Annotated in this window: 46 protein-coding genes and 2 pseudogenes; 24 read left to right on the top strand and 24 right to left on the bottom strand. The window is 55.9% G+C overall.

Annotation, left to right across the window (positions count from 1 at the left end; all coding sequences use genetic code 11):
• Positions 1-19: 19 nt before the first annotated feature.
• The 6 genes from ACZAHD_RS01570 (at position 20) to folA (ending at position 6711) form a co-directional block, all read left to right on the top strand.
• Positions 20-1012, top strand: a complete 993-nt coding sequence (locus tag ACZAHD_RS01570) for a LacI family DNA-binding transcriptional regulator (protein WP_462455222.1) — start codon at positions 20-22, stop codon at positions 1010-1012.
• A 210-nt stretch (positions 1013-1222) separates the two neighbouring features.
• Positions 1223-2173: a 2-hydroxyacid dehydrogenase gene (locus tag ACZAHD_RS01565; protein WP_462455221.1), complete on the top strand. Its 951-nt coding sequence runs from the start codon at positions 1223-1225 to the stop codon at positions 2171-2173.
• 72 nt (positions 2174-2245) lie between these two features.
• Positions 2246-3550, top strand: coding sequence for an MFS transporter (locus tag ACZAHD_RS01560; RefSeq protein ID WP_462455220.1), 1305 nt, complete (start codon positions 2246-2248; stop codon positions 3548-3550).
• A gap of 95 nt (positions 3551-3645) precedes the next feature.
• Positions 3646-4176, top strand: coding sequence for a glutathione-regulated potassium-efflux system oxidoreductase KefF (kefF, locus tag ACZAHD_RS01555; protein WP_462455219.1), 531 nt, complete (start codon positions 3646-3648; stop codon positions 4174-4176).
• Positions 4169-6034: a glutathione-regulated potassium-efflux system protein KefC gene (gene kefC / locus ACZAHD_RS01550; protein WP_462455218.1), complete on the top strand. Its 1866-nt coding sequence runs from the start codon at positions 4169-4171 to the stop codon at positions 6032-6034. Before kefF ends, kefC begins: the two co-directional genes overlap by 8 nt.
• A gap of 197 nt (positions 6035-6231) precedes the next feature.
• Positions 6232-6711 carry a type 3 dihydrofolate reductase gene (gene folA, locus ACZAHD_RS01545; protein WP_462455217.1) on the top strand — a complete coding sequence of 160 codons (480 nt, stop codon included), beginning with the start codon at positions 6232-6234 and terminating at the stop codon, positions 6709-6711.
• 81 nt (positions 6712-6792) lie between these two features.
• Here the strand turns inward: folA and apaH are convergent, their stop codons facing one another.
• From apaH to lptD, 6 genes are all read right to left on the bottom strand, one after another.
• A complete protein-coding gene (gene apaH, locus ACZAHD_RS01540; protein WP_462455216.1) occupies positions 6793-7641 on the bottom strand; it encodes a bis(5'-nucleosyl)-tetraphosphatase (symmetrical) ApaH in 849 nt (282 codons plus the stop codon).
• A 4-nt stretch (positions 7642-7645) separates the two neighbouring features.
• Entirely contained in the window at positions 7646-8023 is a 378-nt protein-coding gene (gene apaG, locus ACZAHD_RS01535) for a Co2+/Mg2+ efflux protein ApaG (RefSeq protein WP_462455215.1), read from the bottom strand.
• A 2-nt stretch (positions 8024-8025) separates the two neighbouring features.
• The gene (gene rsmA / locus ACZAHD_RS01530; protein ID WP_004857784.1) at positions 8026-8847 is read right to left on the bottom strand and encodes a 16S rRNA (adenine(1518)-N(6)/adenine(1519)-N(6))-dimethyltransferase RsmA; all 822 of its coding nucleotides are present in this window, start codon (positions 8845-8847) and stop codon (positions 8026-8028) included.
• Positions 8844-9833, bottom strand: coding sequence for a 4-hydroxythreonine-4-phosphate dehydrogenase PdxA (gene pdxA, locus ACZAHD_RS01525; RefSeq protein ID WP_462455214.1), 990 nt, complete (start codon positions 9831-9833; stop codon positions 8844-8846). The genes rsmA and pdxA overlap by 4 nt, the downstream gene beginning before the upstream one ends.
• Before the next feature lie 119 nt (positions 9834-9952).
• Positions 9953-11239, bottom strand: a complete 1287-nt coding sequence (gene surA, locus ACZAHD_RS01520) for a peptidylprolyl isomerase SurA (protein ID WP_462455213.1) — start codon at positions 11237-11239, stop codon at positions 9953-9955.
• A gap of 54 nt (positions 11240-11293) precedes the next feature.
• On the bottom strand, positions 11294-13639 hold the full coding sequence (lptD, locus tag ACZAHD_RS01515) for an LPS assembly protein LptD (protein WP_462455212.1): 2346 nt from the start codon (positions 13637-13639) through the stop codon (positions 11294-11296).
• 244 nt (positions 13640-13883) lie between these two features.
• Here lptD and djlA point away from each other — a divergent pair, with 244 nt between their 5' ends.
• Complete coding sequence (djlA, locus tag ACZAHD_RS01510) at positions 13884-14711, top strand: co-chaperone DjlA (RefSeq protein WP_462455211.1); 828 nt, start codon at positions 13884-13886, stop codon at positions 14709-14711.
• Positions 14712-14741: 30 nt separating this feature from the next.
• Here djlA and ACZAHD_RS01505 read toward each other — a convergent pair whose 3' ends face one another.
• Together ACZAHD_RS01505 and ACZAHD_RS01500 are read right to left on the bottom strand one after the other, a co-directional pair.
• A complete protein-coding gene (locus tag ACZAHD_RS01505; RefSeq protein WP_462455210.1) occupies positions 14742-15440 on the bottom strand; it encodes a response regulator in 699 nt (232 codons plus the stop codon).
• Positions 15430-17055, bottom strand: coding sequence for an ATP-binding protein (locus ACZAHD_RS01500; RefSeq protein ID WP_462455209.1), 1626 nt, complete (start codon positions 17053-17055; stop codon positions 15430-15432). Before ACZAHD_RS01500 ends, ACZAHD_RS01505 begins: the two co-directional genes overlap by 11 nt.
• A gap of 450 nt (positions 17056-17505) precedes the next feature.
• Between ACZAHD_RS01500 and ACZAHD_RS01495 the strand changes: the two genes are divergently transcribed.
• Both ACZAHD_RS01495 and citX read left to right on the top strand, forming a co-directional pair.
• A complete protein-coding gene (locus ACZAHD_RS01495; RefSeq protein ID WP_462455208.1) occupies positions 17506-18870 on the top strand; it encodes a 2-hydroxycarboxylate transporter family protein in 1365 nt (454 codons plus the stop codon).
• 170 nt (positions 18871-19040) lie between these two features.
• Entirely contained in the window at positions 19041-19571 is a 531-nt protein-coding gene (gene citX, locus ACZAHD_RS01490; protein WP_462455207.1) for a citrate lyase holo-[acyl-carrier protein] synthase, read from the top strand.
• A 65-nt stretch (positions 19572-19636) separates the two neighbouring features.
• Here citX and rluA read toward each other — a convergent pair whose 3' ends face one another.
• The 6 genes from rluA to araB all read right to left on the bottom strand — a co-directional run bounded on the left by rluA (position 19637) and on the right by araB (position 29973).
• Entirely contained in the window at positions 19637-20296 is a 660-nt protein-coding gene (gene rluA, locus ACZAHD_RS01485; protein ID WP_462455206.1) for a bifunctional tRNA pseudouridine(32) synthase/23S rRNA pseudouridine(746) synthase RluA, read from the bottom strand.
• 12 nt (positions 20297-20308) lie between these two features.
• On the bottom strand, positions 20309-23215 hold the full coding sequence (gene rapA / locus ACZAHD_RS01480; RefSeq protein WP_462455205.1) for an RNA polymerase-associated protein RapA: 2907 nt from the start codon (positions 23213-23215) through the stop codon (positions 20309-20311).
• A gap of 188 nt (positions 23216-23403) precedes the next feature.
• Positions 23404-25761, bottom strand: coding sequence for a DNA polymerase II (polB, locus tag ACZAHD_RS01475; RefSeq protein WP_462455204.1), 2358 nt, complete (start codon positions 25759-25761; stop codon positions 23404-23406).
• Between the two features lie 193 nt (positions 25762-25954).
• The gene (gene araD / locus ACZAHD_RS01470) at positions 25955-26650 is read right to left on the bottom strand and encodes an L-ribulose-5-phosphate 4-epimerase (RefSeq protein ID WP_462455203.1); all 696 of its coding nucleotides are present in this window, start codon (positions 26648-26650) and stop codon (positions 25955-25957) included.
• Positions 26651-26750: 100 nt separating this feature from the next.
• Entirely contained in the window at positions 26751-28253 is a 1503-nt protein-coding gene (gene araA, locus ACZAHD_RS01465; protein ID WP_462455202.1) for an L-arabinose isomerase, read from the bottom strand.
• A gap of 10 nt (positions 28254-28263) precedes the next feature.
• Positions 28264-29973 (bottom strand): ribulokinase, encoded by a 1710-nt coding sequence (gene araB, locus ACZAHD_RS01460; RefSeq protein ID WP_462455201.1) that lies wholly within the window; start codon positions 29971-29973, stop codon positions 28264-28266.
• A gap of 337 nt (positions 29974-30310) precedes the next feature.
• Between araB and araC the strand changes: the two genes are divergently transcribed.
• Together araC and ACZAHD_RS01450 are read left to right on the top strand one after the other, a co-directional pair.
• Positions 30311-31156, top strand: coding sequence for an arabinose operon transcriptional regulator AraC (araC, locus tag ACZAHD_RS01455; protein ID WP_462455200.1), 846 nt, complete (start codon positions 30311-30313; stop codon positions 31154-31156).
• Between the two features lie 320 nt (positions 31157-31476).
• Positions 31477-32241, top strand: a complete 765-nt coding sequence (locus ACZAHD_RS01450; RefSeq protein WP_462455237.1) for a DedA family protein — start codon at positions 31477-31479, stop codon at positions 32239-32241.
• Here the strand turns inward: ACZAHD_RS01450 and thiQ are convergent.
• From thiQ to sgrR, 4 genes are all read right to left on the bottom strand, one after another.
• Entirely contained in the window at positions 32228-32929 is a 702-nt protein-coding gene (gene thiQ / locus ACZAHD_RS01445; protein ID WP_462455199.1) for a thiamine ABC transporter ATP-binding protein ThiQ, read from the bottom strand. The genes ACZAHD_RS01450 and thiQ overlap by 14 nt on opposite strands.
• A complete protein-coding gene (thiP, locus tag ACZAHD_RS01440) occupies positions 32913-34523 on the bottom strand; it encodes a thiamine/thiamine pyrophosphate ABC transporter permease ThiP (RefSeq protein WP_462455198.1) in 1611 nt (536 codons plus the stop codon). Before thiP ends, thiQ begins: the two co-directional genes overlap by 17 nt.
• Entirely contained in the window at positions 34499-35482 is a 984-nt protein-coding gene (thiB, locus tag ACZAHD_RS01435) for a thiamine ABC transporter substrate binding subunit (protein WP_462455197.1), read from the bottom strand. The genes thiP and thiB overlap by 25 nt, the downstream gene beginning before the upstream one ends.
• A 437-nt stretch (positions 35483-35919) precedes the next feature.
• Positions 35920-37575 carry an HTH-type transcriptional regulator SgrR gene (sgrR, locus tag ACZAHD_RS01430; protein ID WP_462455196.1) on the bottom strand — a complete coding sequence of 552 codons (1656 nt, stop codon included), beginning with the start codon at positions 37573-37575 and terminating at the stop codon, positions 35920-35922.
• Between the two features lie 90 nt (positions 37576-37665).
• On the opposite strand from sgrR, the pseudogene ACZAHD_RS01425 reads away from it, so the two are divergent.
• Both ACZAHD_RS01425 and ACZAHD_RS01420 read left to right on the top strand, forming a co-directional pair.
• Positions 37666-37816 (top strand): annotated as a pseudogene (locus ACZAHD_RS01425) (glucose uptake inhibitor SgrT).
• A gap of 189 nt (positions 37817-38005) precedes the next feature.
• Positions 38006-39187: a sugar efflux transporter gene (locus ACZAHD_RS01420; protein ID WP_462455195.1), complete on the top strand. Its 1182-nt coding sequence runs from the start codon at positions 38006-38008 to the stop codon at positions 39185-39187.
• 41 nt (positions 39188-39228) lie between these two features.
• Here ACZAHD_RS01420 and aroD read toward each other — a convergent pair whose 3' ends face one another.
• The 6 genes from aroD to leuL all read right to left on the bottom strand — a co-directional run bounded on the left by aroD (position 39229) and on the right by leuL (position 44960).
• Positions 39229-39984, bottom strand: coding sequence for a type I 3-dehydroquinate dehydratase (aroD, locus tag ACZAHD_RS01415; RefSeq protein WP_462455194.1), 756 nt, complete (start codon positions 39982-39984; stop codon positions 39229-39231).
• 111 nt (positions 39985-40095) lie between these two features.
• A complete protein-coding gene (gene leuD / locus ACZAHD_RS01410; RefSeq protein ID WP_462455193.1) occupies positions 40096-40701 on the bottom strand; it encodes a 3-isopropylmalate dehydratase small subunit in 606 nt (201 codons plus the stop codon).
• Between the two features lie 10 nt (positions 40702-40711).
• Positions 40712-42112: a 3-isopropylmalate dehydratase large subunit gene (gene leuC, locus ACZAHD_RS01405; protein ID WP_462455192.1), complete on the bottom strand. Its 1401-nt coding sequence runs from the start codon at positions 42110-42112 to the stop codon at positions 40712-40714.
• Positions 42113-42114: 2 nt separating this feature from the next.
• Positions 42115-43206 (bottom strand): 3-isopropylmalate dehydrogenase, encoded by a 1092-nt coding sequence (leuB, locus tag ACZAHD_RS01400; RefSeq protein WP_462455191.1) that lies wholly within the window; start codon positions 43204-43206, stop codon positions 42115-42117.
• Entirely contained in the window at positions 43206-44777 is a 1572-nt protein-coding gene (gene leuA, locus ACZAHD_RS01395) for a 2-isopropylmalate synthase (protein WP_462455190.1), read from the bottom strand. Before leuA ends, leuB begins: the two co-directional genes overlap by 1 nt.
• Before the next feature lie 96 nt (positions 44778-44873).
• Positions 44874-44960, bottom strand: coding sequence for a leu operon leader peptide (gene leuL, locus ACZAHD_RS01390; protein WP_049267590.1), 87 nt, complete (start codon positions 44958-44960; stop codon positions 44874-44876).
• Between the two features lie 604 nt (positions 44961-45564).
• Between leuL and leuO the strand changes: the two genes are divergently transcribed.
• From leuO to mraY, 11 genes and pseudogenes are all read left to right on the top strand, one after another.
• A complete protein-coding gene (gene leuO / locus ACZAHD_RS01385) occupies positions 45565-46530 on the top strand; it encodes a transcriptional regulator LeuO (RefSeq protein ID WP_462455236.1) in 966 nt (321 codons plus the stop codon).
• A 392-nt stretch (positions 46531-46922) separates the two neighbouring features.
• The gene (gene ilvI / locus ACZAHD_RS01380; protein WP_462455189.1) at positions 46923-48647 is read left to right on the top strand and encodes an acetolactate synthase 3 large subunit; all 1725 of its coding nucleotides are present in this window, start codon (positions 46923-46925) and stop codon (positions 48645-48647) included.
• Positions 48648-48649: 2 nt separating this feature from the next.
• A complete protein-coding gene (gene ilvN, locus ACZAHD_RS01375; protein ID WP_100682570.1) occupies positions 48650-49141 on the top strand; it encodes an acetolactate synthase small subunit in 492 nt (163 codons plus the stop codon).
• A gap of 180 nt (positions 49142-49321) precedes the next feature.
• Positions 49322-50326 carry a catabolite repressor/activator gene (gene cra, locus ACZAHD_RS01370; protein WP_462455188.1) on the top strand — a complete coding sequence of 335 codons (1005 nt, stop codon included), beginning with the start codon at positions 49322-49324 and terminating at the stop codon, positions 50324-50326.
• Between the two features lie 652 nt (positions 50327-50978).
• A complete protein-coding gene (mraZ, locus tag ACZAHD_RS01365; RefSeq protein WP_004857850.1) occupies positions 50979-51437 on the top strand; it encodes a division/cell wall cluster transcriptional repressor MraZ in 459 nt (152 codons plus the stop codon).
• 1 nt (position 51438) lies between these two features.
• Entirely contained in the window at positions 51439-52380 is a 942-nt protein-coding gene (gene rsmH / locus ACZAHD_RS01360; RefSeq protein WP_462455187.1) for a 16S rRNA (cytosine(1402)-N(4))-methyltransferase RsmH, read from the top strand.
• Positions 52377-52742, top strand: coding sequence for a cell division protein FtsL (gene ftsL, locus ACZAHD_RS01355; RefSeq protein ID WP_004857854.1), 366 nt, complete (start codon positions 52377-52379; stop codon positions 52740-52742). The genes rsmH and ftsL overlap by 4 nt, the downstream gene beginning before the upstream one ends.
• A 15-nt stretch (positions 52743-52757) precedes the next feature.
• On the top strand, positions 52758-54524 hold the full coding sequence (ftsI, locus tag ACZAHD_RS01350) for a peptidoglycan glycosyltransferase FtsI (RefSeq protein WP_462455186.1): 1767 nt from the start codon (positions 52758-52760) through the stop codon (positions 54522-54524).
• Positions 54511-55998 (top strand): UDP-N-acetylmuramoyl-L-alanyl-D-glutamate--2,6-diaminopimelate ligase, encoded by a 1488-nt coding sequence (gene murE, locus ACZAHD_RS01345; RefSeq protein ID WP_462455185.1) that lies wholly within the window; start codon positions 54511-54513, stop codon positions 55996-55998. The genes ftsI and murE overlap by 14 nt, the downstream gene beginning before the upstream one ends.
• A complete protein-coding gene (murF, locus tag ACZAHD_RS01340) occupies positions 55995-57353 on the top strand; it encodes a UDP-N-acetylmuramoyl-tripeptide--D-alanyl-D-alanine ligase (protein WP_462455184.1) in 1359 nt (452 codons plus the stop codon). The genes murE and murF overlap by 4 nt, the downstream gene beginning before the upstream one ends.
• Positions 57347-57671 (top strand): annotated as a pseudogene (gene mraY / locus ACZAHD_RS01335) (phospho-N-acetylmuramoyl-pentapeptide-transferase); the annotation flags it as partial. The gene murF and the pseudogene mraY, both read left to right, overlap by 7 nt.

The raw sequence follows: 57671 nt of genomic DNA, 5'->3' as shown, positions 1-57671 counted from the left end.
GTATTTGACGGGTCGATAGATGAAAGCACAACGCATTACGCTCAATGATATTGCAGCGCTGGCTGGCGTAACCAAAATGACCGTCAGCCGCTATTTACGTACGCCGGATAAAGTGAAACCGGAGACGGCGGAGCGTATCGCCAGCGTGATTGCGGAAATTGGTTACGAGCCCGATCCCGACAATCCGGCGATGACCAGCGTCGCCGTCCCACGCATCGGCGTGCTGATTCCCTCTTTTCACAATCAAATCTTCGCTGACCTGCTGGCTGGTATCGAGTCGGTAACCGCGGCTCATGGCTATCAGACGCTGGTGGTTAATTACGATTACGACCGCCAGCGTGAAGAGGAGCAGATTGCCGCCGTCCTGGCCTTTCATGTCAAAGGCTTGTTGCTGACGGAGTCGCTCCATACGCTGCGGGCGGATAAGTATCTGAATGCGGCGAAGATCCCGGTCGCGGAAGTGATGGGGCTGGCGGAGAATCCCGGGCGGATCAATGTTGGTTTCGACAACTTTAAAGCCGGTTTTGACATGACCACGATGCTGCTGGCGAGCGGTAAACGACGCATTATCTATTTTGGTTCGATGTCCGATGTGCGCGATGAACAGCGCTACGCTGGCTACTGTCAGGTGATGGAGAATGCCGGACTGCCGACGGGGCGCATTGCCCCCAACAAGGTGTCGTCGGTGTCGATTGGCACCGGCATGATGAATCTGGCGCGGCAGATGTACGCAGCGATGGACGGGATTCTCTGTACCAATGATGACCTGGCGGTGGGCGTGTTACAGGAGTGCCTTGCTTCGGGTATCGCTGTGCCGCAGGAGCTGGCGATCGCGGGTTTTCACGGTCTGGAGATTGGTCAGATCGTTACCCCGCGCCTGGCCAGCGTTCTGACCCCGCGCTATGAAATGGGTAAAGTGGCCACTGAGATTTTAATTAAAAAAATCAAAGGATTGCCAACCATAGAGAAAGTGGATCTGCACTATCGCCTGTCGATGGGCGAAACCATTTAATCCTCCCTGAACAGCGGCGCAGGTGTGTTAGCAGGACGTTAACGCATCGTCGCACGTCCCCGCGTAAAACCTGGTTTTTGTCTTAACGATCACGGACCCGGTAACAGCAATTTTTAACACGATTCAGCGTGATGCAGATCGCAAAACGTTCGGCTAAAAAACCGTTTGATAGTGGCTACCGTCGTAATGAACCATCAAACAGGTGATCTGATGAAGAGTACTATTACCCGCGCCGTTCTCTTAGTGGCCCCCGTTATCGATGCTTTGCAGGAACAGCTGGCGGCCGACTTCTCGCTGCTGCGTCTGTACGAGCAGGAGGATCCCATCGTCTTTCTGCGTGAGCAAGGAGAGACTATTGCAGCCGTGGTCACCCGAGGGGATATCGGGGTGCAAAACAGCGTCCTCGAACTGCTGCCACACGTGGGTCTGATCGCCATTTTCGGCGTTGGCACCGATGCGGTGGATTTAGAGTATGTTCGTTCCCGGCAGATTCAGGTCTCAATCACTTCCGGCGTGCTGACCAATGACGTGGCGGACCTGGCGATGGGGCTACTGTTGGCCGGTTCCCGCAACCTGTGCCAGGGCGATCGTTTTGTACGTGAAGGCCGTTGGGAGAAAGGGGGCATGCCGCTGGCGACCCAGGTGAGCGGTAAACGTATCGGTCTGCTGGGGATGGGGAATATTGGTCAGGCGATTGCCCGCCGCGCCCGCAGTTTCGATATGCAGGTGCTTTATAACGACCGTAAGCCGATCCCGGGACTGGATTACCAGTGGTGCGCCGATCTGCATACGCTGGCCCATGAGAGTGATTTTCTGGTGATAGCCGCCTCCGGCGGTGAAGCAAACCGCGGGCTGATCGATTTTTCAGTCTTCAATGTCATGCCGAAACATGCATGGTTGATTAATGTCGCCCGCGGTTCGCTGGTGGATGAAAAGGCGTTGATTCAGGCGTTACAACGCGGTGTTATCGCCGGCGCCGCGCTCGATGTTTTTGACGATGAGCCGCATGTTCCGGCGGAATTGATCGCGCTCGATAATGTGGTGTTGCAACCGCACGTCGCCAGCGCAACCCATGAAACCCGGCAGAAAATGAGCTCAGTGGTATTCGCAAACGTGACGGCTTATTTCTCCGGTAACGTATTGCCGAACGCCATTAATTAATTTTCATCTCTTATTTCTGTGCCCAGCTCTAATTTAATCACAACAATAACCTCTGCATAGAGAGTGCGAAATATGAACGATAAAATTCCCAGCACCCGCTGGCTGCGTATTATTACGCCGGTATTGATCGCCTGTATTATTTCGTTTATGGATCGGGTCAATATTAGTTTTGCTTTGCCCGGTGGCATGGAAGCTGATTTAGGTATTACCAGTCAAATGGCCGGGGTGGCCAGTGGAATATTTTTTATTGGTTATTTATTTCTGCAAATACCCGGTGGGCGTATTGCGGTAAATGGTAGCGGTAAACGCTTTATTGCCTGGTCGCTGTTGGCCTGGGCGGTGGTGTCGATTGCCACCGGCTTTGTGACCCATGAATATCAATTGCTGGTCCTGCGCTTTATTCTCGGCGTATCCGAAGGCGGGATGCTGCCAGTGGTGCTAACGATGGTCAGCAACTGGTTCCCGGAAAAAGAGCTGGGGCGGGCTAACGCCTTTGTCATGATGTTCGCGCCGCTAGGTGGCATGCTCACCGCACCGGTCTCAGGGGCGATTATTGCCGCCCTCGACTGGCGCTGGCTGTTTATTATTGAAGGCCTGCTCTCGGTGGTGGTGCTGGCAGTATGGTGGTTTATGATCAGCGACCGTCCGGAAGAAGCGCGCTGGCTGCCGGAGAAAGAGCGTCACTATCTGGTGACTACCCTGGCCGCAGAGCGGGCGGCAAAGCTGGCGGAAGATGCGGTCAGCAACGCGCCGGTCAAAGATGTTTTCCGCAATAGCGGACTGATGAAACTGGTTATCCTCAACTTTTTCTATCAGACCGGCGATTACGGCTACACTTTGTGGCTGCCGACCATTCTTAAAGGCCTGACCGGCGGCAGTATGGCTAGCGTCGGTTTTCTGGCGGTGCTGCCATTTGTGGCCACGCTGGCGGGCATCTATGTGATTTCGCTATTCAGCGATCGCAGCGGCAAACGTCGCCTGTGGGTGCGCTTCTCGCTCTACAGCTTTGCCGCGGCGCTGGTGGCCTCGGTGATACTGCGCGAGCACGTTGTGGCAGCCTATATTGCGCTGGTGATTTGTGGTTTCTTCCTTAAATCGGCCACCAGCCCGTTCTGGTCGATGCCGGGGCGCATCGCTTCCGCGGAAGTCGCCGGTAGCGCGCGTGGCGTGATTAATGGCCTGGGGAATCTCGGCGGCTTCTGCGGTCCTTATCTGGTGGGAGTGATGATCTATCTGTATGGTCAGAACGTGGCGGTCTGCGCGCTGGCAGGATCGCTCATTATTGCCGGGACCATGACCTTCCTGCTGCCAAAACGCTGCGATCTTGAGATCGGTGAGTCCGCTGTCGCTGTCAGCAAGCAGCCGCGAAATGCCTGAAGTGGGTTGAGATAAAAGCAGGTTGTGATTGTAAGCACTTCGATTAACTGACTACACTCTTGCTGATTACAACGAGAGTTAACGCAGGCTAATCAATGATTCTGATAATTTATGCCCATCCCTATCCGCAGCACTCACATGCGAATAAGCGGATGCTTGAGCAGGCAAGGACGCTGGATGGCGTAGAAATACGCTCCCTCTATCAACTTTACCCCGATTTTAATATCGACGTCGCCGCCGAACAGGCGGCGCTGGCGCGAGCAGACCTGATTATCTGGCAGCATCCGATGCAGTGGTACAGCGTGCCGCCGCTAATGAAACTGTGGCTGGATAAGGTGCTGTCGCATGGCTGGGCCTACGGACATAACGGCATCGCCCTGCGCGGCAAATCGCTGATGTGGGCAGTAACCACCGGCGGTGGCGAGAGCCACTTTGATATCGGCGCATTTCCCGGGTTTGAGGTGCTTTCCCAACCGCTCCAGGCGACCGGTTTGTACTGTGGAATGAAGTGGCTGTCGCCTTTCGCCATGCACTGCACGTTTATCTGCGACGATGAAACCCTTCAGGCGCAGGCGCGCCGCTACCGACAACGCCTTATCGAATGGCAGGAGACGCATCATGGATAGCCATACGCTTATACAGGCGCTGATTTATCTGGGTTCCGCCGCGCTGATTGTTCCGATCGCCGTGCGTCTCGGTTTGGGGTCGGTGCTCGGCTATCTGATTGCCGGTTGTATTATTGGGCCGTGGGGGCTGCGGCTGGTGACCGATGCCGAGGCGATTTTGCACTTTGCCGAAATCGGCGTGGTCCTGATGCTGTTTGTGATTGGTCTGGAGCTCGATCCGCAGCGCCTGTGGAAGCTGCGCGCGTCGGTGTTTGGCGGCGGCGCTTTGCAGATGGTGGTGTGCGGCGTGCTGATTGGCCTGTTCTGCATGCTGCTGGGGATGCGCTGGCAGGTGGCGGAGCTGATCGGCATGACGCTGGCGCTGTCGTCGACGGCGATCGCCATGCAGGCGATGAACGAACGTAATCTGACGGTCTCGCAGATGGGGCGGAGCGCATTTGCCGTCCTGCTGTTTCAGGATATCGCGGCGATCCCGCTGGTGGCGATGATCCCACTGCTGGCCGCCAGCGGTGGATCCACGACACTGGGGGCATTTGCCTTGTCCGCGCTCAAGGTGGCAGGCGCGTTGGCCCTGGTGGTGGCGCTGGGGCGCTATGTGACCCGTCCGGTGCTGCGCTTCGTGGCCCGTTCCGGTCTGCGTGAAGTGTTCAGCGCCGTGGCCCTGTTCCTGGTCTTCGGCTTTGGCCTGCTGCTGGAGGAGGTCGGACTGTCGATGGCGATGGGGGCCTTCCTCGCCGGCGTATTGCTGGCGAGCTCGGAATATCGCCACGCGCTGGAAAGCGACATTGAACCGTTTAAGGGGCTGCTGCTGGGGCTGTTCTTCATCGGTGTCGGGATGTCGATTGATTTCGGCACCCTGATGAGTCATCCGCTGCGCATTCTGGTTCTACTGATCGGTTTCCTGATCATCAAAGGCGCAATGCTGTGGTTGATTGCGAAGCCGCTTGGCGTGCCGCGTGCTCAGCGTCGTTGGTTTGCGGTTCTGCTGGGGCAGGGGAGTGAATTTGCCTTTGTGGTATTCGGCGCGGCGCAGATGGCCGACGTACTGGATAGCGAATGGGCGAAAGCGTTGACACTGGCGGTGGCGCTGTCAATGGCTGCAACGCCGATCCTGCTGGTGCTGCTGACCCGCCTTGAGAAGTCGCCCAGCGGCGATGAACGTGAAGCGGATGAGATTGATGAAGAACAGCCACGGGTGATTATTGCTGGCTTCGGCCGTTACGGACAGATCGCCGGTCGTCTGCTGCTTTCCGGCGGTGTGAAGATGGTGATCCTTGATCACGATCCTGACCACGTGGATACGCTGCGTAAATTTGATATGAAAGTGTTTTATGGCGATGCCACGCGCGCGGATCTGCTGGAGTCGGCGGGGGCAGCAAAAGCCGAGGTGCTGATCAATGCGATTGACGATCCCCAGGTCAGCCTGCAACTGGTCGAGCTGGCGAAAGCGCATTTCCCGCACCTGCAGATTATCTCCCGCGCCCGCGATGTGGATCACTATATCCAGCTGCGTCAGGCCGGTGTGGAGGCCCCGGAACGTGAAACCTTCGAGGCTGCCCTGAAATCCGGAAGAGTGGCGCTGGAGGCGCTGGGGCTGGACGCATATGAGGCGCGTGAGCGCGCCGACCTGTTCCGTCGCTTCAACCAGAAAATGGTGGAAGAGATGGTGGCGATGGCGGAAAACGACGCGGCTTCCCGCGTGGCGGTGTTCAAGCGAACCAGTGACATGTTGACCGGAATTATCAATGAGGATCGTAACCATCTGTCGCTGGTTCAGCGCCACGGCTGGCAGGGAACCGAAGAAGGTAGACATACCGGTAATATCGCCGATGAACCGGAGAATAAGCCTTCGATCTGAGGCAAAAACTCGCTGTTACGTTTTGTTTACAGTTAACATTTTGTTTTCAATTTAGATCCTCAGCAGGCGGCTCACGTAGCTTACGTGGGCCCGCCTGCAAATCCGAAAATTTTCTTATTCTTTACTCTTCGTGCAGTCGACGAACTATTACGCTTTACGTATAGTGGCGGCAATTTTTTGCATTCGGGAAATTTTCAATGATCAGTCTGATTGCGGCGTTAGCGGTAGATCGCGTCATTGGTATGGAAAACGCCATGCCATGGGACCTGCCTGCCGATCTCGCCTGGTTTAAACGTAATACCTTAAACAAACCGGTAGTGATGGGGCGTCTGACCTGGGAGTCCATTGGCCGCCCGTTGCCAGGGCGTAAGAATATCGTTATCAGCAGCCAGCCAGGTACCGACGATCGCGTACTGTGGGTGAAATCGGTTGAGGAAGCGATTGCCGCCTGCGGCGACGTTGAAGAGATGATGGTGATCGGCGGCGGTCGGGTCTATGACCAGTTCCTGCCGAAGGCCCAGAAGCTTTATCTGACGCACATTGATGCCGAAGTGGAAGGGGATACCCATTTCCCTGACTACGATCCGGACCAGTGGGAGTCGGTATTCAGCGAATTTCACGATGCCGATGCGCAGAACTCGCATAGCTACTGCTTCGAGATTCTCGAACGTCGCTAACGGCATTCCGGGCAACGCGTAGCCCTGCCTGGGGCAACATGATGATATCCCGGATAGCGCTACGCGCTGCCCGGGATTTTTTCAGGAGATAACCGCCTCGCCTGCGCCAGGCTCTTGCTGGCGGTTTGACGGCTGAGTAAAGTACTGCTTGTCTTCCCAGCGCAGGCAGGTGAGATCCCCGCCCCAGCAGCAGCCGGTATCGAGGGCGTATATCCCCTCCGGCGTACCGCGACCTTCCAGCGAGGCCCAATGACCAAACGCAATACTGTACTCGTTGCTCACCGGGCCAGGAATGGCAAACCACGGTTTTAACGGCGCAGGGGCATTTTCCGGCGCTTCTTTGGCATACATATCCAGCTGCCCGTTCGGGAAACAGTAGCGCATACGGGTAAAAGCATTGGAGATAAAGCGCAGGCGGGCGAGACCGCTCAGCTCAGGGCTCCAGTTATTCGGCATATCGCCATACATCGCGTCGAGGAAGAACGGATAGGAGTCGCTGGCGAGCACGGCTTCAACATCGCGCGCACACTGTTTTGCCGTTTCCAGATCCCACTGCGGCGTGATGCCCGCATGGGCCATCACCAGCTTTTTCTCTTCATCAATCTGCATCAGCGGCTGACGGCGCAGCCAGTTGAGCAGCTCGTCGGCATCCGGGGCTTCGAGCAGCGATTTCAGGCGATCTTTGGGTTTGTTGCGGCTGATACCGGCGAAGACGGCCAGCAGGTGCAGATCGTGATTGCCGAGGACAAGGCGCACATTATCGCCAAGGGATTTAACGTAGCGCAAAACCTCCAGCGAACCCGGGCCGCGTGCGACTAAATCGCCCGTGAGCCACAGCGTATCGTTCCCTGGGGTAAACTCCACCTGCTTTAATAACGCGAGCAGTTCATCGTAGCAACCGTGAACGTCGCCAATAAGGTATGTAGACATTGTTTTAATGAATGAGCGTTGGTACTGCGAGACGGAAAACAGGGATATCGATCGAGAACGGCACGCCGTTCACGTCGATCATTTCATAATGTCCCTGCATGGTGCCCAGCGGCGTTTCAATGACGGCCCCGCTGGTATACTGGAATTCACCGCCTGCCGGGATATGCGGCTGTTCGCCGACAACCCCTTCACCCTGCACTTCAGTCTCACGACCGTGACCGTTGGTGATAAGCCAGTAGCGGCCAATAAGCTGAACCTGAGTTCGCCCCAGATTGCGAATCGTGACGGTATAAGCGAAAACGTAGCGCTCTTCTTCCGGGGAAGACTGCGATTCGATATAGACGCTTTGCACCTGCACGCAAACTCGAGGCGAATCAATCATGGTTAGCTCTCCTTGGTGGGCGAGTTGTCAGACAGCCAGTTAGCCAACTGACAGTATTGTGCCACGGAAATATTCTCTGCACGTTTGGCCGGATCGATGCCCAGCTCGGTCAGTACCTCAACGCTGAACAGGTTGCCGAGGCTGTTACGAATCGTTTTACGACGCTGATTGAAAGCCTCGGTCGTGATTCGGCTCAGCACTCGAACCTCCTTCACCGGGTGCGGCAGCGTGCGATAAGGCACCAGACGCACAACGGCGGAATCCACTTTAGGCGGCGGCGTAAAGGCGCCTGGCGGCACTTCGAGTACCGGGATAATCTGGCAGTAATACTGCGCCATAACGCTCAGTCGACCATACGCCTTGCTGTTCGGTCCGGCAACCAGGCGATTGACGACCTCTTTTTGCAGCATAAAGTGCATGTCGGCGATGGCATCAGTATAGCTGAACAGATGGAACATCAGCGGCGTAGAAATGTTGTACGGCAGGTTGCCGAACACGCGCAGCGGCTGACCCATGGTCTGCGACAGCTCGCCGAAGTTCATGGTCATGGCATCTTGCTGATAAATGGTCAGCTTTGGCCCCAGAAACGGATGCGTCTGCAGGCGAGCGGCCAGATCGCGGTCCAGCTCGATAACGGTAAGTGCGTCCAGACGTTCACCGACCGGTTCGGTCAGCGCAGCCAGGCCCGGACCGATCTCGACAATTGCCTGCCCTTTCTGGGGGTTAATGGCTGAGACAATGCTGTCGATCACGAACTGATCGTTGAGGAAGTTTTGCCCGAAGCGTTTACGGGCTAAGTGGCCCTGATGGACTCGATTATTCATTGCGTATTAACAATCATTTTGATGGCGAGATTAAGCGCCGTGATAAAACTGCCGACATCCGCTTTTCCCTGGCCCGCCAGTTCAAGCGCGGTACCGTGGTCAACAGAGGTGCGAATAAAGGGTAAACCGAGCGTAATGTTCACGCCACGGCCAAAGCCCTGGTATTTTAGCACGGGAAGACCCTGATCGTGGTACATCGCGAGTACCGCATCGGCATTGTCGAGATATTTGGGCTGGAAAAGGGTATCTGCCGGCAGCGGACCGCTCAGATTCATCCCCCGGGCACGCATCTCTTCCAGCACGGGAATAATCGTATCGATCTCTTCCGTCCCCATATGTCCACCTTCGCCAGCGTGCGGGTTCAGGCCGCAGACCAGTACGTGTGGCCGGGCGATACCGAATTTATGGCGCAGATCGTGGTCCAGAATCGTTATCACTTCACGGAGCAAATCCGGCGTGATCGCGTCGCTGATCGCCTTCAGCGGCAGGTGAGTGGTTGCCAGAGCGACGCGCAGCTCTTCCGTCGCCAGCATCATGACCACTTTGCTGGCCTGGGCGCGCTCTTCAAAGAATTCGGTATGTCCGGTAAAGGCGATCCCCGCGTCGTTGATATTGCCCTTATGGACTGGCCCGGTAATCAAGGCCGCAAATTCGCCGCTCAGACAGCCGTCGCAGGCGCGAGCCAACGTCTCAACCACATAGCTTCCGTTGCATACGTTCAGCACGCCAGGGGTGACAGGGGCATTCAGCGCGACGGGGAGGAGCGTCAGGGTGCCCGCACGTTGCGCAACTGCAGGAAGAGAAGGGTCGTAGGGCAGGAGAGATAAAGCAAGACCGAGCTGTTGAGCTCGGTCAGATAACAGGGCGCCGTCGGCGCAAACCACCAGCTCTACCGGCCAGTCGCGCTGTGCAAGCTGTACAACAAGGTCGGGGCCGATTCCGGCAGGTTCGCCGGGAGTGATTACAACTCGATTCATACACTTCATCCTTCAGGACGTCTTTCTGTTGGCAATGCCGTCGGGTCCGCTCTCATCGTGAGTTATCCGGGCTCGACGGCTTGCCGCCTCAATACACCCCGAGTGCTGTTGTGTATGAGGCCATGATATTAGTTGCTCAGAATTTTGACGTAAGCGCTGGCGCGTTGTTCCTGCATCCAGGTTGCCGCTTCTTCAGAGAACTTACGGTTCATCAGCATCCGGTACGCGCGGTCTTTCTGCGCGGCGTCGGTTCTGTCTACCTGACGGCTGTCCAGCAGTTCAATCAGGTGCCAGCCGAAGGAGGAGTGAACCGGCGCGCTGATCTGGCCTTTGTTCAGACGCATCAGCGCATCGCGGAACGCCGGATCGAAGATATCAGGCGTTGCCCAGCCTAAATCGCCACCCTGGTTTGCGGAGCCCGGATCTTCGGAGAACTCTTTCGCCGCTTTAGCGAAGGTGGTTTTCCCGCTCTTAATATCCGCGGCAATCTGCTCGAGTTTAACCCGCGCCTGTTCGTCATTCATGATCGGCGACGGTTTCAGCAAAATGTGACGAGCGTGAACTTCGGTGACGGAGATGTTCTTGCTGCCGCCGCGCATATCGTTCACTTTCAGGATATGGAAGCCGACACCAGAGCGAATCGGGCCGACAATATCCCCTTTCTTCGCGGTGCTCAGAGCCTGAGCGAAGATCCCCGGCAGTTCCTGAATACGACCCCAACCCATCTGGCCGCCTTTCAGCGCCTGCTGGTCAGCAGAGTAGGTTATAGCCAGTTTACCAAAGTCAGCGCCGCTGCGTGCCTGCTCAGCGATAGCGTTAGCCTGTTCCTGGGCTTTCGCTACGTCGTCGGAGCTCGGGTTTTCAGACAGCGGAATCAGGATGTGGCTAAGGTTCAGCTCGGTACTGGCGTCGTTCTGATCGCCAATCTGTTTCGCCAGGGATTCGACTTCCTGCGGCAGCACGGTGATGCGACGACGAACTTCGTTGTTGCGCACTTCCGCAATCAGCATCTCTTTACGAATCTGATTACGGTAAGTGTTGTAGTTAAGGCCGTCGTAGGCCAGGCGGCTGCGCATCTGATCCAGAGTCATGTTGTTCTGTTTCGCGATGTTAGCAATCGCCTGATCGACCTGATCGTCAGTGATTTTTATGCCCATCTTCTGACCCATCTGCAGAATGATCTGGTCCATGATCAATCTTTCGAGGATCTGATGACGTAAGGTCGCGTCATCCGGCAGCTGTTGACCGGCCTGGCCAGCATTGAGTTTAACCGATTGTAATAAGCCATCGACGTCGCTTTCAAGAACAACGCCATTATTGACGACAGCCGCTACTTTATCGACAACCTGTGGGGCAGCGAAACTGGTATTCGCGATCATGGCGATACCGAGAAGCAGCGTTTTCCAGTTCTTCATACTTTTTCCATTTCAATTAACCGCAAATGCGGATTACGTTTTAAACCAGCCACATCACAGGGAGTTCTGGTACGGTAAAATGTTCGAACGCAGCATCTGCTGAGTGCCGAGACCGTAGTTGGAGCTCAGGCCACGTAGCTCAATGTTGATGCCAAAGGTATTGTCGTATTTGCTCTCGCCGTTGCCGTTACTATTCCAGCCGTTGATCTTACGTTCATAGCCGAGACGAATCGCATAGCAGCAGGAGTTATACTGGACCCCTAACATCTGGTCGGCGCTCTTTCGGGTATTGGTGTCAAAGTAGTATGCACCCACCACGGACCAGCGATCGACAACCGGCCAGCTGGCAGTCATGCCCACCTGAGAAATACCATTTTTGTACTGCTCAGCGGTGGAATACGACGGCAGCGTGGCCTGAATGTATTCCGGGCTGGCATAACGATAGTTAAGCTGTATTAAACGGTTTTCATCGCGACGGTATTCCACGGTGCCGTTAGCGGTAGCGACGTTATCCAGACGTGTATCGTACTGAATTCCCCCGCGTAAACCCCAGTTATCGACGATGCGCCAGTAAGTATCGCCGGCCCATACCAGTGAACCCGTTGTGTCGTTGTTCTCCCAGTTGATGTTGTCATCACCGGTCCTGGACTCGGTGAAATAATAGATTTGACCAACGGAAATATTAAAACGTTCAACGGCGGCGGAATCATATACGCGCGAGGTCACGCCGGTAGAGAGCTGGTTCGCAGAAGCAATGCGGTCCAGGCCGCTGTAGCTGCGGTCGCGGAACAGGCCGCTGTAGTCTGACTGCAGCAGCGTGGAGTCATAGGAACCGATTTGGCTCTGATCGCGATACGGGATATACAGGTACTGCATGCGCGGTTCCAGCGTCTGGGTGAACCCCTCCTGCATATCGCGCTCGAAGACCATTTTCCCGTCGACTTTAAACTGCGGCATCACGCGGTTAACGGACTCTTTATAGTTGGCGTTATTGGCGGCGTTGTAGTCATCAAGGTTGCTCTGCTGATAGTGGGTCGCCAGCAGCTTGGCTTCGGTATTAATACTGCCCCAGCCGTTAGACAGTGGCAGGTTGATCGTCGGCTCGAAGTGAACACGCGTGGCTTCCGGCATGTTGCTGTTGGTGTTGACGAAGTGCACCGCCTGACCATAGAGATGGGTATCGAACGGACCGACATCGTTCTGGTAATAATTCACGTCCAGCTGCGGTTGAGCGGCGTACGAGTTGCTCGACTCACGGTTGAAGACCTGGAACTGTTTGGTTGACACGGTGGCGTCGAAGTTCTGGTTGACATAACCCGCGCTGAATTTCTGCGTGGCGTAGCCGTCGGTACTGGAGCCGTATTTCGAGCTGAAATCGTTAAAGTACTCCGGATCGCTGACTTTGGTGTAGTCGGCGTTGAGACGCCATACTTGGTCAATTACGCCAGAGTGATTCCAGTAGAACAACCAGCGCCGGCTGTTACTGTCGCTGGAGTGATCGTCCTGGTAGATTTTATCGGACGGCAGGTAGTCAAATTCGAACAGGCCCGCCCCCGCTTTGGTCAGATAGCGGAATTCGTTTTCCCACATCACGCCGCCACGCTTGCTCATGTAGTGCGGCGTCAGGGTGGCGTCGAAGTTTGGCGCGATATTCCAGTAGTACGGCAGCGAAAACTCTACGCCATTTTTGGTGCTGTATTTGGCGTTAGGAATCAGGAAGCCTGAACGACGTTTGTCGCCCACCGGCAACTGCAGGTAGGGGCTATAAAAAATAGGGACCGAACCGAGTTTGAAACGGGCGTTCCAGATTTCTGCAACCTGTTCTTCGCGGTCGTGGATGACTTCGCTACCGACGACGCTCCAGGTGTCAGAACCCGGCAAACAGGAGGTAAAGCTGCCGTTTTCCAGAATGGTATAGCGGTTTTCGCCGCGCTGTTTCATCAGATCAGCGGTACCGCGGCCCTGGCGACCGACCATCTGGTAATCGCCCTGCCAGATATTGGTATCTTTGGTGTTCAGGTTTGACCAGCCTTTCGGGCCTTTCAGGATAACCTGATTATCGTCATAGTGAACGTTGCCGAGCGCGTCAACCGTGCGAACGGGCTGAGGCTGGCCAGCAGCCTGCTGTTGATGAAGCTGGACCTCATCCGCCTGGAGACGGCTATTACCCTGGTTAATATCGACATTACCGGTAAATACGGCGTTATCAGGATAATTGCCCTTCGCATGATCGGCATTGATCGTCACCGGCAGCTCGTTAGTTTGACCTTCAACGAGGGGACGATTATAGCTTGGTACGCCAAGCATACACTGCGTGGCGAGATCGGCGGCGAGGCCTTGTTGACTATACAAGGCGCTGGCGATCATGGTGGCCAGGAGGCTGGGAATACGTTTTTTCATACGTTGTATTTGTTGTTCCGTCATCTTGTGGCAGCGGCTTGCAAACGGTCAGAGCCTAACGTACTCATCTTCATCGCGCTAGTGTTAATCCTGCCGGTTTGCATCCCGAGCGTTAGGCACCGTGTAGAATGACGAGTATGATAAAGCAAAATATAGGCTATGTCCCACAATTGACCGAAGCGTCAGTGCTTTGTAACGTGCGGTCATATATAGCTTAACTGGCGGCGGAAAGATTGGGGAGTCTATGCAGTATTTGGGAAAAATAATTGGGGTTGCAGTCGCGCTGATGATGGGCGCCGGCTTTTGGGGACTGGTGCTGGGCCTGCTGGTCGGCCATATATTTGACCGGGCGCGAAGCCGACGTATCAATGTGTTTGCCAATCAGCAGGAGCGGCAGGCGCTGTTTTTCTCCACCACCTTTGAGGTGATGGGCCATTTAACCAAATCCAAAGGTCGCGTTACTGAAGCCGATATTCATGTCGCCAACATCCTGATGGATCGCATGAATTTGCATGGCGAGTCGCGCACGGCGGCGCAGCAGGCCTTTCGCGTAGGGAAATCCGATGATTATCCGCTGCGCGAGAAAATGCGCCAGCTGCGCAGCGTCTGTTTCGGGCGCTTCGATTTGATTCGGATGTTTCTGGAAATTCAACTGCAGGCGGCCTTCGCCGATGGCGAATTACATCCTAATGAGCGTGAAGTTCTGTTTGTGATTGCCGATGAGCTGGGTATTTCCCGCACGCAGTTCGAGCAGTTCCTGCGAATGATGCAGGGCGGCGCTCAGTTTGGCGGCGGTTCTCAGCAGGGCTCGTACGGGCAGGGCGGCGGAAATACCGGCTGGCAGCAGGCGCAGCGCGGGCCAACGCTGGAGGATGCATGCAACGTGCTGGGCGTGAAACCTACCGATGATGCTGCGACGGTCAAACGCGCCTATCGCAAGCTGATGAGCGAACACCATCCGGATAAGCTGGTGGCAAAAGGGTTGCCGCCAGAAATGATGGAGATGGCGAAGCAGAAAGCCCAGGATATTCAGAAAGCCTGGGAGCTGATCAAAGAGCAGCGCGGGTTCTGAGTCGCAGGCCTCTCCCGTCAGGGAGAGGCCTCATGATGCGCTTTGAGCGCGTCGGTACATCCGGCGCGGGTGACCAATCTTTCCGTACAACATCTCGACTTCCAGATAACCGATTTCCACACAGTGCTCCAGGTAACGGCGGGCGGTGGTCTTACTTAACCCGGCATCGTTCACCACCTCATCCACGGAAAAACTGTGTTCTTCCCGGCCGTTGAACAGATTCTGCACCAGCGCCAGCGTCTTCTCCTCGATCCCCTTACTGCCGCTATCGGCGCGATAGTTCTTCGCCTGCAGTTGGTACAGCGAATCAACGTTTTGCTGATCGACGATTTTCCATTCTCGCTGCTGATCGTAAAACTGAACGAAACGTTCCAGCGACTGGCTCAGGCGCCTCCAGGAGACGGGTTTAAGAATGTAGTCAAAGGCGCCGTTGCGAATCGCCTGGCTACACGTTTCCATATCGCTGGCGGCGGTAATAAAAATCACCGAACAGTTGGCCTCTGCCAGAATCGGGTCGGTCATCAATGTGACCCCTTTGCCGTCGGGTAAATAGTTATCAAGCAGTATCAGTTGCGGCGGTTGGCTATTGAGCATCTGCCGCGCCTGGGAGAGGGAAGCGGCCATGCCCGTCAGCCGCATACGCGGATGCTTCTGAATCAGCTCGGCATGCAGCCTCGCCAGCTCGCTTTCATCTTCGATGATCAATACATCGACCAGATCATGATGCATAGTTCGCCTCGTGTCGGGGATGAACAGGACCGTCGGCGGGGATAAACAGCGTCAAGATCGCGCCGCGCGGTGAGTTATCGGCGACTTCAATGGTGCCGCCAGCCTGTGTCACATAATGTTCAATAAGATACAGGCCGATACCGTGATCGCCACGGGTTTTGGTGGTAATGCCGCGTTCAAAGATATGATCGCGGATAGCCGGGTCAATGCCGATGCCACGGTCGGCAACTTCAATCATCAGCTCGCGGGCATTCAGCTGGATCAGCACTTCTACCGGTTCGTGCGGTAGCTCGGCGCGCTGCGTGGCTTCAATCGCGTTATCCAGCAGGTTGCCGATAATCGAAATCAGCTCCGGTTCAGTTAATGAAGGCAGCGGCCGGTCGAGCTGACAGGCGGGGTCAAAGCTGAGTGCGACCCCTTTTTCGCGCGCGCGAGCAGCCTTACCCAGCAGCAGGCCGCAGAGCGTGGGCGAGCGGAAACGGGAAGAGATAAAGTCCAGCAGCTCCTGCGCATGCTCCGACTGGGCCTGGATATAGCGAATCGCTTCGTCATAGTGACCCATATGCAGCAGGCCGGAGAGCGTGGTCATCCGGTTCAGCTGTTCATGACGCATGATGCGCAGGTTATCAACATAGCGTTTAACCTGGCTTAGCTGGGCGCTGAGGGAGTTGATTTCATCACGATCGCGGAAAGTAATCACCCAGCCCTGCAGCGAGTCTTCCAGCATAATGCGCACCCGGCTGGCGAGTACAGTCAGCTGGTTGAAGCGGCACAGCTCATCATGTGTGTCGTTTTCCAGCATTTCACCGCTGGCGAAAAAGGGTTGCGGGGCGATGACGCTGTCGATCGCCTGGCCGCGCAGCAGACGCGCGGGCTGGCTCAGCCCCAGCAGGCTGCGCGCGGCGTGGTTGATCACCTCGATACGCCGCTGGCGATCGATAACGATAACGCCCTCATAGATCGATTCCATCACCGCCTTTTGTTGGCGTACCAGCAGGCCGATTTCTCGCGGCTCCAGCGAAAAAATCTGTTTTTTAATGCTGCGGGTAAAATACCAGGAAAAAATAAACAGCGCGATTAACAGCAGCACGGTGGCGGCGAAGATATTGATGACTTTTGTCAGCGTGATGCTATCGAGATAACTGGTCAGGTAGCCCACGGAGACGATACCCACAACCCGGCCGGTGGCGTCGAAGATCGGCGCCTTGCTGCGCAGCGACACCCCGAGCCCTCCTTTACGGATAGTGGTGATACTTTTCCCTTCCAGCACTGCCTGATTATCGCCGCCCACCAGCCGGGTACCGACCCACTCCGGGTGGACGGAATGAAACAGATGCACGCCCTGCGCATCGCCAATAACAATAAAGCTCGCGTCGCTGTGGGCGGCGATTTTTTGCATAAATGACTTAAGCGGCTGCGGGTCTTTCTGCATAACCTGCTGGCGTAAATCCGGCATCAGGGCGATCTCTTCCGCCTGTATTTTGGCGCGGGTACTCATTTCCTGATAAAGCTGATGGCTGGCATCGATGTAGTAGTAGACGCCCAGTAGCGCGAATAATACGGAGAAAAAGGCGACCAGCGAAATAAACAGCTTAAATTGAAAGGAAACTTTCATAAGTCGTGTGCAACATCTCTGCGATACCGGCACGGTAACATTTTCCCGGTGCCGACATGGGTTAGGCGGGAACGGGGTGAGCGTTGCCGCAGGCGATGAGAAACCAGAATCATCTACTGGCGATGATTTATCAAGACGCCACGGGTGGCCGCTCATTCCGCCAGATCGCCTGACGGACGAGTTCGTCGGAGGTCGCTCAATCCGCCGGAGCCTGCTGTGGTCAGCGATGACGAGACCTTGCGAAGACGCATGCCGCCGCATTCCGCTCTGGCGTTGCAATAAACACCATAAAAACCACGCTAATAAATCAGAGAGATATCACGCCCCGGAATAGAAACCATAAAAACCATAATGACCATTAAAACTTCAGTTCTAATTCGTCACGCCTCACATTAACTCTGTTTCAGGCCACCTAATCTCAAAATGAATAATAACTAAAGGGCCAAACCTATGAGCACCACTGACAATGCATTCTCTGCGACTCTCGATCCCATCGATACCCCGAAAGCCACCCTGAAACAACGCTGGTGGCAGGTAATGGACAATATGAAAGTCGGGATTATCCCGCTGCCGTTATTCCTGTTGGCCGGTGGATTAATCGCCCTCGACTGTCTGGGCGGAAAGTTGCCGAGCGATATCGTGGTCATGGTCGCGACGCTGGCCTTTTTCGGTTTTGCCTGCGGTGAGTTTGGCAAGCGCCTGCCGATCCTCGGTAAACTGGGGGCGGCAGCGATTTGCGCCACCTTTATCCCTTCCGCGCTGGTGCATTACGGCCTGCTGCCGGATGTGGTGGTGGAATCCACGACCAAATTCTACAAATCGACCAATATCCTTTATCTCTATATCTGCTGCATTATTGTCGGCAGCATTATGAGCATGAACCGCACGACCCTGATTCAGGGTTTTCTGCGTATCTTCTTCCCGATGCTGTGCGGTGAAATCGTTGGTATGCTGGTGGGCATCGGCGTCGGTACGGCCCTGGGGATGGCGCCGTTTCAGGTGTTCTTCTTTATTGTGCTACCGATTATGGCCGGTGGCGTGGGGGAGGGGGCGATTCCACTGTCCATCGGCTATGCCGCTCTGATGCACATGGATCAAGGCGTGGCATTGGGCCGTGTATTACCGATGGTGATGTTGGGCAGCCTGACGGCGATAGTGATTGCCGGTTGTCTGAATCAACTGGGCAAGCGCTTCCCGCACCTGACCGGTGAAGGTCAACTGATGCCGAACCGCCGTAATGAAACGCAGCGCGCAGACGATGTCGAAACATCCGGTGGCAAGACCGACGTGACGACGCTGGCATCCGGTGCTCTGCTGGCCGTGCTGCTATATATGCTGGGGATGCTGGGACAGAAAATGACCGGTTTACCGGCGCCAGTGGGCATGCTGTTTCTGGCGGTAGTGCTCAAGCTGGTTAACGGCGTCTCGCCGCGCCTGCAGGAAGGGTCGCAGATGGTCTACAAATTCTTCCGCACCGCGGTGACCTACCCGATTCTGTTTGCCGTGGGCGTCGCCATTACACCGTGGCAGGAACTGGTGAACGCGTTTACGATAACGAATCTGCTGGTGATCGTCAGCACCGTCTCTGCGCTGGTGGCGACCGGGTTCCTGGTCGGTAAAAAGATAGGAATGCACCCGATTGATGTGGCGATTGTCTCCTGCTGTCAGAGTGGCCAGGGAGGCACCGGCGATGTGGCGATTCTGACCTCCGGCAACCGCATGAGCCTGATGCCGTTCGCCCAAATCGCCACTCGTATTGGCGGCGCGATTAATGTTTCATTGGGTCTGCTGTTCCTCAGTCATTTCCTGGCATGATTTAGCTCTGCGCTAACAGGAGAATCTGCAATTTTCCTCCACGAGACAAAGAAAATTTCTTTGTCTCGTGTCCTAAATTCTGTTCGTTTAGCGATACAATCAGCGCCGTCATCCGCTATCGCGGCGGCGGCTTTGCCGTTGTCATTTTATCAAGTGTAGGAGAGGAATTAATGTTTGTGGATACTCCCGCCCGTGCGGGCGCCAGCGTAGAAACCGAGCTGGCGACGAAAGCGCAGCGTGCAGCCCGCCAGGCCGAGTGGCTCGGCCATTATCAACAACCGGTCATTGCGCTGACGCTGGTAACGCCGGGCGCGGTAAAAGACAGCATCCGCTATCGCAATATGATGGGCGTGGCACTGCAGGCCTGCGACCAGCTGCTGTGGAAGCGCCGCTGGAAAACGCTGGACCGCCAGGTGCTGTGGTTGCCAACCGGGCCAGAGGCGCTGTGGTGCGTTGAGCATCCTGCCAGCGAAGTCAACGCGCTATGCACGGAGCTGTTACGGACGCATCCGCTTGGCCGCTTATGGAATATTGAGGTGATTTGTCCACAACAAGGCCGTCAGGTGCAGGATGAAAGCACACGTCGTTGCCTGCTGTGTGATGATGCCGCTCAGACTTGCGAGAACCTGCATCGCCATGATGCCGAAGAGGTTGTCGCCCGCGTTGAGCAGATGATTGATGCGTGGTTTGCCCGCGATTAACCGCCGGTATTAAGAACGTGTAGCCCGGGTAAGGCGCGCGAGCCGCCCCCCGGGCTAACGCACGATCAGAAATCGACGGGCGCGCGAAAGGTCATGGTGTTGCCATAGGCCGGATGGGTAATGGTCAGCGTTTCGGCGTGCAGCAGCAGCCGGGGCGCCATCGCCAGCGCTTCCGGCGTCGCATAAAAGCGATCGCCGAGAATCGGATGTCCCAACGCCAGCATATGTACACGCAGCTGGTGCGAACGTCCGGTGATCGGCTTCAGGCGCACGCGGGCGCTGTTATCGTCCGCATACTCCAGCACTTCATATTCAGTTTGCGCCGCTTTGCCGGTTGCGTAACACACCTTCTGCTTTGGCCGGTTTGGCCAGTCGCAGATGAGCGGTAAATCCACCAGCCCTTCCGCTTTTTCCGGATGTCCCCACACGCGGGCGACGTACTGCTTCTTTGGCTCACGCTCGCGAAACTGACGCTTCAGCTCGCGTTCTGCCGCTTTCGTCAGCGCCACCACAATCACGCCGCTGGTGGCCATGTCGAGGCGGTGCACCGACTCGGCCTGCGGGAAGTCGCGCTGCACGCGCGTCATCACGCTGTCTTTATGCTCCTCCAGTCTCCCCGGGACGGACAACAAGCCACTCGGCTTGTTGACCACCATAATGTGCTGATCCTGATAGAGGATAACCAGCCAGGGATCCTGTGGCGGATTGTAGTTTTCCATCGCCATATTCGTGTTCCGTTACTGGTGGGTGACCACGATTAAGCGCAGCGCGTCGAGACGCCAGCCAGCCTGTGCCAGCGCGTCCATTACCTGCTGACGGTTACTCTCGATGGCGGAAAGCTCGTCGTCACGGATGTTCGGGTTAACCGCTTTTAACGCTTCCAGGCGAGAGAGTTCCGCCGACAGCTTGTCATTGGCTTCATCGCGGGCTGCGTCGATCAGCGCCTGCGCGGCTTTGGCGACCTGCGCCTCACCGAGCTGGAGGATCGCATGCACGTCCTGCTGTACCGCGTTGACCAGTTTGCTGCCGGTATGGCGGTTGACGGCGCTCAGCTGGCGGTTGAAGCTTTCAAACTCCACCTGACCGGCGAGGTTATTGCCGTTTTTATCCAGCAGCATACGCACCGGTGTTGCCGGCAGGAAGCGGTTAAGCTGCAACTGCTTCGGTGCCTGAGCTTCCACCACGTAAATCAGCTCCAGCAGCAGCGTACCGACTGGCAGCGCCTTGTTCTTCAGCAGGGAGAGGGTGCTGCTGCCGGTATCACCGGAGAGGATAAGATCCAGACCGTTGATAATCAGCGGGTGCTCCCAGGTGACGAACTGAGCGTCTTCGCGGGAGAGCGCGACATCACGTTCAAAGGTGATGGTACAACCGTCTTCCGGCAGACCCGGGAAATCCGGAACCAGCATATGATCGGAAGGGGTGAGCACGATCAGGTTCTCACCGCGATCGTCCTGATTGATGCCGACAATATCGAACAGGTTCATGGCAAAGGCGATCAGGTTGGTATCGTCATCCTGCTCTTCAATGCTTTCCGTTAATGCCTGGGCCTGTTCGCCGCCGTTGGAGTGGATCTCCAGCAGGCGGTCGCGACCCTGTTCCAGCTGCGCTTTCAGCGCATCGTGCTGCTGGCGGCAGGTTTTGATCAACTCATCGAAGCCTTCGGTGGTTTCCGGTGCCGCAAGATAATTAATCAGTTCGTTGTGTACGCTGTCGTACACGGTACGGCCGGTCGGGCAGGTATGTTCAAATGCATCCAGGCCTTCGTGGTACCAGCGAACCAGCACGGACTGCGCGGTTCTTTCGAGGTACGGAACGTGGATCTGAATATCGTGCGCCTGGCCGATACGGTCGAGACGGCCAATACGCTGCTCCAGCAGATCCGGGTTGAACGGCAGATCGAACATCACCAGGTTGCTGGCAAACTGGAAGTTACGGCCTTCTGAGCCAATTTCAGAACACAGCAGCACCTGGGCGCCGGTATCTTCTTCGGCGAACCATGCGGCGGCGCGGTCGCGCTCAATGATCGACATCCCTTCATGGAAGACCGCTGCGCGAATTCCTTCGCGTTCGCGCAGAACCTGCTCCAGCTGAAGGGCGGTGGCGGCTTTCGCACAGATCACCAGCACTTTCTGCGAGCGGTGGCTGGTAAGGTAGCCCATCAGCCACTCAACACGCGGATCGAAGTTCCACCAGGTACCGGTATCGCCTTCAAATTCCTGATAAATCTGCTCCGGGTACAGCATATCGCGCGCGCGTTCTTCTGCGGTTTTACGCGTGCCCATAATGCCGGAGACTTTAATCGCCGTCTGATACTGGGTCGGCAGCGGCAGGCGAATGGTGTGCAGTTCGCGTTTCGGGAAGCCTTTGACGCCGTTACGGGTGTTACGGAACAGCACGCGGCTGGTGCCGTGGCGATCCATCAGCATCGAGACCAGTTCCTTGCGTGCGGCCTGGGCATCGTCACGATCGCTGTTAGCGGCCTGCAGCAGCGGTTCAATATCCTGTTCGCCGATCAGATCGCCGAGGGTGTTCAGCTCGGTATCGCTCAACTTGTTGCCGGCCAGCAGCAGCGCGACGGCGTCGGCCACCGGACGATAATTCTGTTGTTCTTCAACGAACTGCTCGAAGTCGTGGAAGCGGTTCGGGTCCAGCAGGCGTAGACGGGCGAAATGGCTTTCCATGCCCAGCTGTTCCGGCGTTGCGGTCAACAGCAGCACGCCTGGTACGCGTTCGGCCAGTTGCTCGATTGCCTGATATTCACGGCTCGGCGCTTCTTCGCTCCACACCAGGTGGTGCGCTTCATCGACGATCATCAGATCCCACTCGGCATCGCACAGGTGTTCAAGGCGCTGTTTGCTGCGGCGCACGAAATCCAGAGAGCAGATAACCAGCTGTTCGGTCTCGAACGGGTTGTAGGCATCGTGCTGGGCTTCGGCATAACGCTCATCGTCAAACAGCGAAAAACGCAGGTTAAAGCGGCGCAGCATCTCAACCAGCCACTGATGCTGCAGGGTTTCCGGGACGATGATCAGCACGCGTTCGGCAGCGCCGGCAAGCAGTTGCTGATGCAGAATCATCCCGGCTTCGATGGTTTTACCCAGACCGACTTCATCGGCCAGCAGTACGCGCGGCGCGTGGCGGCGGCCAACGTCATGGGCGATATGCAACTGGTGGGGAATCAGGCTGGTGCGCTGTCCGCGCAGGCCGCTCCACGGCATCCGGTACTGCTCGCTCTGGTATTTGCGGGCGCGGTAGCGCAGCGCAAAACGGTCCATTCTGTCGATCTGGCCGGCGAACAGTCGGTCCTGCGGTTTGCTGAAGACCAGTTTGCTGTCGAGCAGCACTTCGCGCAGCGTGACGTTGGCCTCTTCGGTATCGAGACGGGTACCGGTGTACGCCAACAGGCCGTTTTCTTCATTAACTTCGTCAACCTGGAGCTGCCAGCCTTCATGGCTGGTGATGGTATCTCCGGGATTAAACATCACGCGGGTGATCGGGGAATCATTGCGCGCGTACAGACGGTTTTCGCCGATGGCAGGGAAAAGCAGGGTCACCATACGCGCATCCAGCGCAACTACCGTCCCTAATCCCAGTTCGCTCTCTGTGTCGCTAATCCAGCGTTGACCAAGTGTAAAAGGCATATATGTTCAGCTCTTGTGTTCTTAAATTGCAGGCAATAGTTGATCATCTCCAGGCAAGCCAGAGAGAGATCAAGATTGGGTCCAGGAATGGAAAGGGCGCTATATTACTGGATGGCAGCTCGTTCGTCACCTCCTCGTCGCCCTTCAATTTGCAGATATGTTGGCTGGAAATTGAAATAGCGAGGAAATTAAAATAGCCCCAGTTGCCCTGTCGCTATTGTAGCAAAATCATCGTCGACAAAGGGAAGTATTCCTTCCGCGACCGGCTGGAGTTGCCTGGACAAATAGTGCTCATAATCGAGCGGCGACAGCTGATAATCCACCGGCTCAGGGCCGCTGGTGGTCCAGACATACTGGATGCTGCCGCGCTGCTGGTACTGCTGCGGCCTGCCGCGCCTGACGTTTTGCTCATCGGCCAGCCGGGCGGCGCGGACGTGCGGCGGCACGTTGCGCTGGTAGTCGGCCAGCGGGCGGCGCAGGCGCTTACGGTAGATCAAGCGATCGTCGAGCTCACCGTTCATCAGTTTATCAATGGTTTCCAGAATATAGTCGCGATAGGGCTGGTGGCGGAAAATACGCAGATACAGCTCCTGCTGGAACTGCTGCGCCAGCGGCGTCCAGTCAGTGCGCACTGTCTCTAGTCCTTTGAAGACCATCCGCTGCGTGTTTCCCTCCTGGATCATCCCGGCGTAGCGTTTTTTGCTGCCGGTATCGGCTCCGCGAATGGTGGGCATTAAAAAGCGGCTGAAGTGGGTTTCAAACTCCAGTTCAAGAGTGCTGGCGAGCTGGTCTTTATTCAGCTCAGTGGCCCACCAGTCGTTGACGAAAGCGACCAGCGAGCGCCCGATTTGCGTCGCCTCTTCTTCGCGATGAGGACGTTTAAGCCAGACGAAGGTGGAGTCGGTATCACCGTAGATAACGTCATAGCCCTGCGACTCGATCAGCGCTTTGGTCTGACGCATAATCGCGTGCCCGCGCATGGTGATAGAAGAAGCCAGACGGGGATCGAAAAAGCGGCATGCGCTGGTCCCGAGCACGCCATAGAAGGCGTTCATAATGATCTTCAGCGCCTGGGAAAGGGGTTTGTTGTGGTGCCGTTTGGCATCATCGCGACCGTGCCAGATTTGCCCGACAATTCCCGGCAGACAATGGTTCTGACGCGAAAAACGGGCGCCGAGAAACCCCTCAGTGCTGTGCGCATTGTCCGGCTGCGCCATCCCTTCGATAAGCCCGACCGGGTCGATCAAAAAGGTGCGGATAATTGAAGGGTAGAGGCTTTTATAATCCAGCACCAGCACCGAATCATACAGACCGGGGCGCGAATCCATGACGTAACCGCCGGGACTGGCCTGCGGCGGCACTTCGCCCAGGTTAGGGGCGACGTAGCCCAGCCGGTGCATGCGTGGAAAATAGAGATGGCTGAAGGCGGCGACGGAACCACCGTGACGATCGGCGGGCAGGCCGTTGACCGTGGCCCGCTCGAGCAGAAACGGCATGATCTCCGTTTTATGGAAGATACGCGTGACCAGCTCGCAGTCCTGCAAATTATAGGTCGCCAGCGCCGGTTTATCCTGGTTGAAGCGGCGGTCGATTTCGTCCATCCGATCCCAGGGATTATCAATCGCTTTCCCCTCGCCGAGCAGCTCACGTGCCACCGCCTCAAGGGAGAACGAGGAGAAGTTCCAGAAGGCGGATTTCAGCGCCTCGATACCGTCAATAATCAGGCGGCCGTTGACTTGGGCAAAGAAGACGCCCTGCTTGAATCCGTGCTCGCGCCACTCCAGTTCCGTATTCCCACGGCCGAGTATCAGCGGAATGCGATAGCGTTCGGCATGCTTTTGCAGGACCCGCAGGTCGAACTGGATAACGTTCCAGCCGATCAGCACATCCGGATCGTGTTCGGCAAACCAGGCATTGAGTTTTTCCAGTAGCTGCGGGCGGCTGGAGACATACTCCAGTTGGAAATCGACGGCGGGAGAGGTCGCCGGTTCCGGCCCGAGCATGTAGACCACCCGCTGCCCGCAGCCTTCCAGCCCGATGCAGTACAGCTCGCCGTGGCGGCTGGTTTCAATATCCAGCGACACCCACTTCAGCGGCGGCCGGTAGTGTGGGTTGGGCTTCATGCGGGCGTTGACCAGCCGCGCGCCGCGCGCGTCGCCTTCGACCCAAACCGGAGCGGTGATGAAGCGTTCCATCAGATAGCGCTCCGGTGGACGGATATCGGCTTCATAAACGGTGATGCCATCTTCACGCAGTTTCTTTTCCAGGCGCATCAACTGGCGATGAGCGCGACAATAGAGGCCAAAAATCGGCTGGCGATGAAAGTCTTTTAAGTTGAGCGGGGCGAGACGCAGGCCGCTTTCGCCCTGTAACAGACGTTCAACCTGGGCGCGTTGCGCTTCGGGAATAAAGGCGACCGACTCCTGCGGCGGCAGGGTGGCCTCAAGCGGGCCCTCGTCGGTGGCAAGCCAGAACGACAGCTCGGTGCCTTGCGGGGTATCCCGCCAGTGACGGGTCAGTAGGAAACCTTCTCGTGGCTGGGTCACGCCGTGTTCTCATCAAATAAAACCAAGCCTGATTATAGCCTGGTTCAAGCGATGATGCTGGGGTTTTATACAGGGGTGGCGTGCGCCATTTCCTGGGGGCGGCGCCTGACGCGTCTGTCCGGGCCACCCGCCCGCAGCTTGCTGTGCGCCAGTAGCCCGGCTAAGCGGAGCGCGAGCCGGGGATATCGTGGGTTTATTGCCCGTAATAGGCTTTCGCGCCGTGCTTGCGCAGATAGTGTTTATCCAGCAGCGTTTGCTGCATATCCGGCAGTTGCGGCGCCAGCTGGCGGCAGAAAATCCCCATATAGGCGATCTCTTCCAGCACGATAGCGTTGTGTACCGCATCTTCGGCGTTTTTCCCCCAGGCGAACGGGCCGTGCGAATGCACCAGAACGCCGGGCATCTGCGCCGGATCAATGCCCTGTTCGCGGAACGTTTCGACGATCACGCGTCCGGTTTCCCACTCATATTCGCCGTTGATTTCCTCATCGGTCATCAGGCGGGTGCAGGGCACCTGACCATAGAAATAATCGGCATGGGTGGTACCGGTTGCCGGAATGGCTTGTCCGGCCTGCGCCCAGATAGTGGCGTGGCGCGAATGGGTATGGACAATTCCGCCCAATGACGGGAAGGCCTGGTAAAGCAGGCGATGGGTCGGCGTATCCGAAGAGGGTTTCTTTTTCCCTTCGACCACTTCGCCGCTTTCAAGACTCACCACCACCATATCGTCGGCGCCCATCACGCTGTAGTCGACGCCCGATGGTTTAATCACCAGAACACCGCACTCGCGATCGACGGCGCTGACGTTGCCCCAGGTGAGAGTGACGAGGTTGTGTTTCGGCAGGGCCAGGTTGGCTTCAAGCACCTGCTGCTTTAATGCTTCGAGCATTGCGTTCTCCTTGCCGGGTGGCGTTTCGCTGACCCGGCCTACAAAACCGCAGTTTGTAGGCCCGGCAAACGAAGTGCCGCCGGGCAATTGTCTACCGTGGTTAACGTTTTGAACCGTAATAAACTTCGTTCCAGCGCAGCGCGTCTTTAAAGGACGGCAGACGGGTTTCGTTATCAATAACCGCCAGTTCGATATCCTGTAGCTCGGCAAACTGACGCATATCGTCGAGCGTCAGCGCGTGGCTGAAGACGGTGTGGTGCGCGCCGCCGGCGATGATCCAGGCTTCAGACGCGGTGTGCAGATCCGGCTGGGCTTTCCACAGCGCGTTGGCAACTGGCAGCTTCGGCAGAGCGTGCGGCGTCGATACCGTTTCTATGGTGTTAACCAGCAGGCGGAAACGATCGCCAAGATCGATCAGGCTGGCGACAAGCGCCGGACCGTTTTGCGTGTTGAAGATCAGGCGGGCCGGATCGGCTTTACCACCGATGCCCAGCGGTTGAACGTCGAGGATCGGTTTGTCTGCCGTGGCGATAGTCGGGCAGACTTCCAGCATATGCGAGCCCAGAACCAGATCGTTTCCGTTATCGAAGTGGTAGGTGTAGTCCTCCATAAAAGAGGTGCCGCCCTGCAGACCGGTTGACATCACCTTCATGATGCGAAGCAGAGCGGCGGTTTTCCAGTCGCCTTCGCCGGCAAAGCCATAGCCTTGCTGCATCAGACGCTGTACGGCGAGGCCCGGGAGCTGCTTCAGGCCGTGCAAATCTTCAAACGTGGTGGTGAAGGCATGAAAACCGCCCTGTTCAAGGAAGCGTTTCATCCCCAGCTCAATGCGCGCGGCATCGAGAACATTCTGCCGCTTATCGCCATGGATCTGCGCCACCGGGGTCAGGCGATAGCTGCTTTCATACTCATCCACCAGCGCGTTAATATCCCCCTCGCTGATGCTGTTGACCACCTGAACCAGATCGCCCACCGCCCAGGTATTGACCGAGAAGCCGAATTTGATTTGGGCGGCAACTTTATCGCCATCGGTGACCGCGACTTCACGCATGTTGTCGCCGAAGCGGCAGACTTTCAGATGGCGGGTATCCTGTTTAGAAACCGCCTGACGCATCCAGGCGCCGATGCGCTGATGGGCTTTCTGGTCCTGCCAGTGGCCGGTCACCACGCTGTGCTGCTGGCGCATGCGTGCGCCAATGAAGCCGAACTCGCGGCCGCCGTGCGCGGTCTGGTTGAGGTTCATAAAGTCCATATCGATACTGTCCCACGGCAGCGCCGCGTTGTATTGCGTGTGGAACTGTAGCAGCGGCTTATTGAGGATTGTCAGGCCGTTAATCCACATTTTGGCCGGAGAGAAGGTATGCAGCCACACCAGCATGCCGGCACATTTATCATCATAGTTAGCGTCGCGGCAGATATGGGTAATCTCATCCGGCGTGGTGCCCAGCGGCTTTAACACCAGCTTACACGGCAGCTTTGCTTCCGCATTCAGGCTGTTCACCACATGTTCGGCATGCTTAGTGACCTGACGCAGCGTTTCCGGGCCATACAGATGCTGGCTGCCAATCACGAACCATACTTCGTAGTTATCAAAAATCGTCATTTTCGTGTCCTTAATGGGTGAGAGCTGCCTGAGAACGCGGGGATTTTTCCGCCTTCGCAGCCGAAGGGAGATACTGTTGTTCTGCGCTAACCGACCACTGCTGGTAGCGCTGATAAAGTTGTTCGAAGCGTTGAGCGTGAGCAGGACGCGGCTGTAGGGTGTTTTCGACCTCACTGGCCATGTTGCGCTGGGCCGTTGGAATATCCTGATGCACGCCTGCGGCGACGGCGGCGAAGATCGCCGCGCCGAGCGCGCAGCACTGATCGGAGGCGACGATTTGTAGCGGCCGGTTAAGCACATCACAGCAGGTCTGCATGATGACCTGGTTTTTGCGGGCAATACCGCCCAGTGCCATCACGTTATTGACCGGGATACCCTGTTCGGTGAAGCACTCCATAATGGCGCGCGCGCCGAAGGCGGTGGCTGCGACCAGGCCGCCAAAGAGGGCCGGCGCATCGGTGGCGAGATTCAGATCGGTAATCACCCCCTTCAGGCGCTGGTTGGCATTGGGGGTGCGACGGCCGTTAAACCAGTCCAGAACCACCGGCAAATGTTCCAGCGACGGGTTTTTGGCCCAGGCCTTGGTAAGCGATGGCAGCAGCTGTTTCTGCTGGGCAGCGATCTGCGTTTTCAGTTCCGGATACTGCTGAGCCAGCTGTTCCAGCGGCCAGCCGAGAATACGGCCAAACCAGGCGTAAATATCGCCGAAGGCGGATTGTCCGGCCTCCATACCAATAAAGTCAGGGACCACGCTGCCATCGACCTGTCCGCAGATCCCCTTGACCGTGCGATTGCCCACGCTCTGTTTATCGGCGATCAGAATATCGCAGGTAGAGGTGCCGATGACTTTGACCAGAGCGTTAGGCTGCGCGCCGGCGCCGACAGCGCCCATATGACAGTCGAAGGCGCCGCCGGACAGAATGACGGTTTCCGGCAGGCCCAGGCGCTGTGCCCATTCTGCGCAGAGGGTGCCGACCGGGACATCGGCGGTCCAGGTGTCGCTAAACAGCGGCCATCTCAGGTGCTGGTTGATAATCGGATCGAGCTCATCGAAGAAGCTGGCCGGAGGCAACCCGCCCCAGCTTTCGTGCCACAGTGACTTATGGCCAGCGCTGCAGCGACCGCGACGAATATCCTGTGGGCGGGTGGTGCCGGAAAGCAGGGCGGGAATCCAGTCGCACAGCTCAATCCATGAAGCGGCTGCCTCAGCGACAGCGCTGTCCTCACGGGTGACGTGGAGTATTTTGGCCCAGAACCATTCACTGGAGTAGATACCGCCAATGTAGCGGGAGTAATCCTCTTTGCCCGGCTGATGGCACAGGCGAGTAATGGCTTCCGCCTCTTCGACAGCGGTATGGTCTTTCCACAGCACGAACATGGCATTGGGGTTATCGGCAAACTCTTCGCGCAGTGCCAGGACGTTGCCATCCGCATCGATCGGCGCCGGCGTTGAGCCGGTACTATCGACGCCGATACCCACGACCTCGTCACGCTGTTCGGCGCTTAACAATGCCAACACACTTTTCAGCGCAGCTTCCATCGATTCAATATAGTCGCGCGGATGGTGGCGAAACCGGTTGTTCGGGCCATCGCAAAACAGCCCCTCCTGCCAGCGCGGATACCACTCTACGCTGGTGGCCAGCTCCTCACCGGTGGCACATTCCACTGCCAGTGCGCGTACGGAATCACTACCAAAATCGAGGCCAATCGCAATTGCCATGTTGTTACTCCATGCAGAAAACCATTCATGGTGAAACAGTAGATATTCACGGCAAAAACCGTCAGGCCGTATTCGCTAATCTTATGGATTATTTTGCTATGGCATCGCAAAGTGTGACGCTGTGCAAATATTCAATGTGGACTTTTCTGCCGTATTTATTGACACTTTTGTTATGCGGCAAAAGTGTCTGAATTGTGCGATGCCATCGATTTTTGCTGTGACGATGCGGGTTTTAATCGAAATTTTAACTGGCGTCCCAGTACGGAGAGCGGCGTTGGCAGTACAATATTGAATATGGACAATTGGTTTCCATAATATATCCAGGAGAGCTGAACCTATGGCTGAAACACAAAACGATCCGCTGCTGCCGGGCTATTCGTTTAATGCCCATCTGGTGACGGGGCTGACACCGATTGATGCCGATGGCTATCTGGATTTCTTTATTGACCGCCCGCTCGGCATGAAGGGATATATTCTGAACCTGACGGTGCGTGGTGAAGGGGTGATTAACAATCACGATGAGCAGTTTATTTGCCGACCGGGTGATATTTTGCTCTTTCCGCCGGGAGAAATTCATCACTATGGCCGCCATCCCGATGCCAGCGAATGGTATCACCAGTGGGTCTACTTCCGGCCGCGCGCCTACTGGCATGAATGGTTGAACTGGCCGACTATTTTCGCCCATACCGGTTTTTTCCGCCCTGATGAGCAGTGGCAGACGCGTTTTTGCGAGTTGTTTGGGCAGATCGTTGAGGCCGGCCAGGGGGCCGGACGCTATTCGGAGCTGCTGGCGATCAATTTGCTGGAGCAGTTGCTGTTACGGCGCATGGAGGCGATTAATGAGTCTCTGCATCCGCCGCTGGACAATCGCGTGCGCGATGCCTGCCAGTACATCAGCGATCATCTGGCGGATAGCCATTTCGATATCGCCAGCGTCGCCCAGCATGTCTGCCTGTCTCCTTCGCGCCTGTCCCATCTGTTTCGCCAGCAACTGGGCATCAGCGTGCTGGGGTGGCGGGAAGACCAACGCATCAGCCAGGCGAAGCTGCTGCTCAGCACCACACGTATGCCTATTGCCACGGTAGGGCGCAACGTCGGGTTCGAAGACCAGCTCTACTTTTCGCGGGTGTTTAAGAAATGTACCGGGGCCAGCCCCAGTGAATTCCGCGCGGGGTGTGAATAAAACGTAAATAAAATGAAATGTTGCGCCGGATAATTGTCACAACCAGTAAACTAAACCCTAAATAATTCGAGTTGCAGGACAAGAGGCGAAGCCGAATTGAACAGCGCTTTCGCTGGCCCCGAAGGGGTGAGGCCATAGGCCGAATCACGCGGCAACGCAGGGACTCCCCAAGCGCTTACGCAACTAAGTGACTGGGGTGAGCGAGTATAGCCAACGCTCATGCAACTTGAAGTATGACGGGTATATTCAGACAATTGATGACTTGACGAAGGCGCGACGGCTCCGGAGAATCCGTGCTTCGTTTTGAAACCGGGCACATTATGCAAGCATTGCTGGAACATTTTATCACCCAGTCTACGGTCTATTCCCTGATCGCGGTGATGTTGGTCGCCTTTCTTGAATCACTGGCACTGGTGGGGCTGATATTACCGGGAACGGTGATGATGGCCGGGCTGGGGGCGCTGATTGGCAGCGGAGACGTGAATTTCTGGCAGGCGTGGCTGGCGGGGATTATCGGGTGTTTACTCGGCGACTGGATCTCTTTCTGGCTCGGCTGGCGGTTTAAGAAACCGCTGCACCGTTGGTCTTTTATGAAGAAAAACAAGGCACTGCTGGATAAAACGGAGCATGCGCTGCATCAGCACAGTATGCTCACGATTCTTGTCGGCCGCTTTGTGGGTCCGACGCGGCCGCTGGTGCCGATGGTTGCCGGCATGCTCGATCTTCCGGTGGCGAAGTTTATTCTGCCCAATATTATTGGTTGCCTGCTGTGGCCGCCGCTGTACTTCTTGCCGGGTATTCTGGCCGGCGCGGCCATTGATATCCCCACGAATGAGCACAGTGCCAGCTTCAAGTGGCTGCTGCTGGCCGCCGCGTTGCTGGTTTGGCTGGCCGGTTGGCTGTGCTGGCGCTTGTGGCGCAGCGCGAAAATGCGCGATCGCCTGACGCGACTTTTACCCCGCTCGCGTCTGCTGTGGCTGACGCCGGTGACGGTGGTGCTGGCTGGCGCAGCGTTAACCCTGGTGATTCGTCATCCGCTGATGCCTGTCTATCTCAATATTCTGCACAAGGTTATCGCGCGCTAATGCCTAACAGATGAGATGCGCTGCTGTTGCCGCTGAGTAATGTTTCGGTCGCGCCGTCCCAGGCGATCCGCCCGTCGGCCACCACCAGCGAACGTGGCGCGATGCGGGCGGCATCTTCCACACTATGTGACACCATCAGCAGCGTCAGATTTTGACGCTGACAGACATCACTCACCAGCGTCAGCATCTCCTGGCGCAATGCGGGGTCGAGTGCGGAAAAAGGCTCGTCCAGCAGCAGGACCGGCTGTTCCCGGACCAGGCAGCGCGCCAGCGCCACACGTTGGCGCTGGCCGCCGGAGAGTTCGTCCGGCAATCTGTCCAGCAGTGAACCGATACTCATTTGCCCGGCTATCGTCTGCAGGCTGGCGGTTTGCGCCGCGTTAAGCTTCAGCCCCGGATGCATCCCGAGACCGATATTCTGGCGGACGGTAAGATGATGAAAGAGATTGTTTTCCTGAAACAGCATCGATACCGGTCGCCGGGCTGGCGGCGTATGGGTATGAAGCTGGTCGTTAATCAGAATAGTGCCGCTCACCGGGGGTAAAAAACCAGCGATCAGATTGAGCAGGGTGCTTTTTCCCGCGCCGCTTGGGCCGAGCACGGCGAGACGTTCCCCCTGCTGGACGGAGAGCGTGAAGCGCATCGGCAGATGCTGGTAAAGCCAGGTCACATCATTCAGTTTTAACATCACGTCCCGGAAGTTTCTCAATCACGGTAAAGAGTAAAAAGCACAGCAGCAGTAGCAGCAGGGCGGTGACGGCACCGTCCTGGCTACGATAAGAGCCAATTTGCTGGTACAGATAGAACGGTAGTGTACGAAATTGTTCGTTACCGAACAGCGCCACGGCGCCGAAATCGCCGATGGACAGTACGCAGGCAAACGCCAGCGCCTGGGCCAGCGGCCGCTTTAATGCGCGCAATTCGACGACCCTCAGGCGGGTAAAACCGCTCATGCCTAAAGAGTGACAGAGCATACCGTAGCGTGCGGCAATATCGCGCATCGGGTTTTCCAGTACCTTCAGGGCATAGGGGATCGCCATCAGCGCATTGGTGAAGATCACAATACCGTCGGCGGATGCCGGCAGTCCAACGCTGTTATTGAGCAGCAAAAAGAAGCCCGTCGCCAGCACGATGCCTGGCATCGCAAGGATCAGCATCCCGCTGAGCTCCAACGTCTGGCCCGCCAGCGGGCGGTTACGCAGACGCAGTTCACGACTGCTCCACAGTAGCATCATCGTCAGCATGACGCTGAGCAGACCGGCGGAAACCGCGATGCGTAACGAGGTGCAGAATGCCTGCCACAGCGCGGGCTGCGCCAGGACGCTGAGCAGCTTGTGATTCAGTCCGTCGGCGACGACCGCCAGCAGCGGGGGCAGCAGTAACAGCAGCGTGAGAACAATCAGCGCGGTATCGGCCAGTCGACTGTGCAGGCGATCGTCCGGATCGCGCCAGCCGTGAACCTGGGTCGTGCCAATAGCAACGGCCTTGCTCAGGCGCTGGGCGAGAAGGACCAGCCCGAGGCAGCAGACCAGCTGGATCAGCGCCAGCATCGCCGCACGCGCCGGGTCATAATCAAAGTTCAGCGCCTGGTAGATAGCCAGCTCAATCGTGGTAGCCCGTGGGCCGCCGCCGAGCGACAGTACGGTCGCGAAGCTGGCGAAGCAGAGCATAAAGATCAGTGCCGCGACGGGGGGAATTTGCCGCCGTAACCAGGGCCACTCCACCAGTCGGAAAAAGGGGTAGCCGCGCATACCCAGTTGAGCGGCGATCTGGCGCTGCTCTCCGGGGATATTCTCCAGCGCCTGCAGCAGCAGCCGGGTTGCCATCGGCATATTGAAAAAAACGTGCGCCAGCAGGATGCCTTGCAGTCCATACGGCGAGAAATCCCACTGCCAGCCGATGGCGTTAAACAGTGTCGCCAGCCAGCCCTGACGGCCATAGACGCTGAGAATGCCAAAGACGGCGACCAGTACCGGCAGAATCAGCGTCATGGCGTACAGGCGCAGCAACAGCGTGCGACCCGGGAAGCGACGACGATACAGGGCGCGGGCGAGAAAAATCGCCGGCACGACGGAGAAGAGCGCGGAGAGAAACGCCTGCCAGAAAGAGAAACGGATAATGTGCCACAGATAGCTGTCGCTGAAAATTGAGCGCCACGCCGCCTCCGGCGCACTGCCCCAGAGCGCCAGAAACGCGGCCAGGGCGACGGCGACCAGCAGCGCGGCGGCCGTCAGACCTGGTACCAGCCAGCCGAAATTTAGCGGCTGACGGCGCGTTGCCATGCATTAATCCAGTTCTGACGTTCTGCGGCGATCTGCTGCGGGGAATATTCAAGCGTGGTTTGTGGTTTCGGTAATGTGGCAAAAGCCGCGGGTAACGTAACCTGGGTGACCGGATACATCCAGTTGCCGGTCGGGATGGCATTCTGGAAGGCTGGAGACACCATGAACTTGAGGAATTTTTCCGCCAGCTCCGGTTGTTTGCTGGCGGCGGTACGCGCGGCGACTTCCACCTGCAGATAGTGGCCTTCGGCGAAACTGGCGGCCGCGTACTGGTCTTTTTTCTCTTCAATGATGTGGTAGGCCGGCGATGTGGTGTAACTAAGAACCAGATCGCTTTCCCCTTTGAGGAACAGACCGTAGGCTTCGCTCCAGCCTTTGGTGACGGTGACGGTTTTTGCCGCCAGCTTTTGCCAGGCTTCCGGCGACTTCTCGCCATACACTTTTTGCATCCACAGCAGCAGCCCCAGGCCCGGAGTGCTGGTGCGGGGATCTTCGTAGATCACGCGCCATTTTTGATCGCTTTCCACCAGCTCTTTCAGGCTTTTCGGCGGGTTTTTCAGCTTGTTTTTGTCGTAGACGAAGGCGAAATAGCCGTAATCAAACGGCACAAACGTGTCGTTATCCCAGCCGCCCGGTACCGTGACTGCGCTGGCCGGTACCTGGCTTTTGGCGAACAATTTGCTCTGCGTAGCCGCTTCCAGCAGGTTGTTGTCCAGCCCGAGCACCACATCGGCTTTGCTATTCTTGCCTTCCATCCGCAGACGATTAAGCAACGAAACGCCATCTTCCAGCGCCACGAACTTCAGTTCACAGTTGCAGTCGGCTTCAAAGGCTTTTTTCACGACCGGTCCTGGGCCCCAGTCTGCCGAAAAGGAGTCATAGGTGTAGACGGTGAGTACAGGTTTAGCAAACGCGGGAGCGGCGACCAGCGCCAGCAGCGGGAGTAATTTTTTCAACACTTTGCACCTCATAAAAAAGGGGGGGCAAAGGATTTTGAGGGGGCCTCAAATCCCTTCGCCGGCGTTATCCGGATCAGGTTCGACGGGTATTTTCTCAGCCTATACACTTCATCCTTCGCGCTGCCTCTGCGTTAGCATCGCGTGTTCACCCCAGTCACATAGTTATCTATGCTCCCGGGGATTCACCCGCTTGCTGCCTTGATGCAACCCGAATGAGATTGTGTATACACACTTCATCCCTCGCGCTGCCTCTGCGTTAGCATCGCGTGTTCACCCCAGTCACATAGTTATCTATGCTCCCGGGGATTCACCCGCTTGCTGCCTTGATGCAACTCGAATGAGATTGTGTACGTATATCAGCACCCCGTTGAGAACGGCGATAGTGTAATGATTTTGTGAACTAACGGAAAGCGCTTCAGCGCCTGCCGGGAGGGCAATCAGGGATCCGGCGGCGCAAACCATGCGGATTTGAAATCAAACCAGCCTAGCGTATTCATTCGTACGCCACGCATACTGCGCTGTCCCTGGATCATCAGCCAGTGGTGGATCAGCGGTACGATGGTTTGATTGGCCAGCAACTGCTGGCTCCAGGTGGCCGGGTTTAGCTCGCCTGCGTGCCAGCGGCGGGCATCCTGTTCCCAGTCCACAGGAATACAATGCCGGATCAGCGGGACCTCATACAGCCAGGCAAACAGAGAAAAATCAATCGGTAGGGTAAAGTTGGCGCTGTTCAACCAGACATCGCTCACTACCTCGCCACGGTGCCACTCTTCGTATTCCAGCTCCTGAATCTCCAGCTTGACCTGATGCTCCGCCAGCAGCGTCGCCATGATCCCGCCCATCACGCGGTGTTCGACGTGATCCCGGTAGTAGGTGAGGGTGACAGATTCCAGTCCCGGCGGTTTTTCACAGGCATGACTCCGGGCGTGGTGCCAGCGGGGCAGAAGACCGTAGGCCGGGAACCAGTTGCCCTGATACTGTTCACCGGCGTGATAAAGCAGATTGGCGGGCTGTAACAGATAGCTGAGCCACTGGCGAACCGCGAGATTGCTGCCCAGGGGACTGCGGGCATCAAACAGCAGATAGTAGCACCCTTCTTCCAGTCTGCTCTCGACCGCTTTCTCACTTTGTGTGGTGCCCTGTAGCGTCAGACCGCCGTTGGGCTCTTCGCTAATCTCTGGCAGGACCCAGACGTTAACTTCATCAATTAACGCCCGGTAGCCGAAATAATCGTCAAAAGCATGGATCTTCAGCTGGTTTTGATTGTTGCGAACCACCGCATAAGGCCCGGTACCTACTGGCATTGCAGGGAAATTCTCCATCGACTGCCATTCACGCGGCAATACGACAGCCGACACCTGGCCGAACAGCCACGGTAGCCAGCGATCGGGCTGCGTCAGATGTATATCCAGCGTCCAGGCGGTGGGCGAGACAATACGTTCAATATGTGAGTAGAGCGGCAAGGCGTTGCTGCGCTGCAGCGAGGCAATCACATCCTCCATCTCCAGTTCTCTCCCGTGGTGGAAATGAATGCCGGGGCGGAGAAAAAAACGCCAGTGGGTGGGGGAGATCTGCTGCCAGTGGTGGGCAATATCGGCTTCCAGTTCCCCGTTTTCCTCATTTACCCGCGTTAACGCGCTGAAGATTTGCCTGGCGATATGATTTTCCGAGCGGCGCAGCGCGCTACCGGGGAGCAGGTTTTTCATCGGCCGGTAGTAGAGTACGCGCAGAATATGCCGTCCCTGCCGGAAGCTGCGACCCAGATGCGAGATCAGCATCTGGCGGACGGTGGCTTTGTCGCCCACCAGTTGGACCAGCTGATCGATACGATCCTGTTCCAGCAGATCCTCGGCCCGCTGCTGCTGCAGCGCCAGACCGGTATACAGGAAAGCCAGCTTTGAACGCTTGCCGCGCCCGGCTTCCGCTTCCCAGGTTAACCAGCCGCGCTCTTCCATCATATTGAGCAGTGTGCGCATGTGGCGCCGGGAACAGCAGAGCATCTCCGCCAGCTCATTGAGGGTTGTCTCCTGCGATTTACCTTCGCAGCACTGCCATAAGCGGATGAACTGTTGTTGCAGACGAGCAGAAGACATAAAAGAGGAACTCCTGATGAAAACTCAGCAATTTATTAATCCCTATATTAGGCCAATAATGCATTCCGATGAAGCGAGGAGGTGAAGAGGATGAGGTCTACCGCGAAACAGTTCGACCAACGCGACTTTTTCTGCGACGCAGGATGTGTCATGGCTGGCCCGCCTGATGGCAGGGAGACAGCAGAAAATGTCTGACGAACTGATGCACTGGGGAGTGACGTCACAGACCTCGGATCACTGACTTGCCCACATCATGTGTGACTGAGTATTGGTGTGTACTTATCGTTTTTCAGACCCCAGGCCAGTTGACTGAGCTATAACGTCGAGGTCGCCAGCCTGTCGCTTGAAATAGATAGAGTATAAAATCACCCGCCAGCAGATGACTTCTGCTGGCTTTTTTCGTTTTTTTCGCGTGCTTTAAGGACATGACATGCTCTGGTTGATGACGATGGGACGGCGGCTTAACGGGATTTACGCGGCGTTTATGCTGGTCGCTTTTATGATGGGTATTGCGGGCGCGCTGCAGGCGCCAACCCTCAGCTTGTTCCTCAGCCGTGAGGTGGGCGCGCAGCCTTTCTGGGTTGGCCTGTTTTATACCGTTAACGCGATCGCCGGTATTCTGGTGAGCCTGGCGCTGGCGAAACGATCCGATAGCCAAGGGGATCGCCGCCAGCTGATCATGTTCTGCTGCCTGATGGCGGTGGGCAACGCACTGCTGTTTGCTTTTAACCGTCATTACTTAACGTTGATCACCTGCGGCGTGATGCTGGCGTCGATTGCCAATGCCGCGATGCCCCAGCTATTCGCCCTGGCGCGGGAATATGCCGACAGCTCAGCGCGGGAAGTGGTGATGTTCAGCTCGGTGATGCGTGCGCAGCTGTCGCTGGCGTGGGTTATAGGGCCGCCACTGGCCTTTATGCTGGCGCTGAACTATGGCTTTACCACCATGTTCTCGATTGCGGCCGGTATTTTCGTGATTAGCCTGGTGTTAATTGCCGTTAAGCTGCCGTCGGTTGCCCGGGTGGAGCAGCCTGCGCAAGCGGAGGGCGTGGTGCAGAGCGGCGGCTGGCAAGATAAAAACGTGCGTATGCTGTTTACCGCCTCGACGCTGATGTGGACCTGCAACACCATGTATATCATCGATATGCCGTTGTGGATCAGTAGCGATCTTGGTTTGCCGGATAGTCTGGCCGGGATCCTGATGGGGACGGCTGCCGGGCTGGAAATCCCGGCGATGATCCTGGCGGGTTATTATGTAAAGCGCTGGGGCAAACGTAAAATGATGGTCGCCGCTGTGGCGGCCGGCGTGCTGTTCTATCTGGGTCTGATCCTGTTTCACGAGCGCACCGCGCTGCTGGCGCTGCAGCTGTTTAACGCCATTTTTATCGGCATTATCGCTGGGATTGGCATGCTGTGGTTCCAGGATCTGATGCCGGGAAGGGCCGGGGCGGCCACCACGCTGTTTACCAACAGTATTTCCACCGGTGTAATTCTCGCCGGCGTGCTGCAGGGAGCACTGTCGCAAAACTACGGCCACGCCAGCGTGTATTGGGTCATTGCCGGCATCGCGCTGCTGACGCTGTTTTTGACCAGTAAAGTCAAAGATATTTAGCGCCGGCGCCGCACCGCGGACTGCTGCGATGCGCTGTGCGTTCAGGAGAGAATATTCATCATCTCCCGCAACTGACGCACGGCAATTTGTCCGGGCGCCGACGCCTGACCCACGCAGCCAAACGTCATCGCCGAGCCGAACAGGCGTCCGGTGACCCGGCTGATGCCGCCCGGTTTGCCCATTGACATCGTGATTAACGGACGGGTGGCGTACTGTTCTTTCATGACCAGGGTGGCAGAAAGCAATGTCAGCACGTCTTGCGGCGATTGCGGCATGACCGCTATTTTCGGCAGATCGGCGCCCAGCTCCTGCATCCGGCGTAGCCGGGCGATGATCTCTTCCTGCGTCGGTGTTTTGTGGAAATCATGATTGCTCATAATCACTTTCACCCCGGCGGCATGCGCTTCAGCGATCAAGGCCCGGATCGGCATTTCGTCATTGAAGAGCTCAATATCGATAACGTCCACCAGCCCGCTGGCGACGGCCAGACGATTGAGGGCAAAGTACGCGTCATCGCTGAATTCCGTTTCACCCCCCTCTTTGTGACTGCGAAAGGTGAACAGCAGAGGCATATCGGCGAGCAGTCGGCGAATCTCCGTTAGCGCCAGCAGGACCTGTTCTGGTTCATGGACGCTGATAAAGTGGTCGACGCGCCATTCGATGAGATCGGGTCCGGCCTCCACCAGCGTAAGGGCATGGGCTTTCAGCTCATCAAGCGTCTGGCCGATCAGCGGCACGCAAATTAACGTGGCGCCTTCCTGAAAGGTGATGTTTTTAATTGTGACAGCGGTGATCATATGAGGGTCCGTCAGTCAGGGCTGGGTGGGTGTGTTTCTGTCCATCACCCGTGCGAAAAAACCTAAAAAAATGCCCGGTCACAGGACCGGGCTCGGGTATCAACGACGTGGTTAGTTCATAAAGGCCGGCAGTTGATTTTCGTAGGCTGAAATTGCCTCTTCGTGTTGCAGCGTCAGGCCGATGCTATCAAGTCCGTTGAGCATACAGTGGCGGCGGAAGGCATCGATTTTAAAGCTGTAGGTTTTGTCACCCGCTTTCACTACTTCGGATTCCAGATCCACTTCGAACGTTATGCCAGGGTTCGCCTGAACCAGCTTGAACATCTCGTCGACCTGCTCATCGCTCAGCGTCACCGGCAGCAGCTGATTGTTAAAGCTGTTACCGTAAAAGATATCGGCGAAGCTGGGGGCGATAACCACTTTAAAACCGTAATCGGTCAATGCCCACGGCGCATGCTCACGGGAGGAGCCGCAGCCGAAGTTTTCCCGTGCCAGCAGGATCGAGGCGCCTTTATACTCCGGGAAGTTAAGGACGAATTCCGGGTTTGGCTGCTGTCCCTGGTCGTCAAGAAAACGCCAGTCGTTGAACAGATGTGCGCCAAAACCGGTGCGCGTTACTTTCTGCAGGAACTGCTTAGGAATAATCGCATCGGTATCGACGTTTGCGGCATCCAGCGGAACCACCAGGCCCGTATGTTGGGTAAATTTCTCTGCCATGATGGTCTCCTTATTTGATGTCGCGGATATCGGCGAAATGGCCAGTCACGGCTGCCGCTGCGGCCATGGCCGGGCTGACTAAGTGAGTACGTCCGCCGCGGCCCTGACGGCCTTCAAAGTTACGGTTGCTGGTTGATGCGCAGCGCTCGCCAGGATTCAGGCGATCGTTGTTCATTGCCAGGCACATGGAGCAGCCCGGCAGGCGCCATTCAAAACCGGCTTCGATAAAGATCTTATCCAGGCCTTCAGCTTCCGCCTGAGCTTTCACCGGGCCAGACCCCGGGACCACTAATGCCTGCACGCCCGGTGCGACTTTGCGGCCTTTAGCGACTTCGGCCGCGGCGCGCAAATCTTCAATACGCGAGTTGGTACAGGAGCCGATGAATACCTTATCGATAGCCACGTCGGTTAACGGGATACCCGGCTTCAGGCCCATATAGGCCAGCGCTTTTTCCGCGCTTGCCCGCTCGACCGGATCGACGAAAGAGGCCGGGTCGGGAATCATTTCGTTGACGGAGATAACCTGGCCTGGGTTCGTGCCCCAGGTCACCTGCGGGGCAATCTCTTCAGCCTGCAGGGTCACGACGGTATCAAAGGCGGCGTCAGTGTCGGTTTTCAGGGTTTTCCAGTATTTAACGGCAGCGTCGAAGCTCTGGCCTTTTGGCGCATGCAAACGGCCCTTCACATAGTTAAACGTGGTTTCATCCGGTGCGACCAGACCGGCTTTCGCCCCCATCTCGATGGCCATATTGCACAGCGTCATACGACCTTCCATGCTCAGATCGCGAATGGCTTCACCGCAAAACTCCACCACGTGGCCGGTGCCGCCAGCGCTACCGGTTTTACCAATGATGGCCAGCACGATATCTTTGGCGGTGATACCCGGCGCTGCTTTGCCATTAACTTCAATCTTCATGGTTTTGGCACGACCCTGTTTCAGGGTTTGAGTCGCCAGGACGTGCTCAACTTCGGAGGTGCCGATGCCAAAAGCCAGTGCGCCAAACGCGCCGTGGGTAGCGGTGTGAGAATCGCCGCAGACGATGGTCATCCCCGGCAGGGTTACGCCCTGTTCCGGCCCCATCACGTGGACGATCCCCTGATACGGGTGGTTCAAATCATACAGCTCAACACCGAACTCTTTGCAGTTCTTGATCAGTTCCTGCATCTGAATTCGCGCCATTTCGCCGGACGCGTTGATATCTTTCGTCTGGGTGGAAACGTTATGGTCCATCGTGGCGAAGGTTTTACCCGGCTGACGGACCTGACGGTTGTGCGCGCGCAGACCGTCAAAGGCCTGTGGTGAAGTCACTTCATGCACCAGATGACGGTCGATATACAGCAGCGGGGTTTCGTTTTGCGCTTCATAAACGACATGCGCATCAAACAACTTCTCGTATAAGGTCTTCGCCATGATTACACCCCTTCAGCGACATAGCGGGCGATGATATCACCCATTTCATCGGTACTGACTGCGGCTGTACCACGCGCTAAATCGCCGGTACGCACGCCTGCTTCTAATGCACGGTTGATCGCATTCTCAATCGCTGTTGCAGCGTTATCGGCATCCAGGCTGTAGCGCAGCAGCAGTGCCAGAGAGAGGATCTGCGCGATAGGGTTGGCGATATTCTTGCCAGCGATATCCGGGGCTGAACCGCCTGCCGGTTCATACAGACCAAAACCTTGTTCATTGAGGCTGGCCGAAGGCAGCATGCCCATTGAGCCGGTGATCATGGCACATTCGTCAGACAGGATGTCGCCGAACAGGTTGGAGCACAGCAGAACGTCGAACTGGGACGGGTCTTTAATCAGCTGCATCGTGGCATTGTCGATGTACATATGTGCCAGCTCAACGTCCGGGTATTCTTTGGCGATCTCGCTGACCACTTCGCGCCACAGAATAGATGACTGCAGAACGTTCGCTTTATCGATAGAAGTCACTTTATTACGACGTTTGCGTGCGGACTGAAACGCGATATGCGCGATGCGCTCGATTTCAAAGCGATGGTACACTTCGGTATCAAACGCTTTTTCGTGTTGACCGCTGCCTTCGCGGCCTTTCGGCTGGCCGAAGTAGATACCGCCGGTTAATTCACGGACACACAGAATGTCGAAGCCGTTTGCCGCGATATCCGCGCGCAGCGGGCAAAACTCTTCCAGCCCCTGGTACAGCTTCGCCGGACGCAGGTTGCTGAACAGTTTGAAATGTTTACGCAGCGGCAGCAGCGCGCCGCGCTCCGGCTGACCGGCCGGCGGCAGATGTTCCCATTTCGGGCCGCCTACGGAGCCAAACAGAATCGCATCGGCCTGCTCGCAACCTTCTACGGTCGCCTGCGGCAGCGGGGTGCCCTGACGGTCAATAGCAATGCCGCCGACGTCATACTGACTGGTGGTAATGCGCATATCAAAACGGTGACGAACGGCTTCCAGTACTTTCATCGCCTGGCTCATGACTTCCGGGCCAATCCCATCACCTGGCAAAACAGCAATATGGTAATTCTTCGACATTACACGGTTTCCTTCTTGTTCTCGTTATTTTGAGCTTTGCGTTGCAACTCTTTTTCGACTTCTGCTGCGCGCCAGATATTGTTCAGCACGTGAACCATGGCTTTCGCGGAGGATTCAACGATATCCGTCGCCAGACCGACGCCGTGGAAGCGGCGACCGTTGTAGGTCACGACGATATCCACCTGGCCCAGCGCGTCTTTGCCCTGACCTTTGGCGTTCAGGTCATATTTGACCAGCTCAACGTCATAGCCAGCGATGCGGTTGATTGCCTGGTAAATAGCGTCGACCGGGCCATTGCCGTTAGCAGCTTCCGCTTTGGTCTCTTCACCGCAGACCAGTTTTACAGAGGCCGTGGCGATATCGCTGGAGCCTGACTGTACGCTGAAGTAATCCAGACGGAAATGCTCCGGCTCTTCCTGCTGTTTGTTGATGAACGCCAACGCTTCCAGATCGTAATCAAAGACCTGGCCTTTTTTGTCTGCCAGCTTCAGGAATGCGTCGTAAAGGTGATCCATGTTGTAATCGGTATCTTTGTAGCCCATCTCTTCCATACGGTGTTTCACTGCCGCACGGCCGGAGCGGGAAGTCAGATTCAGTTGCACCTGATTCAGACCGATGGATTCCGGAGTCATGATTTCGTAGTTTTCGCGATTCTTCAGCACGCCGTCCTGATGGATGCCGGAGGAGTGGGCGAAGGCACCGGTGCCGACGATGGCTTTGTTAGCCGGAATAGGCATATTGCAAATCTGGCTGACGGTCTGGCTGGTACGCCAGATTTCATTGTGATTAATGCCGGTGCGAACATTCATAATGTCTTTGCGCACCTTGATGGCCATAATGACTTCTTCCAGCGAACAGTTGCCTGCGCGCTCGCCGATACCGTTCATGGCACCTTCAACCTGACGCGCACCGGCGTGGACCGCGGCGATCGCGTTACCTACGGCCAGACCTAAATCGTCATGGGTGTGCACAGAGATGATAGCGTTGTCGATATTCGGGACGCGTTCGTACAGGCCGGTAATGATATTGGAGAACTCGAACGGCATAGTGTAGCCGACGGTGTCCGGGATATTAATCGTCGTGGCGCCAGCGCTGATGGCGGCTTCGACGACGCGCGCCAGATCGGCGATCGGCGTACGACCCGCATCTTCACAGGAGAATTCGACGTCGTCGGTATAGTTGCGTGCGCGTTTAATCATATAGATTGCGCGCTCAATGACTTCATCCAGGGTGCTACGCAGTTTGGTCGCGATGTGCATTGGCGAGGTGGCAATAAAGGTGTGAATACGGAACGCTTCGGCGACTTTTAAGGATTCTGCCGCCACATCAATGTCTTTCTCAACGCAACGAGCCAGGGCGCAGACGCGGCTGTTTTTGATGGTGCGCGCGATGGTTTGTACGGACTCGAAGTCGCCAGGAGATGAGACCGGGAAGCCGACCTCCATCACATCAACGCCCATCCGTTCCAGGGCCATCGCAATCTGCAGCTTCTCTTTCACGCTCAGGCTGGCCTGTAACGCTTGCTCCCCGTCACGTAAGGTCGTATCGAAAATAATGACTTGCTGGCTCATGGTTTAGATCCTTAATCGGTGTCCTGGGCGCCTTGCTGACGAGCATAAAAAAACCCGCGCAATGGCGCGGGTTTAATAGTCTTGCTGGAAGATGACTTAACGCTGAACGTCGCCCAACAGCCTACCGCGCATAGTGGATGCGTTTAGTAGTAGTAGGCCGGTGAAACGAGTGGTGCGAATCATTGCATCATGCTCCAGATGAAATCGATATGCCTTTAGAGTTACTGGATACGCGTTTTGATGTCAACCCCTGGTAAGGAAAAACACCTGTTTGCTATCGGAAGGTATTAGCGGATTATGCTGGTTAGCGCGCATTTTTTCCGACGATAGTATTATTGGCTGCCTTGTCAGGGGAAATTTTAAAACGGGTCGCAGCAAGGTTGTTTCATTCCGGAGAAAAGACGCGTAGATAAGGGGAAGAGAGTATCGTAATGAAACAGGTAACTTTATGGGGCTGCGAATGTTTTTGTGTGGGATTCCGGGAGTCATCAATGATGACTGAGTGTTAATTTAAAACAGGCGGTAAATTCAAATTTGAATCATACTTAAATTAGAGTTAATCCTCGGGAGTGCTTGTTTTTTATCATTATGAGTACACTTAACATTATCAGGTAATCGATATGGTTTGAGTGGCTTAGGAATTTTCACGATAATTTTCCGGGTTCGGATTTACTTATAATTTTGATAAATTCCTAAAATGCATTCCTGCCCTTTTATAAATGACATATGTATGGTAAATGATATTTCCTTTATCGATTACCGCATTTTAAAAAGGGAATTAAACGCGATGGTGGAGCTGGATATGATAACTGGAACTTCTGAGACGACACTCCCCTCCGGCGAGGATGTCCCCAAACCTCAGCTCAGAACGGTCGATCTTAATCTGCTTACCGTTTTTGATGCGGTCATGCAGGAGCAAAATATTACGCGGGCGGCGCATTCGCTGGGGATGTCTCAGCCTGCGGTGAGTAATGCCGTAGCGCGACTGAAAGTGATGTTTAATGATGAGCTGTTTGTGCGTTATGGCCGAGGCATTCAGCCGACGGCTCGCGCATTTCAGCTATTTGGCTCAATACGCCAGGCATTGCAACTGGTGCAAAATGAGTTACCGGGATCCGGTTTTGACCCGATAAACAGCGAGCGCATATTTAATCTCTGCATCTGCTGCCCGTTAGATAACCATCTTACTTCGATTATATTTAACAAAGTTAACGAAGTTGCACCGAATATTCATTTAGTTTTTAAAGCATCACTTAATCAAAAAACAGAACATCAATTACGTTATCAGGAAATAGAGTTTGTGGTCGGTTATGAAGAGTTTCGCCGACCTGAGTTTGCCTGTGTGCCCTTGTTTAAAGATGAAATGATATTAGTGGCCAGCAGTAAACACCCACGCATTTCCGGACCTATGACGGAAGCGGAAATTTATCGTGAAGAACATGCGGTTGTGGCTTTGGATCGCTATGCTTCGTTTAGCCTGCCCTGGTATAGCTCTGTCAATAAGCAGACGCAGATTGCGTATCAAGGGAATGCGATGGTCAGCGTACTCAATGTGGTATCACAAACTCACATGGTGGCCATTGCCCCACGCTGGCTGGCGACTGAGTATGCAGAAAAGCTGAACCTGCAATTATTGCCGTTACCGCTAAAAGTAAATAGTCGTACCTGCTATCTCTCCTGGCATGAGGCTGCCGGAAAAGACAGAGGTCATCAGTGGATGGAAGAGTTGCTGGTGCGTATTTGCCAGCGCTAAATAGCGGTATCTGCGCGGGAGCACTCGCTCTCGCTTTATGTGATAAAAACCACAAAATATAGAATTTTATCCTGTTTGCCGTTTTCGGTCGGAGCGCTCTGCAAATGAAAAATGGATGAATTTCTGTCATCAGACAATTTGTCCGAGTAATTTCAGCGCTCGATTCTTATTTATGAAGCTTTTGACCAAGTTTCATATCAAATTCTTATCTTTTATTCTTTTAGTGGCTTGCATACGTCCGAGGTCGCTAATTGCCTGCCCGTTGGCGAGCAGTTATGGTAAGAGCACGCAGTCCATTCACCTCAATGTCAGGAGACGATTCCTGACATTGTGCGAACGCGCGGAAATTGAATTCTGCTGCCGTTAGAAAACAATAAGCCTGGAGGCAAACCATGGAGATGTTGTCAGGAGCCGAGATGGTCGTCCAATCGCTTGTCGATCAGGGCGTCAAGCAAGTATTCGGCTATCCCGGAGGCGCGGTCCTCGATATCTATGATGCGTTGCATACCCTGGGGGGTATCGACCATATTCTGGTGCGCCACGAGCAGGCGGCGGTACATATGGCAGACGGCCTTGCCCGTGCGACCGGTGAAGTGGGAGTGGTGCTGGTGACTTCGGGCCCGGGGGCGACGAATGCCATCACCGGTATTGCAACGGCATACATGGATTCTGTTCCACTGGTGATTCTCTCCGGGCAGGTCGCGACTTCCCTGATTGGTTATGATGCCTTCCAGGAGTGCGACATGGTTGGTATCTCCCGACCGGTGGTGAAACACAGTTTCCTGGTCAAGCAGACGGAAGATATTCCCGGCGTGCTGAAAAAAGCGTTCTGGCTGGCTGCCAGCGGACGTCCAGGTCCGGTGGTCGTTGATTTACCAAAAGATATCCTCAATCCGGCGAATAAACTACCATACGCGTGGCCGGATACCGTCAGTATGCGTTCTTACAACCCGACAACCAGTGGTCATAAAGGGCAAATTAAACGCGCTCTGCAGACACTGGTGGCGGCAAAACATCCTGTTGTCTATGTTGGCGGCGGGGCAATTAACGCCGGATGCGAAGAACAACTGCGTACTCTGGTGGAAAAACTAAATCTGCCGGTGGCTTCGTCGCTGATGGGGCTCGGTGCGTTTCCTGCCACCCATTCCCAGGCATTAGGTATGCTGGGGATGCATGGGACGTATGAAGCCAACATGACGATGCATCACTCCGATGTCATCTTTGCCGTCGGCGTGCGGTTTGACGATCGTACAACCAACAATCTGGCGAAGTATTGCCCGAATGCGACGGTGCTGCATATCGATATCGATCCGACCTCCATTTCGAAGACGGTTCCGGCAGATGTGCCGATCGTCGGCGATGCGCGTCTGGTGCTGGATCAGATGCTCGATCTCCTGGAACAGGAAGAGGCGCGGCAGCCGCATGACGAGATCCGCGACTGGTGGCAACAGATAGAGCAATGGCGCGCGCGCCACTGCCTGCAATACGATACGCAAAGCGGCAAGATCAAACCTCAGGCCGTCATTGAGACCATCTGGCGCCTGACTAACGGCGATGCTTACGTGACCTCTGATGTCGGTCAGCACCAGATGTTTGCCGCCCTTTACTATCCCTTCAACAAGCCAAGACGTTGGATTAATTCAGGTGGCCTCGGCACGATGGGCTTCGGTTTGCCTGCTGCTCTCGGCGTGAAGATGGCGTTGCCGGAAGAAACAGTCATTTGTGTGACTGGCGATGGCAGTATCCAGATGAATATCCAGGAGCTTTCCACCGCTTTGCAGTATGAGCTGCCGGTACTGGTGTTGAATCTGAACAACCGCTATCTCGGGATGGTGAAGCAGTGGCAGGATATGATCTATTCCGGTCGCCATTCACAATCTTATATGGAGTCCCTCCCGGATTTCGTCCGGCTTGCAGAAGCCTATGGGCATGTAGGGATTCGCATCAGCGAACCGCAGGAGCTGGAGTCGAAGCTGGCCGATGCGCTGGAGCAGGTGCGTAATCATCGTCTGGTCTTCGTTGATGTGACGGTGGACGGCAGCGAGCATGTGTATCCCATGCAGATCCGCGGCGGCGGCATGGATGAGATGTGGTTGAGCAAAACGGAGAGAACCTGATTATGCGCCGGATATTATCTGTATTACTGGAAAACGAATCAGGCGCTTTATCACGCGTCATTGGTCTTTTCGCGCAGCGCGGGTATAACATTGAAAGCCTGACGGTAGCCCCCACCGACGATCCGACGCTTTCGAGAATGACTATCCAGACCGTTGGCGATGAGAAAGCCATCGAGCAAATTGAAAAACAGCTGCATAAGCTGGTGGATGTACTGCGCGTCAGCGAGCTGGGGCAGAATTCGCACGTTGAACGTGAAATCATGCTGGTGAAAGTTCAGGCGAGCGGTTTTGGCCGCGAAGAGGTGAAGCGCAACACGGAGATTTTCCGCGGGCAAATCATCGATGTCACGCCATCACTGTATACCGTCCAACTGGTAGGGACCAGCGATAAACTGGACGCTTTTCTTGCTTCCTTGCGCGATGTTGCGCGCATTGTCGAAGTGGCGCGCTCCGGTGTGGTAGGACTCTCGCGCGGCGACAAAATCATGCGATGAGTTCCTGAAATTGACGTAAAAATAGCCCGACACAATCTGTCGGGTTATTTTTTTGCGAAATTGGTGGGAACTGTAGACAAAAGCGGTTGCTGCGCTAACTATTCTGCGTTTAGATGTTATGAAAATGAATCCATAGCTGAAGAAAGGTTATGTTCTGTACTCATTACCCAAGGGGCAATTGTGAAACTGGATGAAATCGCCCGGCTGGCCGGTGTCTCGCGAACCACCGCTAGCTATGTGATTAACGGTAAAGCGAAACAGTACCGCGTCAGCGACAAAACGGTCGAAAAGGTGATGGCCGTCGTTCGTGAGCACAACTACCATCCGAATGCGGTCGCTGCTGGCTTGCGTGCAGGACGCACGCGTTCTATTGGTCTGGTGATTCCCGATCTGGAAAATACCAGCTATACCCGTATTGCTAACTATCTTGAGCGTCAGGCCCGCCAGCGTGGCTATCAGTTGCTGATCGCCTGTTCGGAAGATCAGCCTGACAACGAGATGCGCTGCATTGAGCATCTTCTACAGCGTCAGGTGGATGCCATTATCGTCTCGACGTCATTACCACCTGAGCACCCGTTCTATCAACGCTGGGCCAACGATCCTTTCCCGATTGTCGCGCTGGATCGCGCGCTCGATCGTGAGCACTTCACCAGCGTTGTTGGCGCCGATCAGGATGATGCCGAAATGCTGGCCGCTGAACTGCGTAAATTCCCGGGGGAAAACGTCCTTTATCTTGGTGCGTTACCGGAGCTGTCGGTAAGTTTCCTGCGTGAACATGGCTTCCGTACCGCGTGGAATGACGATCCGCGTGAAGTGCAGTATCTGTACGCCAACAGTTTTGAACGCGAAGCGGCAGCGCAGTTGTTTGAGAAATGGCTGGAAACGCATCCAATGCCGCAGGCGCTGTTCACAACCTCATTTCCGCTGTTGCAGGGGGTGATGGATGTGACGCTGCGCCGGGAAGGGAAGCTGCCCTCCGAACTGGCTATTGCGACTTTCGGTGACAATGAGCTGCTCGATTTCCTGCAGTGTCCGGTACTGGCCGTGGCCCAGCGCCACCGCGATGTAGCTGAACGCGTGTTGGAAATTGTGCTCGCCAGCCTCGACGAACCACGTAAGCCAAAACCGGGCTTAAGCCGTATCCGTCGTAATTTATATCGCCGGGGAAGTTTGAATCGCCGTTGATGGCTATCGATCGCCAGCATCGGTGGGGGTTAAACCCGGAAAGAGGCGTGTGACTCGCCAGGCGAAAGTCGTCTGGCGATAATCCGTACAAATTACCATAAAAAATAAATTTGAATCTCTTTCAGACAAATCCCTAAACTTCTTTACGCATTATTTTGTTTTATTCTGGAGTTGCCGCTTTCCGGCACCCGTTAGCGATAAAAAAAAGTTAAATCAGACTTTATTTGTATTATTTTGTTACATTCATTAAGTTAATCGCTGAATTAACACCCGTTTTGCGGCTCATCACACGGTCATCTCCCTGCACCCCGCGACAAGAGTGCTTCTCTGACGTTAACAGGCACTGTTAACGGACATCATAATCGCCTAAAATGCCGCTCGAGTCGCAAACTGACACTTTATATTTTCCCACCGAAGATATTTTGTTGCTTTTAACTGTTACGAATTTGTTGGTTGTTTTCTTACACGTATTCATAGCGTTAATTTGCCTCTTTTGTTGGTGATTATTTCATCAGGCCTAATATCGGCTGCAAATAATGGGTTTTTGAGCTTCGTTGGTATTCGTGCTGGCTTGACAAGCTTTTCCTCCGCTCCGTAAACTCCTTCTAGTGGGAATTTGTGGGTTAAAGTGGCGAAAAGGGGTGAGGCTGGCATGTTCCGTGGGGCAACGTTAGTCAATCTCGACAGCAAAGGCCGTCTGGCCGTACCGACGCGTTACCGCGACGGGCTGATCGAAGACGCTTCCGGTCAACTGGTTTGTACCATTGACATTCATCACCCGTGCCTGCTGCTTTACCCCTTGCCTGAATGGGAAATCATTGAGCAGAAATTGTCGCGTTTATCGAGCATGAATCCCGTTGAGCGGCGCGTGCAGCGTCTGCTTTTGGGTCATGCCAGCGAATGTCAGATGGATAATGCCGGGCGTCTGTTGATCGCACCGGTGTTACGGCAGCATGCCGGGCTGACAAAAGAAGTGATGCTGGTCGGACAGTTCAATAAGTTTGAACTGTGGGATGAAACGACCTGGTATCAACGGGTCAAGGAAGATATCGACGCTGAACAGTCGTCTACCGACGCCTTGTCGGAGCGTCTGCAGGATTTGTCTCTATAACATGATGGAAAATTTTAAACATACTACGGTACTTCTGGATGAAGCGGTTAACGGCCTGAATATTCGTCCGGATGGTATCTACATTGATGGAACCTTTGGTCGCGGCGGACACTCGCGCCTGATCCTTTCCCAACTGGGAGCGGAAGGACGCTTGCTGGCTATCGATCGCGATCCGCAGGCTATCGCCGTGGCGAAAACCATCGATGATCTTCGCTTTTCCATCGTACATGGACCTTTCTCTGCGCTGGCTGATTATGTTAGTGAGCGCGGACTAACTGGCAAGATCGACGGAATTCTTCTCGATCTTGGTGTCTCTTCACCTCAGCTTGATGATGCAGAGCGTGGCTTCTCATTTATGCGCGATGGCCCGCTGGATATGCGTATGGACCCCACCCGCGGCCAGTCTGCCGCCGAGTGGCTACAGACGGCAGACGAAGCGGATATCGCCTGGGTGATTAAAACCTTCGGTGAAGAGCGCTTCGGTAAGCGCATCGCGCGCGCCATCGTGGAACGTAACCGTATCGAGCCCATGACCCGCACGAAAGAGCTGGCGGAAGTGGTGACGGCGGCGACGCCGGTGAAGGACAAATTTAAACATCCCGCGACCCGTACCTTCCAGGCGGTGCGTATCTGGGTGAACAGTGAACTGGAGGAGATAGAGCAGGCGCTAAAAAGCTCGCTCAGTGTGCTGGCCCCGGGTGGGCGGCTTTCTGTTATCAGTTTCCACTCGCTGGAAGACCGTATTGTGAAGCGCTTTATGCGTGAACAAAGCCGCGGTCCGCAGGTTCCGGCCGGGTTACCGATGACCGAGGAGCAGCTCAAAAAACTGGGCGGCCGCGAGTTGCGAGCACTAGGCAAGTTGATGCCGGGCGAAGAAGAGGTGGCAGAGAATCCACGGGCCCGTAGTTCAGTTCTGCGCATTGCAGAGAGGACGAACGCATGATCGGCAGAGTGACAGAAGCCTTAAGCAAAGTTAAAGGATCGTTAGGAAGCAACGAGCGCCATGCCTTGCCTGGCGTCATCGGGGACGATCTTCTGCGGTTTGGGAAACTGCCACTCTGCCTGTTCATTTGCATCATCATTACGGCGATTACCGTGGTGACGACGGCACACCATACCCGTCTGTTAACCGCGCAGCGTGAGCAACTGGTTCTGGAACGTGACGCGTTGGATATTGAATGGCGAAACCTGATCCTCGAAGAAAACGCGCTCGGCGATCATAGTCGAGTTGAGCGGATCGCGACCGAGAAGTTGCAGATGCAACACGTCGATCCATCGCAAGAAAATATCGTTGTACAAAAATAAGGATTATTGCGACGCATGAAAGCAGCGCCGAAAACGCTAAAACCAAAACGTCAGGAAGAACAGGCCAACTTTATCAGTTGGCGTTTTGCGTTGCTTTGCGGCTGTATTCTGCTGGCTCTGGCGTTTCTGCTGGGCCGTGTGGCCTGGCTACAGGTGATCAGTCCGGACATGCTGGTGCGTCAAGGGGATATGCGTTCTTTACGCGTGCAGGAAGTCTCCACCGCCCGCGGAATGATTACTGACCGCTCCGGGCGCCCGCTGGCGGTGAGCGTGCCGGTGAAGGCTATCTGGGCGGACCCGAAAGAGCTGCACGATGCCGGCGGTGTCACCCTTGATAACCGCTGGAAGGCGTTGGCCGACGCGTTAAATATGCCGCTGGATCAGCTGGCATCGCGCATCAACACCAACCCAAGAATGCGTTTTATCTATCTGGCGCGTCAGGTCAACCCTGATATGGCGGATTACATCAAGAAGCTGAAGCTGCCAGGGATTCACATGCGCGAAGAGTCGCGCCGTTACTACCCGTCAGGTGAAGTTACCGCTCACCTTATTGGTTTCACCAACGTCGATAGCCAGGGTATTGAAGGCGTCGAGAAGAGCTTTGATAAATGGCTGACCGGTCAACCCGGGGAACGTATCGTGCGTAAAGACCGCTACGGCCGCGTTATTGAAGATATCTCCTCCACCGACAGCCAGGCCGCGCACAATCTGGCGTTGAGTATCGATGAGCGTCTGCAGGCGTTGGTTTATCGCGAACTGAATAATGCCGTGGCGTTTAACAAAGCGGAGTCGGGAAGTGCGGTCCTGGTCGATGTCAACACTGGCGAAGTGTTGGCGATGGCCAACAGCCCCTCTTATAACCCGAATAATTTCTCCGGAACGGCGAAAGATATCATGCGTAACCGTGCCATTACTGACGTGTTTGAACCGGGTTCGACGGTCAAGCCGATGGTGGTGATGACGGCGCTGCAGCGCGGCATTGTGAACGAAAATACCGTGCTGAATACCATTCCTTACCGTATTAACGGCCACGAGATCAAAGACGTGGCGCGCTATAGCGAATTGACCCTGACCGGGGTACTACAAAAGTCGAGTAACGTCGGTGTTTCCAAGCTGGCGTTAGCGATGCCGTCCTCAGCGTTAGTAGATACTTACTCACGTTTTGGACTAGGAAAAGCGACCAATTTGGGGTTGGTCGGAGAACGCAGTGGCTTATATCCTCAAAAACAACGGTGGTCTGACATAGAGAGGGCCACCTTTTCTTTCGGCTACGGGCTAATGGTAACGCCGTTACAGTTAGCGCGAGTCTATGCAACGATCGGCAGCTATGGCATCTATCGCCCGCTGTCGATTACCAAAGTTGATCCACCGGTTCCCGGTGAGCGTGTGTTCCCGGAACCTCTCGTTCGTACTGTCGTGCATATGATGGAAAGCGTGGCGCTGCCCGGTGGCGGTGGCGTGAAGGCGGCGATTAAAGGCTACCGCATTGCGATCAAAACCGGTACGGCGAAGAAGGTGGGGCCAGATGGCCGCTACATCAACAAATATATTGCTTACACCGCAGGCGTTGCGCCCGCCAGCCACCCGCGTTTTGCGTTGGTGGTGGTGATCAACGACCCGCAGGCGGGTAAATACTACGGCGGCGCCGTTTCCGCGCCGGTTTTCGGTGCCATCATGGGGGGCGTACTGCGCACCATGAACATCGAGCCGGATGCGTTGGCAACGGGTGAAAAAAGTGAATTTGTGATTAATCAAGGCGAGGGAACAGGTGGCAGATCGTAATTTGCGCGACCTTCTCGCTCCGTGGGTGCCAAATGCGCCGGAGCGAATTCTGCGAGAGATGACGCTGGACAGCCGGGTGGCTGCTTCCGGCGATCTCTTTGTCGCGGTCTTAGGTCATCAGGCGGACGGGCGTCGTTATATCCCGCAGGCGATAGCGCAAGGTGTTGCTGCCATTATTGCAGAGGCCAAAGATGAGGCTGCTGACGGCGAAATCCGTGAAATGCACGGCGTGCCGGTTATTTATCTCAGCCAGCTCAATGAGCGCTTATCCGCGCTGGCCGGGCGTTTTTACCATCAGCCTTCAGAGCAACTGCGCCTGATTGGTGTCACCGGTACCAACGGTAAAACCACGACCACGCAACTCCTGGCGCAGTGGGCCAACTTGCTTGGAGAAACCAGCGCGGTGATGGGTACGGTGGGCAACGGTCTGCTGGACAAAGTTATTCCGACGGAAAACACCACCGGTTCTGCAGTCGATGTCCAGCACGTGCTTTCTGGTCTGGCAGCGCAGGGTGCAACCTTCGCGGCCATGGAAGTCTCTTCTCACGGTCTGGTTCAGCACCGCGTGGCGGCGCTGCAGTTTGCCGCATCGGTCTTTACTAACCTGAGTCGCGATCACCTGGATTATCACGGTGATATGGAACATTACGAAGCGGCAAAATGGCTGCTTTATTCCACCCATCATTGCGGACAGGCTATCGTCAACGCCGATGATGAAGTGGGGCGCCGCTGGCTGGCGAAGTTGCCGGACGCGGTTGCCGTATCGATGGAAGATCACATTAACCCGAACTGCCACGGTCGCTGGCTGAAGACGACGGCGGTGAACTACCACGACAGCGGGGCAACCATTCAGTTTGATTCCAGCTGGGGCAAGGGCGAAGTTGAAAGCCGTCTGATGGGCGCCTTTAACGTCAGCAACCTGCTACTGGCGCTGGCCACGCTGCTGGCGCTGGGCTATCCGTTGGCTGAGTTGCTGAAAACCGCGGCTCGTCTGCAGCCGGTCTGCGGCCGTATGGAAGTGTTCAGCGCACCGGGCAAACCGACGGTGGTGGTGGATTATGCCCATACCCCGGATGCATTGGAAAAAGCGCTGCAGGCGGCACGTCTGCACTGCAACGGCAAGCTGTGGTGCGTCTTCGGCTGCGGCGGCGATCGCGATAAAGGTAAACGCCCGTTGATGGGCGCTATCGCCGAAGAGTTCGCCGATATTGTGGTGGTTACCGATGACAACCCGCGTACCGAAGAGCCTCGCGCCATCATCAACGATATCCTCGCAGGCATGATTGACGCCGGACACGCGAAGGTGAAAGAAGGTCGGGCCGAAGCGGTGACCAACGCCGTGATGCAGGCCGCCGAAGGAGATGTCGTGCTGGTCGCTGGCAAAGGTCATGAGGATTACCAGATTGTTGGCAATCGCCGTCTTGACTATTCCGATCGCGTTACTGTAGCCCGTCTGCTGGGAGCGGTAGCATGATTCGCTTGATGCTAAGCCAACTCGCCGACGTGACGCGCGGCGAACTGCACGATGGTGATCTGGCCATCGATGAGGTCACGTCGGACACCCGTAAGATCACGGCCGGCTGCCTGTTCGTTGCCTTAAAAGGCGAACGTTTTGATGCTCACGATTTCGCGGAGCAGGCGAAAAAAGCCGGTGCCGGTGCGCTGCTGGTCAGCCGTCAGCTGGCGTGTGATTTACCTCAGGTGGTGGTGAAAGATACTCGCCTGGCCTTTGGCGAGCTGGCGGCGTGGGTTCGCCAGCAGGTGCCAGCCCGTGTTGTGGCGCTGACCGGCTCTTCCGGGAAAACGTCGGTGAAAGAGATGACGGCGGCGATTCTCGCTCAATGCGGCAATACGCTCTACACCGCCGGCAACCTGAATAATGACATTGGCGTACCTATGACACTGCTGCGCCTGACGCCAGAGCATCGCTATGCGGTGATCGAATTGGGTGCTAATCATCAGGGCGAAATTGCCTGGACCGTCGGTCTGACGCGTCCGGAAGCAGCCCTGGTCAACAATCTGGCCGCCGCTCACCTTGAAGGTTTTGGTTCGCTGGCGGGCGTGGCGAAAGCGAAGGGCGAAATCTTTACCGGCCTGCCGGAAAACGGCGTTGCCATTCTGAATGCTGACAATAACGACTGGCTGAACTGGCAAAGCGTCATTGGCTCGCGCAAGGTATGGCGTTTCTCGCCGAATGCGGCCAACAGCGATTTTGCAGCGGCCCAGATCCATGTTACCAGCCACGGGACAGAATTTACGCTGCAAACCCCGCTGGGGAGCGTGGATGTTCTGCTACCGCTGCCGGGTCGCCACAATATCGCCAACGCGCTGGCTGCAGCCTCGTTGGCTATGGCGGTGGGCGCCGATTTAAATGCGGTGAAGGCCGGTCTGGCGCAGCTGAAAGCCGTACCGGGACGTCTGTTCCCTGTCACGCTGGCAGAAAATCAGCTGTTGCTCGATGATTCCTACAATGCCAACGTCGGTTCAATGACCGCCGCGGTGCAGGTGCTGTCCGAGATGCCGGGCTATCGTGTCCTGGTTGTCGGCGATATGGCCGAGTTGGGTACGGAAAGCGCAGCGTGCCATCGTCAGGTTGGCGAGGCGGCAAAAGCGGCAGGGCTTGACCGCGTACTCAGCACCGGCGTGCTGAGCGCAGAGATTAGCCGCGCCAGCGGCGTGGGCGAGCATTTCAGTGATAAAGCATCGCTGGTGGCTCGACTGCGTGAGCTGATGGCGGAACACAAGATCATCACCATTTTAGTGAAGGGTTCACGTAGTGCCGCCATGGAAGAGGTAGTACGCGCATTACAGGAGAATGGAACATGTTAGTGTGGCTGGCCGAACATTTGGTCAAATATTATTCCGGCTTTAACGTCTTTTCTTATCTGACGTTTCGCGCCATCGTCAGCCTGCTGACCGCGCTGTTCATCTCTTTGTGGATGGGCCCGCGCATGATCGCCCGTCTGCAAAAACTCTCTTTCGGCCAGGTCGTACGTAATGATGGTCCGGAATCACACTTCAGCAAACGCGGTACGCCGACCATGGGCGGGATCATGATCCTGACCGCCATTGTGGTCTCTGTCCTGCTGTGGGCCTACCCGTCCAACCCGTACGTATGGTGTGTTCTGACCGTGCTGATCGGCTACG

Source organism: Raoultella sp. (assembly GCF_039594335.1).
GTDB lineage: Bacteria > Pseudomonadota > Gammaproteobacteria > Enterobacterales > Enterobacteriaceae > Klebsiella.
Note: the sequence above shows the minus strand (reverse complement) of the source record. Positions and strands in the feature narration are given on the sequence as shown.

Excerpts from the sequence above, each read along its gene's own strand:
- thiQ (WP_462455199.1), bottom strand. The coding sequence starts at position 32,929 with ATGTTAAAACTGAATGATGTGACCTGGCTTTACCAGCATCTGCCGATG.
- folA (WP_462455217.1), top strand. The coding sequence starts at position 6,232 with ATGATCAGTCTGATTGCGGCGTTAGCGGTAGATCGCGTCATTGGTATG.
- lptD (WP_462455212.1), bottom strand. The coding sequence starts at position 13,639 with ATGAAAAAACGTATTCCCAGCCTCCTGGCCACCATGATCGCCAGCGCC.
- sgrR (WP_462455196.1), bottom strand. The coding sequence starts at position 37,575 with ATGTCTTCTGCTCGTCTGCAACAACAGTTCATCCGCTTATGGCAGTGC.
- leuB (WP_462455191.1), bottom strand. The coding sequence starts at position 43,206 with ATGTCGAAGAATTACCATATTGCTGTTTTGCCAGGTGATGGGATTGGC.
- kefF (WP_462455219.1), top strand. The coding sequence starts at position 3,646 with ATGATTCTGATAATTTATGCCCATCCCTATCCGCAGCACTCACATGCG.
- ACZAHD_RS01570 (WP_462455222.1), top strand. The coding sequence starts at position 20 with ATGAAAGCACAACGCATTACGCTCAATGATATTGCAGCGCTGGCTGGC.
- ftsL (WP_004857854.1), top strand. The coding sequence starts at position 52,377 with ATGATCGGCAGAGTGACAGAAGCCTTAAGCAAAGTTAAAGGATCGTTA.
- thiP (WP_462455198.1), bottom strand. The coding sequence starts at position 34,523 with ATGGCAACGCGCCGTCAGCCGCTAAATTTCGGCTGGCTGGTACCAGGT.
- rapA (WP_462455205.1), bottom strand. The coding sequence starts at position 23,215 with ATGCCTTTTACACTTGGTCAACGCTGGATTAGCGACACAGAGAGCGAA.
- ACZAHD_RS01450 (WP_462455237.1), top strand. The coding sequence starts at position 31,477 with ATGCAAGCATTGCTGGAACATTTTATCACCCAGTCTACGGTCTATTCC.
- kefC (WP_462455218.1), top strand. The coding sequence starts at position 4,169 with ATGGATAGCCATACGCTTATACAGGCGCTGATTTATCTGGGTTCCGCC.
- mraZ (WP_004857850.1), top strand. The coding sequence starts at position 50,979 with ATGTTCCGTGGGGCAACGTTAGTCAATCTCGACAGCAAAGGCCGTCTG.
- ACZAHD_RS01565 (WP_462455221.1), top strand. The coding sequence starts at position 1,223 with ATGAAGAGTACTATTACCCGCGCCGTTCTCTTAGTGGCCCCCGTTATC.
- ilvI (WP_462455189.1), top strand. The coding sequence starts at position 46,923 with ATGGAGATGTTGTCAGGAGCCGAGATGGTCGTCCAATCGCTTGTCGAT.
- rluA (WP_462455206.1), bottom strand. The coding sequence starts at position 20,296 with ATGGCGATGGAAAACTACAATCCGCCACAGGATCCCTGGCTGGTTATC.
- murF (WP_462455184.1), top strand. The coding sequence starts at position 55,995 with ATGATTCGCTTGATGCTAAGCCAACTCGCCGACGTGACGCGCGGCGAA.
- leuA (WP_462455190.1), bottom strand. The coding sequence starts at position 44,777 with ATGAGCCAGCAAGTCATTATTTTCGATACGACCTTACGTGACGGGGAG.
- ACZAHD_RS01505 (WP_462455210.1), bottom strand. The coding sequence starts at position 15,440 with ATGCATCATGATCTGGTCGATGTATTGATCATCGAAGATGAAAGCGAG.
- araD (WP_462455203.1), bottom strand. The coding sequence starts at position 26,650 with ATGCTCGAAGCATTAAAGCAGCAGGTGCTTGAAGCCAACCTGGCCCTG.
- rsmA (WP_004857784.1), bottom strand. The coding sequence starts at position 8,847 with ATGAATAATCGAGTCCATCAGGGCCACTTAGCCCGTAAACGCTTCGGG.
- pdxA (WP_462455214.1), bottom strand. The coding sequence starts at position 9,833 with ATGAAGTGTATGAATCGAGTTGTAATCACTCCCGGCGAACCTGCCGGA.
- djlA (WP_462455211.1), top strand. The coding sequence starts at position 13,884 with ATGCAGTATTTGGGAAAAATAATTGGGGTTGCAGTCGCGCTGATGATG.
- ACZAHD_RS01420 (WP_462455195.1), top strand. The coding sequence starts at position 38,006 with ATGCTCTGGTTGATGACGATGGGACGGCGGCTTAACGGGATTTACGCG.
- rsmH (WP_462455187.1), top strand. The coding sequence starts at position 51,439 with ATGATGGAAAATTTTAAACATACTACGGTACTTCTGGATGAAGCGGTT.
- apaG (WP_462455215.1), bottom strand. The coding sequence starts at position 8,023 with ATGATTGATTCGCCTCGAGTTTGCGTGCAGGTGCAAAGCGTCTATATC.
- leuL (WP_049267590.1), bottom strand. The coding sequence starts at position 44,960 with ATGATTCGCACCACTCGTTTCACCGGCCTACTACTACTAAACGCATCC.
- apaH (WP_462455216.1), bottom strand. The coding sequence starts at position 7,641 with ATGTCTACATACCTTATTGGCGACGTTCACGGTTGCTACGATGAACTG.
- ilvN (WP_100682570.1), top strand. The coding sequence starts at position 48,650 with ATGCGCCGGATATTATCTGTATTACTGGAAAACGAATCAGGCGCTTTA.
- aroD (WP_462455194.1), bottom strand. The coding sequence starts at position 39,984 with ATGATCACCGCTGTCACAATTAAAAACATCACCTTTCAGGAAGGCGCC.
- leuC (WP_462455192.1), bottom strand. The coding sequence starts at position 42,112 with ATGGCGAAGACCTTATACGAGAAGTTGTTTGATGCGCATGTCGTTTAT.
- araC (WP_462455200.1), top strand. The coding sequence starts at position 30,311 with ATGGCTGAAACACAAAACGATCCGCTGCTGCCGGGCTATTCGTTTAAT.
- araB (WP_462455201.1), bottom strand. The coding sequence starts at position 29,973 with ATGGCAATTGCGATTGGCCTCGATTTTGGTAGTGATTCCGTACGCGCA.
- citX (WP_462455207.1), top strand. The coding sequence starts at position 19,041 with ATGTTTGTGGATACTCCCGCCCGTGCGGGCGCCAGCGTAGAAACCGAG.
- ACZAHD_RS01495 (WP_462455208.1), top strand. The coding sequence starts at position 17,506 with ATGAGCACCACTGACAATGCATTCTCTGCGACTCTCGATCCCATCGAT.
- leuO (WP_462455236.1), top strand. The coding sequence starts at position 45,565 with ATGGTGGAGCTGGATATGATAACTGGAACTTCTGAGACGACACTCCCC.
- ACZAHD_RS01560 (WP_462455220.1), top strand. The coding sequence starts at position 2,246 with ATGAACGATAAAATTCCCAGCACCCGCTGGCTGCGTATTATTACGCCG.
- araA (WP_462455202.1), bottom strand. The coding sequence starts at position 28,253 with ATGACGATTTTTGATAACTACGAAGTATGGTTCGTGATTGGCAGCCAG.
- surA (WP_462455213.1), bottom strand. The coding sequence starts at position 11,239 with ATGAAGAACTGGAAAACGCTGCTTCTCGGTATCGCCATGATCGCGAAT.
- ACZAHD_RS01500 (WP_462455209.1), bottom strand. The coding sequence starts at position 17,055 with ATGAAAGTTTCCTTTCAATTTAAGCTGTTTATTTCGCTGGTCGCCTTT.
- leuD (WP_462455193.1), bottom strand. The coding sequence starts at position 40,701 with ATGGCAGAGAAATTTACCCAACATACGGGCCTGGTGGTTCCGCTGGAT.
- ftsI (WP_462455186.1), top strand. The coding sequence starts at position 52,758 with ATGAAAGCAGCGCCGAAAACGCTAAAACCAAAACGTCAGGAAGAACAG.